This window comes from Pseudomonas sp. FG86, from assembly GCF_057808775.1.
In genome coordinates this window covers 1-50,138 of sequence record NZ_JBMDIS010000049.1, presented here as the reverse complement: position 1 = coordinate 50,138, position 50,138 = coordinate 1, and the positions used below count along the sequence as shown (strand labels likewise).

General features: G+C 62.3%; 40 protein-coding genes. 17 read left to right on the top strand and 23 right to left on the bottom strand.

Going from position 1 to position 50,138, the window contains the following annotated elements; genetic code table 11:
• Positions 1-130 precede the first annotated feature (130 nt).
• From feaR (ACODSV_RS24875) to ACODSV_RS24865, 3 genes are all read right to left on the bottom strand, one after another.
• The gene (gene feaR, locus ACODSV_RS24875; RefSeq protein WP_024075640.1) at positions 131-1,093 is read right to left on the bottom strand and encodes a transcriptional regulator FeaR; all 963 of its coding nucleotides are present in this window, start codon (positions 1,091-1,093) and stop codon (positions 131-133) included.
• A 119-nt stretch (positions 1,094-1,212) separates the two neighbouring features.
• Entirely contained in the window at positions 1,213-1,785 is a 573-nt protein-coding gene (locus tag ACODSV_RS24870) for a DUF3156 family protein (RefSeq protein WP_102625748.1), read from the bottom strand.
• Complete coding sequence (locus tag ACODSV_RS24865; protein WP_102625746.1) at positions 1,766-3,265, bottom strand: APC family permease; 1,500 nt, start codon at positions 3,263-3,265, stop codon at positions 1,766-1,768. Before ACODSV_RS24865 ends, ACODSV_RS24870 begins: the two co-directional genes overlap by 20 nt.
• Positions 3,266-3,558: 293 nt before the next feature.
• On the opposite strand from ACODSV_RS24865, the gene ACODSV_RS24860 reads away from it, so the two are divergent.
• Positions 3,559-4,887, top strand: coding sequence for an alginate export family protein (locus ACODSV_RS24860; RefSeq protein ID WP_150055351.1), 1,329 nt, complete (start codon positions 3,559-3,561; stop codon positions 4,885-4,887).
• A 39-nt stretch (positions 4,888-4,926) separates the two neighbouring features.
• Here ACODSV_RS24860 and ACODSV_RS24855 read toward each other — a convergent pair whose 3' ends face one another.
• A complete protein-coding gene (locus tag ACODSV_RS24855; RefSeq protein WP_173903848.1) occupies positions 4,927-5,898 on the bottom strand; it encodes a methyl-accepting chemotaxis protein in 972 nt (323 codons plus the stop codon).
• 300 nt (positions 5,899-6,198) lie between these two features.
• On the opposite strand from ACODSV_RS24855, the gene ACODSV_RS24850 reads away from it, so the two are divergent.
• From ACODSV_RS24850 to ACODSV_RS24835, 4 genes are all read left to right on the top strand, one after another.
• Complete coding sequence (locus tag ACODSV_RS24850; RefSeq protein ID WP_150055352.1) at positions 6,199-7,176, top strand: helix-turn-helix transcriptional regulator; 978 nt, start codon at positions 6,199-6,201, stop codon at positions 7,174-7,176.
• Between the two features lie 131 nt (positions 7,177-7,307).
• Complete coding sequence (locus ACODSV_RS24845; protein WP_173903841.1) at positions 7,308-8,189, top strand: transporter; 882 nt, start codon at positions 7,308-7,310, stop codon at positions 8,187-8,189.
• 22 nt (positions 8,190-8,211) lie between these two features.
• Positions 8,212-9,375, top strand: a complete 1,164-nt coding sequence (locus ACODSV_RS24840) for an MFS transporter (protein WP_150055353.1) — start codon at positions 8,212-8,214, stop codon at positions 9,373-9,375.
• A 34-nt stretch (positions 9,376-9,409) separates the two neighbouring features.
• Positions 9,410-10,516, top strand: a complete 1,107-nt coding sequence (locus ACODSV_RS24835) for a class II histone deacetylase (protein ID WP_190300962.1) — start codon at positions 9,410-9,412, stop codon at positions 10,514-10,516.
• Between the two features lie 128 nt (positions 10,517-10,644).
• On the opposite strand, the gene ACODSV_RS24830 is transcribed toward ACODSV_RS24835, so the two are convergent.
• The gene (locus ACODSV_RS24830) at positions 10,645-11,586 is read right to left on the bottom strand and encodes a p-hydroxyphenylacetate 3-hydroxylase reductase component (protein WP_150055355.1); all 942 of its coding nucleotides are present in this window, start codon (positions 11,584-11,586) and stop codon (positions 10,645-10,647) included.
• Between the two features lie 65 nt (positions 11,587-11,651).
• The gene (locus tag ACODSV_RS24825; protein ID WP_150055356.1) at positions 11,652-12,821 is read right to left on the bottom strand and encodes a p-hydroxyphenylacetate 3-hydroxylase oxygenase component; all 1,170 of its coding nucleotides are present in this window, start codon (positions 12,819-12,821) and stop codon (positions 11,652-11,654) included.
• 272 nt (positions 12,822-13,093) lie between these two features.
• Here ACODSV_RS24825 and ACODSV_RS24820 point away from each other — a divergent pair, with 272 nt between their 5' ends.
• The gene (locus ACODSV_RS24820; RefSeq protein WP_150055357.1) at positions 13,094-14,581 is read left to right on the top strand and encodes an aldehyde dehydrogenase family protein; all 1,488 of its coding nucleotides are present in this window, start codon (positions 13,094-13,096) and stop codon (positions 14,579-14,581) included.
• 44 nt (positions 14,582-14,625) lie between these two features.
• Here ACODSV_RS24820 and ACODSV_RS24815 read toward each other — a convergent pair whose 3' ends face one another.
• The 3 genes from ACODSV_RS24815 to feaR (ACODSV_RS24805) form a co-directional block, all read right to left on the bottom strand.
• A complete protein-coding gene (locus ACODSV_RS24815; protein WP_150055358.1) occupies positions 14,626-15,480 on the bottom strand; it encodes a transporter in 855 nt (284 codons plus the stop codon).
• Between the two features lie 87 nt (positions 15,481-15,567).
• Positions 15,568-17,682: a PQQ-dependent dehydrogenase, methanol/ethanol family gene (locus ACODSV_RS24810; RefSeq protein WP_041160934.1), complete on the bottom strand. Its 2,115-nt coding sequence runs from the start codon at positions 17,680-17,682 to the stop codon at positions 15,568-15,570.
• Between the two features lie 130 nt (positions 17,683-17,812).
• Positions 17,813-18,754, bottom strand: a complete 942-nt coding sequence (gene feaR, locus ACODSV_RS24805; RefSeq protein WP_024075338.1) for a transcriptional regulator FeaR — start codon at positions 18,752-18,754, stop codon at positions 17,813-17,815.
• Positions 18,755-19,088: 334 nt separating this feature from the next.
• Between feaR (ACODSV_RS24805) and ACODSV_RS24800 the strand changes: the two genes are divergently transcribed.
• From ACODSV_RS24800 to ACODSV_RS24780, 5 genes are all read left to right on the top strand, one after another.
• Positions 19,089-21,521 (top strand): TonB-dependent receptor plug domain-containing protein, encoded by a 2,433-nt coding sequence (locus ACODSV_RS24800; protein WP_150055362.1) that lies wholly within the window; start codon positions 19,089-19,091, stop codon positions 21,519-21,521.
• Positions 21,522-21,583: 62 nt separating this feature from the next.
• Complete coding sequence (locus ACODSV_RS24795) at positions 21,584-23,197, top strand: ABC transporter substrate-binding protein (protein ID WP_190300963.1); 1,614 nt, start codon at positions 21,584-21,586, stop codon at positions 23,195-23,197.
• Positions 23,194-24,144, top strand: coding sequence for an ABC transporter permease (locus tag ACODSV_RS24790; RefSeq protein WP_024075335.1), 951 nt, complete (start codon positions 23,194-23,196; stop codon positions 24,142-24,144). Before ACODSV_RS24795 ends, ACODSV_RS24790 begins: the two co-directional genes overlap by 4 nt.
• A 3-nt stretch (positions 24,145-24,147) precedes the next feature.
• Positions 24,148-25,041: an ABC transporter permease gene (locus ACODSV_RS24785; protein ID WP_150055360.1), complete on the top strand. Its 894-nt coding sequence runs from the start codon at positions 24,148-24,150 to the stop codon at positions 25,039-25,041.
• Positions 25,038-26,669, top strand: a complete 1,632-nt coding sequence (locus ACODSV_RS24780; RefSeq protein ID WP_454843627.1) for a dipeptide ABC transporter ATP-binding protein — start codon at positions 25,038-25,040, stop codon at positions 26,667-26,669. The genes ACODSV_RS24785 and ACODSV_RS24780 overlap by 4 nt, the downstream gene beginning before the upstream one ends.
• A gap of 9 nt (positions 26,670-26,678) precedes the next feature.
• Here ACODSV_RS24780 and ACODSV_RS24775 read toward each other — a convergent pair whose 3' ends face one another.
• A complete protein-coding gene (locus tag ACODSV_RS24775; protein ID WP_190301010.1) occupies positions 26,679-28,019 on the bottom strand; it encodes an ABC transporter substrate-binding protein in 1,341 nt (446 codons plus the stop codon).
• A gap of 324 nt (positions 28,020-28,343) precedes the next feature.
• On the opposite strand from ACODSV_RS24775, the gene ACODSV_RS24770 reads away from it, so the two are divergent.
• A complete protein-coding gene (locus ACODSV_RS24770) occupies positions 28,344-28,862 on the top strand; it encodes a sterol desaturase family protein (protein WP_024075331.1) in 519 nt (172 codons plus the stop codon).
• Positions 28,863-29,239: 377 nt separating this feature from the next.
• Here the strand turns inward: ACODSV_RS24770 and ACODSV_RS24765 are convergent, their stop codons facing one another.
• The 6 genes from ACODSV_RS24765 to ACODSV_RS24740 form a co-directional block, all read right to left on the bottom strand.
• Positions 29,240-30,379, bottom strand: coding sequence for an NAD(P)/FAD-dependent oxidoreductase (locus ACODSV_RS24765; RefSeq protein ID WP_150053782.1), 1,140 nt, complete (start codon positions 30,377-30,379; stop codon positions 29,240-29,242).
• A complete protein-coding gene (locus ACODSV_RS24760) occupies positions 30,372-31,994 on the bottom strand; it encodes a methionine--tRNA ligase (RefSeq protein WP_150053781.1) in 1,623 nt (540 codons plus the stop codon). Before ACODSV_RS24760 ends, ACODSV_RS24765 begins: the two co-directional genes overlap by 8 nt.
• Positions 31,995-31,998: 4 nt before the next feature.
• The gene (locus ACODSV_RS24755; protein WP_223817796.1) at positions 31,999-33,123 is read right to left on the bottom strand and encodes an NAD(P)/FAD-dependent oxidoreductase; all 1,125 of its coding nucleotides are present in this window, start codon (positions 33,121-33,123) and stop codon (positions 31,999-32,001) included.
• Entirely contained in the window at positions 33,120-33,473 is a 354-nt protein-coding gene (locus tag ACODSV_RS24750) for a cupin domain-containing protein (protein WP_150053779.1), read from the bottom strand. Before ACODSV_RS24750 ends, ACODSV_RS24755 begins: the two co-directional genes overlap by 4 nt.
• Before the next feature lie 16 nt (positions 33,474-33,489).
• Positions 33,490-34,830: a lysine N(6)-hydroxylase/L-ornithine N(5)-oxygenase family protein gene (locus ACODSV_RS24745; protein ID WP_223817795.1), complete on the bottom strand. Its 1,341-nt coding sequence runs from the start codon at positions 34,828-34,830 to the stop codon at positions 33,490-33,492.
• Between the two features lie 96 nt (positions 34,831-34,926).
• On the bottom strand, positions 34,927-36,300 hold the full coding sequence (locus ACODSV_RS24740; protein WP_102623838.1) for an MFS transporter: 1,374 nt from the start codon (positions 36,298-36,300) through the stop codon (positions 34,927-34,929).
• Positions 36,301-36,439: 139 nt separating this feature from the next.
• On the opposite strand from ACODSV_RS24740, the gene ACODSV_RS24735 reads away from it, so the two are divergent.
• Positions 36,440-37,201, top strand: coding sequence for an ArsR/SmtB family transcription factor (locus tag ACODSV_RS24735; RefSeq protein ID WP_024075325.1), 762 nt, complete (start codon positions 36,440-36,442; stop codon positions 37,199-37,201).
• Here the strand turns inward: ACODSV_RS24735 and ACODSV_RS24730 are convergent.
• The 5 genes from ACODSV_RS24730 to ACODSV_RS24710 form a co-directional block, all read right to left on the bottom strand.
• Positions 37,176-37,841: a glutathione S-transferase family protein gene (locus ACODSV_RS24730; protein ID WP_024075324.1), complete on the bottom strand. Its 666-nt coding sequence runs from the start codon at positions 37,839-37,841 to the stop codon at positions 37,176-37,178. The genes ACODSV_RS24735 and ACODSV_RS24730 overlap by 26 nt on opposite strands.
• Positions 37,838-39,307 (bottom strand): FAD/NAD(P)-binding protein, encoded by a 1,470-nt coding sequence (locus ACODSV_RS24725; RefSeq protein ID WP_150053778.1) that lies wholly within the window; start codon positions 39,305-39,307, stop codon positions 37,838-37,840. The genes ACODSV_RS24730 and ACODSV_RS24725 overlap by 4 nt, the downstream gene beginning before the upstream one ends.
• On the bottom strand, positions 39,304-39,738 hold the full coding sequence (locus ACODSV_RS24720) for a nuclear transport factor 2 family protein (RefSeq protein ID WP_024075322.1): 435 nt from the start codon (positions 39,736-39,738) through the stop codon (positions 39,304-39,306). The genes ACODSV_RS24725 and ACODSV_RS24720 overlap by 4 nt, the downstream gene beginning before the upstream one ends.
• A 111-nt stretch (positions 39,739-39,849) precedes the next feature.
• On the bottom strand, positions 39,850-40,392 hold the full coding sequence (locus tag ACODSV_RS24715) for an ester cyclase (RefSeq protein ID WP_150053777.1): 543 nt from the start codon (positions 40,390-40,392) through the stop codon (positions 39,850-39,852).
• A gap of 28 nt (positions 40,393-40,420) precedes the next feature.
• Positions 40,421-41,425: a polysaccharide deacetylase family protein gene (locus tag ACODSV_RS24710; RefSeq protein WP_150053776.1), complete on the bottom strand. Its 1,005-nt coding sequence runs from the start codon at positions 41,423-41,425 to the stop codon at positions 40,421-40,423.
• Between the two features lie 101 nt (positions 41,426-41,526).
• On the opposite strand from ACODSV_RS24710, the gene ACODSV_RS24705 reads away from it, so the two are divergent.
• From ACODSV_RS24705 to ACODSV_RS24690, 4 genes are all read left to right on the top strand, one after another.
• A complete protein-coding gene (locus ACODSV_RS24705) occupies positions 41,527-42,423 on the top strand; it encodes a LysR family transcriptional regulator (protein ID WP_150053775.1) in 897 nt (298 codons plus the stop codon).
• 204 nt (positions 42,424-42,627) lie between these two features.
• The gene (gene mexE, locus ACODSV_RS24700) at positions 42,628-43,869 is read left to right on the top strand and encodes a multidrug efflux RND transporter periplasmic adaptor subunit MexE (RefSeq protein ID WP_150053774.1); all 1,242 of its coding nucleotides are present in this window, start codon (positions 42,628-42,630) and stop codon (positions 43,867-43,869) included.
• A 15-nt stretch (positions 43,870-43,884) separates the two neighbouring features.
• The gene (locus ACODSV_RS24695; protein ID WP_024075317.1) at positions 43,885-47,064 is read left to right on the top strand and encodes an efflux RND transporter permease subunit; all 3,180 of its coding nucleotides are present in this window, start codon (positions 43,885-43,887) and stop codon (positions 47,062-47,064) included.
• Positions 47,061-48,476, top strand: a complete 1,416-nt coding sequence (locus ACODSV_RS24690) for an efflux transporter outer membrane subunit (protein ID WP_024075316.1) — start codon at positions 47,061-47,063, stop codon at positions 48,474-48,476. Before ACODSV_RS24695 ends, ACODSV_RS24690 begins: the two co-directional genes overlap by 4 nt.
• Positions 48,477-48,555: 79 nt before the next feature.
• Here ACODSV_RS24690 and ACODSV_RS24685 read toward each other — a convergent pair whose 3' ends face one another.
• Positions 48,556-48,945 (bottom strand): hypothetical protein, encoded by a 390-nt coding sequence (locus tag ACODSV_RS24685; protein ID WP_150053773.1) that lies wholly within the window; start codon positions 48,943-48,945, stop codon positions 48,556-48,558.
• On the bottom strand, positions 48,935-49,882 hold the full coding sequence (locus ACODSV_RS24680) for a hypothetical protein (protein WP_150053772.1): 948 nt from the start codon (positions 49,880-49,882) through the stop codon (positions 48,935-48,937). Before ACODSV_RS24680 ends, ACODSV_RS24685 begins: the two co-directional genes overlap by 11 nt.
• Positions 49,883-50,138 lie beyond the last annotated feature (256 nt).

Here is a 50,138-nt window from a genome sequence, read left to right as displayed (position 1 = left end):
GCAGCCCAACGCGGGGCAAGCCCGCTCGCCACAACAAGCCCGCTCGCCACAGTTATTGTGTTCCGCCTTAACTGACTGGCATCACCAGGACGCAGGCTCGACGACCACTGCGTCCCTGCCCGTTGCGCGCTCACACCACCTCGGCCATCTGCTGCAAATGGCTGGAGCGAAAATCCTTGGGCGACACCTCGAACTGCTTCTTGAACGAGCGGCTGAAGTGGGCTGAATCGGTGAAACCCCACTTATAGGCAATCGAGGTGATCGACTCGCCACGCAGGAACGGATTGGCCAGGTCATCGGCACTGCGCTTGAGCCGTGCCCGCTGGATGTAGCGGCACACACTGTCGTCCTCGGCTTCGAACAGTCGGTACAAATGCCGCACCGAGATATTCAGGCGATTGGCCAGGCCCACCGGGCTCAACCCCGGCTGGTTGAGCGACTCATCAATGACCTTCTGCACGTAGCTGCGCAGGTTCACGCCCTGTAACGCGCCGCAGTCGTCACTCGCCTCCTCCTGCTGCGCAAAGGCCGAGCCCAGCAGCGCGACCAACGCCGACTGCAATGCCAGGCCCTCTGCCTCTGCCGCCTCGCCTTCCAGGGCGTCCGTACACAGTTGGTCCATCAGCACATGCAGCATGCGCCCGCAGGCTTTGCTCGATGAGATCTTGCCAAAGGTGCGCGGCCGCGCGCCAAGTTGCTTGCACACTTCATGACGGGACAGGCACAGGGAGGCGTGCTCGATCAGCCCGAACGGGGTGATCTCGATGGAGCCCACCGAGTCCATCAACAGCAATTCGCCTGGGCCCAGGCGAATGACCTGGCCGTCCTGGGCAATCTGGCTATAGCCGCTGCGTTGGCTGACCAGAAAACATTGCTGGTCGTCATCGTGGTCAGCGCAGACCTTGGGGCGCTTGATCAGGCCCGCGTTGGTGCGCAAGTGAGCCAGGGGCAGCCCGCCACGGTAACCGGACGAGATACTGCCGATAAACAGCGAGCGATTGAAGGCCAGTTCGGTATTGAAGTGACCGCAGATCGCGCGCAGATCGCGGGTCCAGGTGTCGAGCCCCTCTTGTCCAGCCGACTGCATGATCATGGTTATGTCCACCTTGGTTTTTGTTGTTGTTGTCGCGCAATAGTTAACATGTTATCTAAGTGCGCGCAACACATCCGTCTTAACCAAAGCGATTGCACTAATGGTGCCAAAACCTGCGATCAGAGCGCGGCCAGCACGCGTTGGAAATGCAGCAAGGTCGCGACTAACCCATTGCGCTGATCGGCGCTCAGCGGGATGTAGCGACGAAACGCGGGCATGCGGTTGACCACCTCGCTGCCGCCCATATGCTCCAGGCGTACGCACCACTGGCCGGCCCGCAACTCGATGCGCAGGCGTTTGAAATCCAGTGGCATCAACGCCCGCAGCAAGTCCCCGTCAGGCTGCATCAGCGCCAGCAGCGCCGGGTCGCCGCTGCGTTGCCGACAACGAATACCGGTACGCCGGACGGCCCCGGTGTGGTGCAGCTCAAAACTCGCGGTGCCCTCTCGCGAAGCAGGCACGCGCAGCAGGAACTCGGTCATCACCAGGTGCATCAGCAACTGGGACTCGGTGCGTTCGACAATCTCCACGTGCAACTGGCCATCCTGCAACACGGCCTCGGCCGTGGCCGACGCGGTGTGCTGGAAATGCGCCAGGCCGAGGTTACGGCGCAGGTGCTCCAGGGTCACCCCAGGGCGATAACCCGCCGGGGTATGCCGGGCGCTGAACCGCTCAAACAGTTTTTGCAGCATGGCGCTGATACTCGGCATGAGGCTGGGTCGGTTCGTGGGCGAACTCGTTGGTCAACACCTCTTCCACCGAGGCCGGTTTGAACGGATTGACCTTCTGCACCACCAGGGTCCAGAACAAGGCATACGCCGCGGTGCCGGCCAGCATTACGCCAAACGGAATGTAGATGTCCGCCGGGTTCATCCCCGGTGGCGTGATAAACCACATGCCCAGCAGGATGCCGAGGCTGGACAGGATCTGCGGCAACGGAAACCACGGCGAACGATAGGCGCGCGGCAGATCCGGGCGGCGGATACGCAGGCTCACCACCGAGATCGTCACCAACAGGTAGGCAAAGCTCCAGGCACACACGGCGGCCAGCACCAGGTGCATGATGTTGTCGGTGTTGCCGCCCAGGTACAGCGCGTGCAGGCAAGGAATCAGCATCGCCACCAGGATGCACAACAGCGGGGTCTTGAAGCGTGGGTGCAGGTAGGTGAAGACCTTGGGCAACGCGCCATCCACCGCCATGCCGTAGAGAATGCGCGGGACCCCGGCCATCAAGGTGTTGATGGTCGCGGCCCCGGCAAACAGAAAGCCGATCCCCAGCCACATCGGGCCGATGCTGCCCATCACCTGTTCCGCGAATTTCGGGATCGCCATCGGTGTATCCAACAGGTGCACGCCCGTGGTGGCGTCGAGCAGCACGTTCTCCACCTGGCGCTTCATCGCCGCGCCATAAATGAACATGCAACTGGCGACGCCGAGCAGCCCCAGCATCATCGCCTTGGGCATGACCCTGGCCGAATTGCGCAGGTCCGGCGCCAACGGCGTGACGAACTCGCAGCCGACGAACATGAACATGGCCATGCCCACCAACGACAGGATGGTGGTCATGTCGGTGCCCACCTGCGATACGCCGAACCAGCCCTCCAGTGGCACCACCGGCGCCGCGATCAGCCCCAGCACACCAAACACCATCAAGGTGGTCCACATGCCGAAGGTGAGGATGATCTCGGCCTTGCCAAACACACTCACGCCAAAGGCATTGAGAATACCGAACACCAGCACAAACCCCACCCCGAGCAACCACGAGCCGCCGGCCGACTCCGCCAGGGTATTGAGGTGTTCGAAGTTCACCAGCGCCATGACCCCGGAAAGGATGGTTTCCGCCGTGCCGGCAAACACATGCACGATCAGGTAGGCCGACAAGGTGCCGGTGATGGCGAAGAACCGGCCCATGCCGCAATTGATGTAGTCGTAGACCGAACCGGTGGTCGGCAGGATCGACGCCGCTTCAGCGAAGGTCGTCGCCTGGGCCAGCATCATGACCACCGCAATCAGCATGGCCACCGCAAAAGCGCTGCCGCCGATACCAAACCCCATGGTGGCGGTGAGAATCACCGGGCTGGCCATGATCAGGCCGATGGTACTGGCGAGCGCCGTGGGAAAGCCCACCGTGCCCTGTTTCAAATGCTGTGTGAGCCGGTCATTGATCGACATGGTGCGGATCCTCGAAAGCGGATTTCTTAGTGGATGTATCGAACCGTTCAAGGCGCCGGCGATGAAGCCTTCCCCAGCCAGTCCCTGATTGAAACGGGATCGAGTACACCATCACTGTGCGCCCCTCCCATCCTGGTCGTCTTGCCCATGTCTGCCTTTGGTTTTGTTGCTGTCTGCCAAGGTGCACGGCTTGGCTGGCAGGGTCAATTGCGTGGCACGCAGGTGAAAGACTTGCCCCGCTCGCGGTTGCCCTAATGCGCCATCGCTGTCCAACCCTGCAGGGGAACGTAACAATGGAGCAAACGCTGAAAACTCGCTCACTGTCCAAGGCCGTTGGTCTGGGTATAGCCCTTTTGATCGCTGATTCATCGGCCCAGGCCTATGAGCTGTATGCCGATGACGACACCCATCTGAATGCTGATTTCCTTTCGGTATACGGGATGTTCAACAGCCGTAACAACTACGACGGTACGCCCGGGGGTTCAACCTGGCGGGAGGGATTCATCAAGTATGGCGTGAGCGGCGACCAAGGCCTGGCCGGGTTCGGCACCGGCTACGGCGCACTCAACTGGGTCAGTTCCGGCACCTGGGGCGACGGCGATGCGGCGGGGAATACCGACGGTTCGGAACGCACGACCAAAATCGAAGATGCGTACCTCGGATGGCGCTCCGCCGATCTGTTCCCGGCGCTTGGCAAGGACGGCATCGATTTTTCCGCCGGTCGCCAGGTGGTCAAGGTCGGCAGAGGGTTCCTGATCAACGACGACGGTCCTAATCTGGGGAAAGGCCCGGCCGACGGCGCGTTGAATCGCGGAGGCGCCTACTACCTCGCGGCGCGGCACGCCTTCGATCGCACCGCAGTCCTGCGCCTGGGCGGGCAGGAAGGCCTGCATGGCTCGGTGTTGTGGCTCAAGTCCGATAACCGCGCCCAGGCGGAAACCGAGCTGGCGGCGGGCACCCTCGACTACACGGCTGCCGCCGGTACGCTCGGCCTGACCTGGGTCCACGGCATTGATGTCACGGACCAATGGGCCAGCGACTTCCAGAAACAACGCGAAGGCCTGAATACCTACAGTCTGCGCGGCGAAGGCAACGCGGGCATGGAAAACGCCAGTTTCGCGTTTGAATACGCCTGGCAAGACAAGGATGCCGGCCCTCAAAAAGCCTGGTATGCCGAAGCCGGCTATACCTTCGCGGACGTGACCTGGTCACCGAAACTGACCTACCGCTACACCCGTTACTCGCAAAAATGGGACCCACTGTTTACTGGGCTAAGCAGCGGTTACGGCACCTGGTTCCAGGGTGAAGTGGCCTCCAATTACGCAGGTCCCTTCAACAGCAACACCGGTATCCAGCATGTCGGCCTGAAGGCGACCCCATTGGAAAACCTGACGGTCGGCGCGTTGTACTTCGACTTCAATACCCTACGCAAAAGCGATGCACTGAATCTCGATGCGAGGGAGCTGGATCTGTATGTGGAATGGGCGGTCAACAGCCACCTGATCATCAGCCCTTTGGTCGGCATTTATCAGCCAAAAAAGGATGCGACCACGGGTGGGAACCAGGTGGGCGGCAACGCTACCAACGTCTACAGCCAGCTAACGGTGGCCGTACCGTTCTGATCCCATTCAGGCGCTGCCGGGTGCAGCGCCTGAACAGGCTTACTGTTTGTGCTGATGCAACATCGTCTGAATCTGATGCGTCGCCTGGCGGGTATTTTCCGCCAGTTTGCGGACTTCATCGGCCACCACTGAAAACCCGCGCCCGACCTCTCCTGCCCTGGCCGCTTCGATAGCGGCATTCAAGGCCAACAGGTTGGTCTGGTCGGCGATGCCCTTGATGACGCTGACCACCGTCGCAATCTGGCCATAAGTCGCCTGACTCTGCTCAAGCAACTGGTGATGGGTGGCCTTGGCTGACTGCTCATCGCTGATATCCCGAACTGCGCCGATCACCCGGGTCAAGCGTCCCTGCTGATCGCGCACAGCTCGACCCCGCTCTCGACACCAGATGTAGCCACGCGTCTTGTGGCGCATCCGGTATTCAAACACGTACTCACCACTGCCGTGCATGCCGAGAATCTCACGGTCAAAGATCGCCATGATCTTCGGCAAGTCGTCAGGATGAGTGATGCTGACTTGAGCATCCCAGCCGTCGGGCAACTCATGCGGGGAATACCCCATGAGGAGGCGAAATTGATTGAAAATCCGCATCCGGCTGCCGGGGTCCTGAACGTCACCGTTGACCACGGTGATGTCCCAGCAGCCCTCGGTGAGGGTTGACTGCAACAGTTCCCAGATTTGCGCCTCCTGCTGATGCTGACGTGACAGCTGAATGTGCTGTTTCAGCTCGGCCTCCAGTGCCTCTTCGCGTTGCCGGCTTTGCTCGACTTGCTGACGAACGGCTTCAAGCGCTTGTTCACCGCATTCCAATCGAGCGGCCTGATCCATGGCTCGTTCATCGGCCGCAAGAAGCCGTTGGTTGGCATGGGCTCTCTGCTGCGCGAGCTGTTCCAGACATGCCTGCACGCTCGGATAAGCGGCCAGCGCCTGCATCTCATCCGCCTCACCGGCAAGCAACCGGTTGAGGGTTTCAGCGAGCGCCTGCATCGGTTTACTTTTCTTGAAGAACATCAGTCTGTCCCTTGCCAATCGAGTCGATACTCAGAATCTGATAGCAAACCGATGCGGATTACTTGTACGAGACTGCTAAGGCATTTGCTCCTGTCTGCCATAAAAAAGCCCGGTTGCGTTTGCGCGACAGCCGATGCCCGCAGCCGTCAGTCATACGATCCATCGTGCATCTGTAGGATAGCGATCCTCTTTCAAACCGCTGATACTCATCCCCAGGCCCTGCCCACGTCCAGACGACGTTCCGGTCCTTAATGACTTCGTGACGAAAACAATAAGAATGTCGCACAGAGGTACCTACGAATGAGCCGTCATGACCGTGGATATGCCAGCCTCCTGGAAGCGTTCAGCGCGATAACACTGGAGCTTCAGCGCCTGGCACAGAACAAAGATATCGAGCATTTCCATCACGCCGCGTTGAGCTGCATCAGCCAACTGTTGCCCTTCGACAGTGCCTGGTGGGGCCGTGCGGCACTGATTGACGGGTTGCCTGAAGAACACCACTCCTACCTCTACAAATTGCCCCGCAGCTACCTGCCGGACTGGCAATCGATTCGTCATATCGACGTGACCGTCGGCAAGGTCCACGACAACCAGGGACAAGCGGTCATCGTCGACATGCGCAACCCCGCCAGCGGTCCTGGGCTCAACTGGCTCGGCGAGCTGTATGGCATTGGCCAATTGCTGTGCGTTGCGTACGTCGACCCGCAAACCCACCTCAGTGATCACCTCACGGTGTATCGCGCTCCCGACGCACCGTGCTTTACCGGTCAGGATTGCCTGTTGCTGAACAACCTCATGCTGCATCTGGTAGCGGCGGTATCGGCCAATCAGATCCGCACCCTGGTGGCCATGCGCGAAACCCTCACCAGCCCGCGCAATCTGGCGCTCGCCGTATGCGACCAGCGCGGCACACTGCACTGCGCGGAGCGTGGCTTCGTCGACTTGCTGCTGAGCGAATGGCCGGACTGGACCGGCCCTTGCCTGCCGGTGGCGATGGACGCCCAGGGGTATGAAGGCAAGCACTTGCAGGTCGAGGCTTCGACGGTCGGTGACCTGTTCCTGCTGGCAGCCCGCAGCCGCACGGTGCTGGTGCAACTGAGCCCACGGGAAAACGATGTGGCCCAGGGCTTCGGCGAAGGCAAGACCTACAAGGAAGTCGCCCGCGATCTGGGCATGTCACCCAATACCGTGCGCCACCACATCCGCGCCATCTACAGCAAACTCGGGGTCAAGGACAAAGCCCGAATAGCTCATCTGCTGCACGCCCCGCCCGACTGATCTGCACCGCTGACTCGCGCTGACTTTTTCGCGGTCCTTTTGACCGCCACGGGGCGCTTTTGCGCTTTTTTTGCCCCTCTGCCAATGACGGGCGATCCGTTCGCCGCACAACAACTCAAAGAAGAGATGCAATGCCCATGACCAGGACCTTCACCCGCAACACCGCACTGGCCCTCATCAGTGGTCTGTCGAGCCTGCACGCTGGCGCTGCCGACCTCAACGCCCGGGATTTTTTTGGCGCGCCCTCGGGCACCACCCTGGGCGTACTGTATTTGCCGGCAAGCCGCGCCGGCGATTTCCACGGCCCGGCCGACAGCACCGGCAAGGCCGACCTGAAGGTCAACGCTGTGGCTTATCGCCAGGTCTTTTTCACCGACATCTGCGGCACGCTCTGCACGCCACAGTTCATCGTGCCCTTCGCCGACATCAACGCCCGCCTGCCGGGTGCCAGCCAGCACACTGGAGAAAGCGGATTCGGTGATCCTCAGGTCGGCGGCACAGTGTTCTTCATCAACGACCCCGCCTCGCGCACCTACAGCGGACTGCTGAGCCTGATTACCCTGCCGGTGGGTGAGTACCACAGCAACCATCCAGATGTGTCGCCCGGCGCCAATCGCTGGGGCGCCACCTTCGTTTACAACTACACCCAGGGCATCGGTGAAAAATGGGTGCTGGAAGCCAACCTCGAAGCCCAGCTTTATGGCAAGAACGACGACTACTTCGGCAGCGACCTGAAACAGGACCCGCTGTATCGACTGCAAGCCTTTGCCTCCTACGACTTCACCCCAAGCACCTATGGCGCGTTGCGACTGATCCACGCCGATGGCGGCGAGCTGCGCATCAATGACCAGCGCATCGACGACACCCACAAGCGCTACACCCAGGTGGGTTTCGAAGTCGGTCATTGGCTCGATCAACAGAATCAATTGATGTTCAGCCTCTCGCAGAACGTCGCCACCGACAACGGCTATCACGGCACCGACGCGCTGCTGCGCCTGGTCCATGTGTTCTGAATTCATTCATCGGAGCTTGACCATGAACACCCAGACCAAACCGCTGCCCCATCAGCGTTCCCTCGCTTCATCGCAACTGGCATTGCTGGCCGCCATTGTGCTGTTTGCCGCCATCACCCCGACCATCCTCATGACCGCACCGGCAGTGGCGGCGCAACTGGCGACTCAATGGCAGTTGAGCGCCTCACAGATCGGCGATCTGTTCTCCACTGAACTCGGCGCCATGAGCCTGGCCACCCTGCCCGCTCTCTGGTGGCTCAAACGTGTCGACTGGCGCCGCGCCGCATTGGTGGCCGGGGTTGTGTTTATCGCAGCCAACCTGCTCTCCATGCTTGCCCATGATTATTCGATGCTCCTGGCATTGCGCTTTTGCAGCGCCCTGGCCGGCGGTTCATTGATGATTATCTGTCTGTCCAGCGCGGCCTCGACGTCCAACCCCGGACGCGTCTATGGCTTATGGGTGATGGGGCAACTGGTGGTCGGGGCGATGGGTTTGAGCATCCTGCCACGCCTGTTCGAACACTACGGGCTGTCAGCCTGTTACTTGATCCTCGCCGGACTGATGACCGTTTTTCTGCCACTGGCTCGTTATTTCCCCCAGGGCAGCCCGCCGGCTGAAAAAGCTGCCGAGCGAGTAGCCCTCGCCTCGAAGTGGAAGGCCGCACTGGGCATTCTTGGCATCCTGAGTTTTTACATCAGCCTGAGCGGCGTCTGGACCTTTATCGGTTCCATCAGCACACGCGCCGGCCTCTCTGCCGAGTCCAGCGGCGAGATCCTTGCCATCGCCACGATGACAGGCATTGTCGGTGCCGGTTGTGCCTCGCTGATCGGCAATCGTCTGCCACGCCTGCTGTTGCTGCTGCTCGGTTACGCGGTGATGGCAGGCTCGGTGCTGTTGTTGCTGGGCCAACCCGACATGCTGCGTTTTGCATTGGCCGCGCTGCTGTTCAAGTTCACCTGGACCTTCATCCTGCCGTTGATTCTGGCCTGCCTGGCCGACCTCGACCGCTCCGGAAAACTGATGAACGCCTCCAACCTGGTGATCGGTGGCGGCCTGGCCATCGGCCCGAGTGTGGCTGGGCGGCTGATCGAAGCCAGTGGCGACTTTCAATCGCTGCTGATCGGCGGGGCCTGCATCACCTTGCTGTCCCTGGTGTTGATTCTGAGCTGCCGCCCTAGCGCATGAGCAGCCCTTTTACCCTAAAAAAATGGAAACGACGATGAGCCGAAAAAGTGCATTTTTCTTCGACGAACTCAGCCTTTGGCACAGCGCTGGACTGCACGCCTTGACCTTGCCCGTAGGAGGTTGGGTGCAACCGCCTGCCGCTGCCGGCCACGCCGAATCGCCGGAAACCAAACGCCGGTTGAAGAGCCTGCTGGACGTTTCCGGCCTGACCCGACACCTGCAGGTACAAAGCGCCAAGGCGGCAACGCATGAGGACTTGCTGCGGGTGCATACGCCGGGCTACCTGCACCGTTTCAAGGCCATGAGCGATGCCGGGGGCGGCGAATTGGGGCCGAGCGCGCCCATCGGGCCCGGCAGTTATGAAATAGCCAGACTCTCCGCCGGCCTGGCCATGGCCGCGGTGGACGCGGTGCTGTCCGGCGAGGTCGACAATGCCTATTCCCTGTCACGCCCACCAGGCCACCACTGCCTCGCCGACAGCGCCATGGGCTTCTGCTTCCTGGCCAATATCGCCATCGCCATCGAGGCCGCCAAAGCGCAGCGTGGATTGGGCAAAGTCGCGGTGATCGACTGGGACGTGCACCACGGCAACGGTACGCAATCCATCTTCGAAGAGCGTGCCGACGTGCTGACCATTTCGCTGCATCAAGACGGCTGCTTTCCTGCGGGTTACAGCGGTGAAGCCGATCGCGGCCGTGGCGCGGGATTGGGAGCGAATATCAATATTCCGTTGCCCCCCGGCAGCGGTCATGAGGCTTACCTCTATGCAATGCAGCGCATCGTGATGCCGGCGCTGGAGCGTTTTGAGCCAGAGTTGATCATCGTCGCCTGCGGTTACGACGCCAACGCCGTCGACCCGCTGGCCCGGATGCTGTTGCACAGCGACTCGTTCCGGCAAATGACCCGCTGCGTGCGCAAAGCCGCCGAACGCCTGTGTCAAGGCCGTCTCGTGCTGGTGCATGAAGGCGGGTATTCCGAAGCGTATGTGCCGTTTTGCGGATTAGCCGCCATTGAGGAACTGGCGGGCGTCCGGACTGAAGTGGCCGATCCCATGCTGGAATTTGTGCAGTTGCAGCAACCGAAGGAAGCGCTTGCGGCGTTTCAGCGGCACTGGATCGATGCGCTGGCCGAAGCACGCTGAGCCTGGATGCTGACAACGTTGCGGGTCAGTTCGCGGGGCCGAACCTGACGCAAAAAAAATCCGATGCCATCACAGGCGTCGGATTTTTATTGGTTGCCGCTAAAGATCAAACGCGCTTGGGCTGGCAGTCAGCAGTGGCTGATCAGTCGCTTCAACACGGTCTTGAACGTTTCGATCTGCTCTTCGCTGAATTCGGCAAAGACTTTCTCTTGTTGCGCCTGCGCGATCGCCCAAAGGTCTTCGGTCTGCTCGATACCGGCCGCCGTCAGACGTACGCCGTTGTCATCGTCGTTTACCAGCCCCTTGCGCTTGAGGTTGGCGACGGCCTCATCGATTTCCCGAACAGGCATCGCCACCTCACGCAACAGATCATTGGGGCTCAGCCTGGCGTCGTTTTCCAACACCATCAGCATGCGCGCCTCGCTGGTACGCAGGCCGGTGGACAGTTGCCGAGGCTGGTAGCTGGACTGGTAGGCGCGCACCGCCTGGGTCATCAAGTAATACAGGTTATGGCTGAGACGCCCCTGGAAATGGCTGCTCGGGGCCTGGTTTTCATCGCGCTGGGTCATTCGGGTATGGGGCAAGACCATGGAGTAAGCCCCCTGGTGATACAGCAACGGCGAGCGACCGAAATCGTCGAAAGCCACCACCTTGCCAATCATGATCCAATGGTCACCACCGTCGACCTGCTGGTACTTCTCGCAATGAAAACGAGCCGCGCAGTCGGCAAACACTGGCGAGCCGCCCTCCCCCGATTCGTACTCGATCTCGGCGAAGCGATTCTCCTTGGGTCGGGCGAAGTTATTGGAGAGGTCGATCTGGTCCGCCGCCAGCACGTTGACGGCAAAATGACTGGCCTCCTCGAACACCTCATGGCTGTTGGAACGTTTGTCGATACTCCACAGCACCAACGGAGGGTCAAGGGACACCGAGTTGAAACTGTTGGCCGTCACACCGACCTTGCGCCCGCTGGCGTCGGCCGCCGTCACCACGGTGACGCCAGTGGCAAAGTTGCCCAGGGCGCGGCGAAAGGCGCGAGGGTCGAAAGACGCAGAACATTTATCAGACATGCAAGACTCCCGGACTGCTTGCACAAGCAGCCCTGATTATTGTTATGGCGCATAGGGCGAATGACTCAGATCATGCTGGGATCGGGCTCGAGGCCCATCAACTCACGACCCAGGATCTGCGCGCAGACGTCGTAATCGGTGTAGGCATGGGCGCCGGTCATGTGCGAGTCACGGAACAGGCGCTGCATCTCGTTGTGCTCGAACCAGGCATTGCCGCCAGCGGCCTCGAACAGACGGTCCACGGCCTGGATGCACATTTTGGTCGCGTAGGCCTGGTTGGTGCGCCAGAACGCCAGGGTTTCACGGCTCGGATAGCGATGCTGCTCACTGTGCTCGGCGTGTTCCTGCCAGGTCTTTTCGAGAAAGGCCCGGGCCGCGGCGACCTGGTGCGTCGACTCGGCCAGGCGCATCAGTGCGGGTGTAGCCGCACCCACCGCGGCCCCGGTGTAGGCACGCACGCGCGTTTTGGTTTTTTCGCGGAAGACCTCCAGCATGCGCTCGGCAACCCCCAGGCTGACGGTGGAGAAACCGCTGGCAAAGTAAGGACGGTACGGCGAGTAGAAAATCTTGCTGTCCGGGTACAAACCGAAGCCTGCGGACTTGCCTTCCATCATGTCCTTGGCTTTCTGGATGCGGTGCTCCGGCACCCAGGCGTTGTCGATGATCAGGGTCTTGGTGCCACTGCCTTTCATGCCGGCGGCAAACCAGTCATCGCGGATCTGATAGTCGCTGCGCGGCAGCACGGCAAAGCAATAGTCCTGGGTGCCTTCGGCATTCTTGCGCCGGAAACCGACAATCGCCCACTCGGCATGGTCACAGCCACTGCTCCAGCCCATCTCGCCGCTGAACAACACGCCCCCGTCGACCTCTTCGGTGCGCCCGAACGGCGCGATGCTGCTGCTCGCGGTTGCATTGGGATCCTCGCCCCAGACTTCCTGCTGCAACTGTGCGGAAAACATTGCCAGTTGATGACTGTGGGTGCACAGCAGGCTCATCGCCCAGGCCGTGCTGGCGCAGGCTCCGGCGAGCAAGGCGATGCAATCGGCAAATTGCGGCAGGGAGATCTCCATGCCACCGAAGGCACGGGGCTGAAAAGCACGGTGCAGGCCGATGCCTTTGAGCAGCGCGATGTTTTCGTCGGGGACCCTGCGGTCTTGCTCCGCCTTGAACGCATTGGCGGCAATGGTCGGCAGAATGGACTTGAGGTCTTCGAGGAGCGGGTTTGGCTTTTTCATGGAGGGCCCTGCTTATTATTGGATGTCCGGCGGCCTTCCATTATCGAGGGGCGGCGCCGGCTGCAGGCTCAGTATGCGGTGAGCGGCATGTCCGGAAAATGCACCTTCCAGATGCAAAATTGTACTTTTCATGGGCGCTGGCCGCGCCCCGCCAACGCGACTGGCGCGCCGATGGCAGGCACAGGCATGGCGCCAGGCAGTCACAGTCAAGCCGACGTGGCAGCGGTTGATTAACCTCCCCGTTTGCCCTTGTTCGCCACCAGGAAAACCCCATGACTGACATCACCCTCCTGCCCCAAGTCGAAGCCTTCCTGCGTCGTCGCCATACGCTGTTTATCGATGGCGGCTACGTGCAGAGCCATTCCAGCCAGACCCTGGAAGTCATCAGCCCCGCCACCGACCAGGTGATTGCCCATGTCGCCGATGCGGACGCTGCCGACGTCGACGCGGCGGTGGAGTCCGCTCGTCGTGGCTTCCAGCAATGGTCCCAAGTGGCCCCGGCCGTGCGCGGCAACGTGCTGCTCAAGCTTGCCGACCTGCTGGAACGCAACCGCGAGGAACTGGCCCAGATCGAGACGTGCCAGTCCGGCAAGATCATCCAGGTCTCCCGCGCCTTCGAAGTGGACCAGGCCGCGCACTTCCTGCGTTACTACGCCGGCTGGGCCACCAAGATCAGCGGCCAGACCCTCACCCCGTCCCTGCCCTCCTTTGCCGGCGAACGCTATACCGCGTTCACCCTGCGCGAACCGGTTGGCGTGGTGGTGGGCATCGTGCCGTGGAATTTTTCGACCATGATCGCCATCTGGAAACTCGCCTCGGCGTTGGTCACCGGCTGCAGCATCATCATCAAGCCCAGTGAATTCACCCCGCTGACCATCCTGCGCATCGCCGAACTGGCGGTCGACGCGGGCTTGCCTGCCGGGGCCCTGAACGTGTTGACCGGAAGCGGTCGGGTCGGCCAGGCACTGGTTGAACACCCAGGGACCGATAAGGTGTCATTCACCGGCTCGGTGCCGACCGGCATCGCCGTAGGCCGCAGTGCGGCCAGCGCAGGATTGACCCGCGCGACCCTGGAACTGGGCGGGAAAAACTCGGCGGGGTTCCTGCGCGATGTGGACCTCGACACGGCAGTCAACGGCATCATCGAGGCGGGTTTCCTGCACTCCGGGCAGATCTGCGCCGCGGCTGAACGCTTTTTCGCGCATCGCTCGCAGATCGAGCCGCTCATGGCTCGGCTGTCCGAGCGTCTGGGCAAACTGCACATCGGTTCGCCGCTGGATGAACGCACTGAATTCGGCCCGGTCACCAACCGCCAGCACCAACGCAAGCTCGAAGGTTTTTTTGCCAAGGCCCGTGCCGAAAACAATACGATCATTCACGGCGGCAAGCCCATGGATCGTCCCGGCTGCTATGTCGAGCCGACCGTGATCCTCGCCAACAGCCTCAACGACAGCTTGCTCAACGAGGAAACCTTCGGCCCGATTGCCACGTTCTTGCCCTACGACACCGAAGAAGAGTTGCTGGCGCTGATGAACCACACGCCCTATGGCTTGAGTGCCAGTCTCTGGACCAATGACCTGAGCAAGGCGCTGCGCATGGTACCGGCCATCCATGCCGGGACGGTGTGGGTGAACATGCACACCCTGCTGGACCCGGCCGTACCCTTTGGCGGCGTCAAGTCATCGGGGATCGGGCGCGAATTCGGCTCAGCATTTATCGACGATTACACCGAACTCAAATCGGTGATGATTCGCTATTGATCCGGCCCCGGCATGGACCGTGTCCATGCCGGGCAACCCTTGGCTCAGTAGAAGTACGCCAGGCGAAACTGCAGCGAATTATCAATCTTCACGCCCTCGCGCACCGACGTGTCATGCATCAACTGCCCCATCACTTGCACCTGCTTGCCCAGCATGGTCGCCACGGTGAAGCCCAGCGTGCCATTGCTGCGGCTGGTGGCCAGGGTTTCATGGTCAAGGGTCTCGCGCGCGCCCCAGTTATGCCGGTAGGAGACCGCAGCGTAAGTGTCCGGGGTGAAGTTGTAGCGCAGGTGGTTGTGCAATTGCAGCAAGGGATCTTTTTTCGCAGCGGTGGAGCGCTGCTCGTCGTAGAACTCGGTTTCGGCGATCACATCCCAGGTGATTTTATCGGTAAGCCCCTTGATGTAACCGACCTGGAAATCCAGGGCCCAGCGGTTGCTGCTCAAGGCAAAGCCCTGGTTCTTCTCGCTGCCGGTCGGCGCGGTGACGAATACCGACCAGCCCAGGTGTTCGTTCTTGGCCAGGTCGGCGATGGTCCATACTGTGCCACCGAAAGTGATATCCCCCAGCCCCGATTTTTTGCTGTCGGTGGCGCCGGTCTTCTGGTAGCCGAAGGGGATGACGATCTGCGGGTCCCAGGTCAGCCCGGTGTTGAAGAACTCGGTGAAGTGAATCAGCCGCAGCACCCCAACGGTGAGGTCAAGGTCGAGGTTGTCGGCGACTTTCTTGCCGCCGGAATACACCTTATCCCCGCGTGGATTCTGCTGGTACAACACCACCACGTCCGTGCCTTGGGGCAGCGCCGTGTAGTCGCCCGGATCGGGTTTCACATCGGCCAGGGCCAAAGGGGCCAGGCTGGCGAGAAGTGTGCTCAGTGTCAGGGTATTGAGTGCTTTCATGGCGGGTCTCTTTATTGTTATTGGGGGCATGGCTTCGCCATGACGACTCCGTGGGGAGTCGCCAGGCACAGGTGAAACAACGGGGAATCAGTGGGCGTCGACGTGCCCGGCAGCCTTGAGGTCGGCTTGCAGATCCTGGGTGCGCTTGACCAGGTATTGACGGATCAACTCCATGTCTTCGCGCTGGAGAATGTCGGAGAAGTTCGGCATCCCGCGGGTGATCAGCGCGCCGCTGACAAACGCCGGGAACGCCGCATGCTTGTTGTCGTCCAGGTAGCGCAGGTCCGGCACCACACCGCCACTGATCGCGTTGAGGCCATGGCAACCTGCACACAACCCGTTGAACAGGCCGCGCGCCTGCGCCAGTTGCTCAGGGGTTGCCGTGAGGGCCTGGTGGGTGGTCGGCAATACCGGGGCAACCTTGGGGGGCGGCAGTTCGCCGTGGGCGCCCAGCTTGAAGGCAATCACCCGTGATTCGGCGCGCACCTTGCCCTTATTGGTCAACGGTCCGGTCAGCAAGGGGATGATCCCGCCCCATCCCACCGAGAACGCCACGTATTGCTCCCCCTTGACGGTATAAGTGACAGGCCCGGCCATCACCCCGGAGTTGGCGCGATGCTCCCACAATGGCTTGCCGGTGTCGGCGCGGTAGGCGACCACGCGGCCATCGGCCGTGCCCTGGAACACCAGGTTGCCCGCCGTGGCCAGTGTGCCGCCGTTGCCGGCGCTGATATAAGGCTGCTTCCAGGCGGCCTGCTGCTTGACCGGGTCCCAGGCGATCAGCTCACCGCTCCAGGCGTCACGGATTTTATTCAAGGCTTTCGGGTCTTCAGGCAGGTCCGGCACATCCAGCCCGAAGTTCACCACTGACTTGTTCGACAAGAACATCGGTGCCTTCGCGGCCTTGAGTTCGGCCAAGGTGTACTGGGCCGGGATGTAGACGTAGCCGGTCTTTGGGCTGAACGACATGGGGTGCCAGTTGTGCCCACCGAGAAAGCTGGGCTGCACCACTTTCGGCGCTTTGGAATAGTCGGCCGCACCGGTCAGGATCGGGCGTCCGGTTTTCATGTCGATACCGCTGGCCCAGTTGACCGGGACGAAATTCTTCGCCGACAGCAGTTGGCCGTTAGTGCGATCCAGAACGTAGAAAAAGCCGTTTTTCGGCGCCTGCATGATCACCTTGCGCAGGGTGCCGTCGATCTTGATGTCGGCGAGGATCATGTGCTGGGTCGCGGTGAAATCCCACTGGTCTTGCGGGGTGATCTGGTAGTGCCACACGTATTCGCCGGTGTCTGGCCGCAGCGCCAGGATCGACGAGACGTAGAGGTTGTCGCCCTTGCCATTGGTACGGAACTGGTAGTTCCAGGGTGAGCCGTTGCCCGTGCCCACATAAAGAAGATCAAGCTCGGGGTCGTAGGCCATGGAGTCCCAGACGGTACCGCCGCCGCCCCATTTGACCCAGCCATCGCCGTCCCAGGTCTTCATCGCCTTGGCCATGGCCGGGTTTTCCGGCGGCAGTTTCGGATCACCTGGCACCGTGTAGAAACGCCACACCTGTTGGCCGGTCTCGGCGTCGTAAGCCGTGACGTAGCCGCGTACGCCAAACTCGGCGCCGCCATTGCCGATCAGCACCTTGCCCTTGACGATGCGCGGCGCGCCTGTGATCGAGTAGCTCTTGGTACGATCGATGATGGTGTCGACGCTCCACACCGGCTGACCATTCGCCGCATCCAGGGCAATCAAGCGTCCATCAAAACTGCCCACATAGACCTTGCCCTGCCACACCGCCACGCCCCGATTGACCGGGCCGCAGCAGCCCTGGCTAAGGTTTTCGGGCGGGACTTTAGGGTCATACTTCCAGAGCAACTCGCCGGTGGCGGCATTGATCGCATAGACAATGCTGAAAGCCCCGGTGGTGTACATCACCCCATCGACCACCAGCGGCGTGGCTTCGGTGCCGCTGTCGATATCCAGTTTCGTCGTCCAGGCCATGCCCAACTGCCCGACGTTGTCGGCATTGACGCTATCGAGCGGGCTGTAGCGTTGCTCGTCGTAGGTGCGGCCGTGGCTCATCCAGTTGCCTGGCTCCTGGTCGGCGGCGATGATGCGCCGACCGTCGACCTGCGCCGGACCCGCCCACACACCCGGGCACAACGCAGCCATCAGTAAAGGGCTGCCGATCAGCAAGCTCCGTGTTCTCATTTTTATTTTTCTCCAGCAATAATCGGCTCGGTATCAACCCCAGCCCAGGCAATGTTATTAGAGTGCCTGCCACGCCCGAGGACTTGACTGAGTCTGCCAAACCGCTTGGCATTCCCTGCCAGGCCGGCATTTATAGGGCGTGTTGGCGATAGTCCCGAGGGGCATGCTGGAAATGGCGCTTGAAGACGCGACTGAAATGCGCCGCGTCGACAAACCCCCATTTAAACGCGATCTGGGTGATTGATTCATGGCGCAGGTCTTGCGCGCACAGGTCTTGCGCCACCCGTTCCAAGCGGCGTTGCTGGATGTAGCGGGAGATACTCTCGTGGCGTTGCTCAAACAGCCGGTAAAGCTGGCGCACCGAGACGTTCAGGTGTCGGGCCAGGTATTCAGGGCCCAGTTCCGTCTCTTGCAGTGAGGTTTCCACCAGTCGCGTGGCCAGTCCGTAAATATCATCCTGGCCCACGCAGGCAAAACCGGGCTGGCGTTCGTCACGCTCGCGCAGGCCGGCGGCGGCCAAGCCGATCAATGCTTGCGCCAGTGCCGGGCCATCGCTGCGGCCACCTTCGTCCTTGCGCAACTCCACATCCCCCAGCGAGCGCGCCAACGTGCGAATCATGTGAGTGGCGACGCTATTGCGCGCAAGCTTGCCGAACAACTGTTCGGGGCGAAGCTGGTGGCTGACTTCGTCACGTGACAGATGGATCGAGATGTTGTGCACCAGGCCCTGGGGTTCGATCTCAAATGCCTGCGCCGAGTCGACCAAGGCAATGTCGTCAGGCCCCAACTCGATCACCCGGTTTTGCTGGCGAATGCGCTGATGGCCCGCACCCTGGAGAATCAGAAAGCAGTAGCGATCATCGTCCCCGTCCCCCGAGGTGCGCTGGCGGCTGATCAACCCTGCGTTGGTACGGATATGCGCCACCCCCAGGCCGCAGACATCCTGGCCATGGACACTGCCGATAAACAGGCTGTGCTGGTTTGACAGCGTCGTGTTGAAGTTACCGCAGACTGCACGCAAGTCGCGGTTCCAGTTGGCGAATGCATCGCAAGCGTGAAGCAAGGCAGGCATACCCCCCTCCCACTGATTCTTTTTAGTTATTCCGTTAACATATTATCTATCTGCGGCATATGCAAGCCGAGGGGGCCCGCGATGCTGGGGCCTATGGAGCGTGCACCGAGGACTTTGCGCAGCGTTGAGCCGCTCACGGGCAACATAATAAAAATAGATGATCTTATAAATTATTAAGATAACAATATCTAATAATTAGCTTATTCCAAAAAAGACTTTCACTCCCGTTTCTTATAGTAATACCTTCACATCACAGACCGACCCCATGCCTGGCGGAGGACGTACCCCCACGACCACCAGGAGCCTTCAGCAGGCTTACATGGACCTTTCCAACATGCCAGACATCACCGCCCCGCTCCCCCTCAACAAGTTCCACCTGTCACTCTTGACCAGCTCCTTGCTGCTGGCCACCGCGCCCTCCTTCGCCGAGACCACGACGGATGACGCCCAACTGGGCACGGTCACGGTGATTTCCACCGGCATGCGCGGCCAACAACGCACCGTGGCCGACAGCCCGGCACCGATTGACGTGATCAACAGCGAACAACTGCTCAAGACCGGCCGCGCCGAACTGTCCGAGGCCATTGCCAAGCTGCTGCCCTCGTTCAACTTCGGCACCAACATTGCCGGCTATAACTCAGTGACCCGCCCCCTCAGCAACCGCAGCCTGGGCCCGGCCTACACCCTGGTGCTGGTCAACGGCAAGCGTCGGCACAACGGCGCGACCGGCCAGCGCGGTTCGATCGATAACAGCGGCGCGAACGCGGTGGACATCGACCTGATCCCGGTCAGCGCCGTCGACCATATCGAGGTACTCAAAGACAGCGCTGCCGCCCAGTACGGCTCGGATGCGGTGGCGGGCGTAATCAACGTGATCCTCAAGAAAGACAACAGCGGCGGCCACCTGGAGACCAGTTACGGCCAGTTGTTTTCCGGCCAGGGCGAAACCATCAAGGTGGCGGGCGACGAGGGGTTCAAGCTCGGCGAACGCGGCTTTTTCCACTTCTCCGCCGATGCCCGCAAACGCGGAACCGCCGCCTGGAACGACAAGGCCGACAGCACGGTCAGGGCGTTCAGCGACCCCGCCAAGGAAGCCGCCTGGAACCGGGTGGCGATCAAGAACGGCGACCCTGACCTCAAGGCATTCAACCTGGCCTACAACGCCGAATTGCCCCTGGAAGACCTGACGCTGTACTCCTTCTCCACCTATGGCGAGCGTGACGCCGAGGCCGCCAACTACTTTCGCCTGCCCACCGGCAGGGCCGCGGTGCCCGAGGTATTTCCGGACGGTTACTACCCGCTGAACAACATCAAGGACCGCGACTACCAACTGCTGTTTGGCGGCAAGGGGCAAGTGGCCGAGTGGAACTGGGACCTGAGCACCACTTATGGGCGCAACAACGTCCACCACTCCAGCGACCTGAATATCAACCCGTCGCTGGGCACCGCCTCACCGACGCGGTTCGACAACCTGGCGACCTTTCGCTTTGAGCAGTGGGTCAACAACCTGGACATCACTCGCCGCTACGACAGCCTGTTCAACCTGACCTCGCCTGTGCAGGTGTCCGCCGGCCTGGAACACCGCTGGGAACATTTCAGCACCTTCGCCGCAGATCCCGAGGCCTATATCACCGGCACTTACCCGGCGGCGTCGGGGGCGCAGGCGGCCGTCACGATTCGCCCGGAGGATGAAGTCAGCCTGATCCGCAATAACTACGCCGGTTACCTCGACCTGGGCTTTGACCTGACCGAGCGCTGGTTCCTCGACGTGGCCGGCCGTGTCGAACATTACGACGATGACTCTGGCAATACCTTCGGGCTGAAGGTGAACTCACGCTACGAGCTGACCGACACGGTGGCGGTACGCGGTACGGTCGGCACCGGCTTTCGTGCGCCGTCCCTGACGCAGATCGGCTACACAGTGGCAGACAACCGAGTGGCCATCGATGTGAACGGTAACGTGGTGCCCGCCGTGACCCGCTTGACCCCTTCCGGCAGCAACCTGGCCAAGGCGTTGGGTGGCGACGACCTCAAGCCGGAGAAATCGCGCAACCTGGGGCTGGGCCTGACCTGGCAGCCAGCGCCACGCACCAGCATCACCGCCGATGCCTACCTGATCGACATTGATGACCGCATCGCCCTGACCAGCAATATCTACGACCAGGGCAATGGCGCCATCAATGCCATCCTCGCCGCCCAGGGTGTACCCACCGGTACCTGGGTCAACTACTACACCAACGCCTTCGACACCCGCACCCGCGGCCTGGACATCGTTGCCGACCACACCACGCCGCTGGATGCCTGGGGCGATGTGCGCTGGAGCCTGGGCTTCAACTGGAACAAGACCACCATTGAAGACAGTCGCGGTACACCCGCCGCCCTCGCCAATTCCGGCGTGACCCTGGTGGGCCGCGACCGCGAGGGCGACCTCACCGAAGCGTCGCCCAAGACCAAATGGATCCTCGGCGCCAACTGGAAGGTCGCGGACCTGGCGGTCAACCTGCAAACCAGCCGCTATGGCGCGGTCAAGACCCTGGCGGTGAACCCCACGGGCGACCGCAGCTTCGGCGCCAAATGGATCACCGACCTGGACGTCAGCTACACCTTCGTCGACCACCTGACCGTCAGCGTCGGCGGCACCAATATCTTCGACGTGCGCCCCGACCGGCACGCCGTCTACAGCAACCTGGGCCTGGCGCCCTATGGCAACCCGCCGTTCTATCCGGGCGGCGGCTACTGGTACACCAAGCTGGCCTACGACTTCTGACCCACCCCTTGCATACACCGTAATCGCCACCTGAGGGCACTCCATTGAATACCTCCAACTTGATGAGCCGTCTGCTGGCCCCCTGCGCATTGGCGTTAAGCCTTGCCGCTTGCTCACCCTCGGGTAACGACACCCAGGCCGGCAAGACCCTGAATATCGCCTTTTTCGGCGACAACACCACCCTGGTCAGCGTCGATCCGTTCCAGGTCTACTGGCTTGAACACCGGGTGTTGCTGCGCAATGTCGCTGAGTCGCTGACCGACCAGGACCCGGAAACCGGCAGGATCATTCCCTGGCTGGCGAAAAGCTGGGAAGTGAGCGACGACGCCCTCACCTACACCTTCCACCTGCGCGACAACGTCACCTTCAGCAATGGCGAGCGCTTCGATGCCCAGGCGGTCAAGACGGCCTTCGACAGCAACAAGGCGCTGGCCACCGAGTTACCGGCCACCTTCGGCGCCACTTACCTGGCGGGGTTCGATCACGCCGAAGTGGTCGACGACTTCACCGTCAAGCTGGTGCTCGCCAAGCCGAATGCGGGCTTCCTGCAGGCCACATCCACCACCAACCTGTCGATCCTTGCCCCGGCCTCCTATGCGCTCAGCGCCAAGGAGCGCTCGTTGGGCAAGATCATCGGCACCGGCCCGTTCATCCTGGCCAGCTATACCCCGGAAGTCGGCGCGCACCTGACCAAGCGCAAGGGTTATGCCTGGGCGTCGGCCAATATGAAGAACCAGGGCGAGGCCCACCTGGACGCGGTGGACATCAGCTATATCCCCGAGGAAAGCGTGCGCAACGGCCTGTTCCTGCAAGGCAAGGCCGACATCCTGTGGCCGCGCAACCCGTTCTCCGAGGTGGACCTGAAACTGTTCCAGTCCAGGGGCGCAACCATTCAAAGCCGCTCGCTGCCGGGCCCGGCGCTGAACCTGTACCCCAATACCCGTGGCGGGCGTGCCTTGGCCGACAAACAGGTGCGCCTGGCCGTACAGAAAGCCATCGACCGCAAGAGCTACGCAAGCACGGTGTACAACGCCGAGTTCCCGGTGGTGGACGGCATCTTCGATGTGACCACGCCCTACTTCAAGAGCCAGGGCGCCAAACTGGTCTACGACCCGGCCGCCGCCGAGCGCCTGCTGGATCAAGCCGGCTGGGCCAAGGGCGCGGACGGTTATCGGCAGAAAAACGGCAAGCGCCTGAGCCTGAGCTACAACATCAGCCCGGCAGAAACCGCCGGCGATGTGTTGATCCAGGATCAGCTGCGCAAGGTCGGCATCGAGCTCAAACTCAGCGTGGTCACCCGCGCCGAATGGGTCGCCAACAACACCGCCGGCAATTATGACCTGACCATCAACTATATGACCCGTGCTGATCCGATCATCCTGCAAACCATCCTCGATCCGCGCACCGCCAACAGCTCGACCCTGGCCACCAACCTCTATGAGCCGGCCGTGCTGGACACCGCCAAGGGCCTGTTCGATGCCGGCATCACCGCCACCCAGGGCGCACAACGCGCCACGGCCTATGGCGATTTGCAAGACCTGTTGATCGATGAGGGTTCGGCGTTCCCGGTGTATGAACGCGTGTGGCAGGCAGCGACCTCGCCACGGGTGAAACACTTTCGCTGGACCGCCGAGGGCTTCGCATTGCTGGGTGATATCGAGGTCGGTACGCCATGAGCCGTTACCTGATCGGCCGGATTGGCCAGGCGCTGCTGGTGCTCTGGGGCGCCTATAGCATCACCTATTTCATTTTGTACCTGCTGCCGGGCGACACCCTGTCCATCATGCTCAGCGCCTCGGGCATGGAGGCCGACGCGCTGTCGGTCGAAGACCTGGCCAAGGCCCGCGCTTATTACGGCCTCGACCAGGGCGTGTTCGAGCAGTATTTCAACCTGCTGCTCGGCGCGCTGCACGGTGACTTCGGCCAGTCGCTGTCGCTGAATCGACCGGTGGCCGAGCTGCTCGCCGAGCGATTGCCGCAGACCTTGTCCCTGGCCGGGCTGGCGATTGTGTTGTCGCTGCTCGGCGGTGTCGGCCTGGCCTACCTGACTGCGTACCTGCGCTGGCGGCCGTTAAAAATCGCGTTGACCCGGTTGCCGTCGCTGGGCTTTTCAGTGCCGGTGTTCTGGATGGGCCTGCTGCTGATCCAGGTATTCGCGTTCGGCCTCGGCTGGTTTCCCGCCACCGGCAGCCGCGGGGTTGAAAGCCTGGTGCTGCCGGCGATCACCCTGGCGATCCCCAGTGCGGCGGTGTACGCCCAGGTGCTGCAACGCAGTTTCCAAGGGGTGTGGCAGGAGCCCTACATCGTCACGGCCTATGCCAAAGGCTTGAGCCGTGGCCAGGTGCAGGCGCGTCACGGCTTTCGCAACGCGGCCCTGCCGATTCTCACCCTGATCGGGCTGCAAGTGGGCAATACGGTGTCCGGCGCGGTGCTGGTGGAAACCATCTTTGCCCGCTCCGGCATCGGCCGCCTGGCGCAGGAAGCGGTGCTGCGCCAGGACATTCCAGTGGTGCTGGCCATCGTTGCCGTCTCGGCGGCGGCATTTGTGCTGGTGAACCTGCTGGTCGACCTGCTCTATCCCTGGCTCGACCCGCGCATCTCCCATACGCCAAAGGTGTCCTAGACCATGACCACGATTGACCGGCGTCTTGCGCCAACCACCCTGGCTCCCCCCCTCTGGCGCCGTCGCAGCCGACTGCAACGCGCCGCCTCGGCGGTGCTGCCCCTGCTGCGCCGCCCCGGTTTCAGCCTGGCGCTGCTGGTGGTGCTGTTTGCCCTGGTCGCGGCGGTGTCGCCGTCATTGCTGAGCAGTTTCGACCCCTACGCCACCGCGCCGGCCGCCAAACTCAGCGCGCCCAGCCTGGGCCACTGGTTCGGCACCGATGAGCTGGGGCGCGACCTCTACACCCGCGTGGTCTACGGCGCCAGCCTGTCAGTGCTGGCGGCGTTCCTCGCGGTTGGGATCGCCCTGGTCGGCGGGCTGGGGCTCGGCATCCTGTCCGGCTTTGCCGGCGGTCGCATCGATGCGGTGCTCATGCGTTTTATCGATGTCTTGCTGGCCCTGCCCGGCCTGCTGCTGGCCCTGGCGATCGTCACCGCTATCGGCTTCGGTACCGTGCCGGTGGCCATCGCCGTGGGCGTCGGCATCATTCCGGGGTTCGCCCGCACCACCCGCGCCGAAGTGCTGCGCGTCAAGACCTTGCCCTACGTCGAAGCCGCGCGCCTGGGCGGCGCCAGCTGGCGGCGCACCTTGCTGCGGCACATCCTGCCGAACGCGTGGGGCCCGGTGGCGGTGCTCGCCACCCTGGATTTCGGCGCCGCGATCCTGGCGACAGCGGGCTTGAGCTTTCTCGGTTTCGGTGCTGCGCCACCGGCAGCGGAATGGGGCACCTTGATCGCCAACGGTCGGCACTTCCTGATCACCGCTCCGTGGGTCTCGTTGCTGCCAGGCCTGTTCCTGGTGGCCGTGGTGTTCAGCCTCAACCATATCGCCCGCACCTTCGAGGAGATCCAGCGATGACCACCGATAACAACCTGTTGATCGATGTACGCCAACTCAGTGTCGGCTACCGCTCCGGCGGCCAGACCCTGCTGGCGGTACAACGCCTGTCATTGTCGATGGCCCAGGGCGAAACAGTCGCGATTGTCGGCGAGTCGGGCTCGGGCAAATCAACCCTGGCCAACGCGATTCTCGGCCTGCTGCCCGAGCACGCGCAGATCAGCGCGGGTCAACTGTGGGTAGACGGCAACGAACTGACCCATGCCAGCGAACGCCAGAAACGCTTGCAGCGTGGGCGCACCGTCGGGCTGGTGCCCCAGGACCCGATGGTCAGCCTCAACCCGACCCTGCGCATCGGCCAGCAAATCGCCGAGGCGCTGATCCTGGCCAAGGGCAAGCGCTACCCCGGCGTCGATGCCGATATTGTCGAGCTGCTGCAACAGGTGGGTATCGACAAGCCGGTCCTGCGGGCCCGCCAGTACCCCCATGAACTCTCCGGCGGCATGCGCCAGCGCGTGCTGATCGCCATCGCCCTGGCCGGCAACCCCCGCCTGATCATTGCCGACGAGCCGACCAGCGCCCTCGACGTCACCGTACAACGCAAGATTCTCGACCACCTGCAACGGCTGGTCAGTGAACGGGGCATTTCCCTGCTGATCATCACCCATGACCTGGGCGTGGCCATCGACCGTGCCGACCGCATCCTGGTGATGAAGCAAGGCGAAGTGGTCGAACAGGGCCCGCCCCGGCAGATACTGGCGAACCCGCGCCACGACTACACCCGCGCGCTGATCGCCGCCGCTCCCGCGTTCGCCAGGCGCCGAGAGCCACACGCCAGGTCCGATGCAACGCGCGCACCGATCCTGCGCCTGCACAACGTCGGCAAGACCTTCAGCCTGCCCAAGGTGAAGGGCGAAGCCCCCACCTTCGTGGCCCTGCAAGACCTCAGCCTGCAGGTCTACCCCGGCCAGACCCTGGCCATCGTCGGCGAATCCGGCTCAGGCAAGAGCACCGCGTTGCGCATCGCCCTGGGCCTGGAGAAACCGACCCAGGGCCAGGTCTGGTTCGAGCAGCAAGACGTCACCACCCTGAGCTGGCGCGAATTCCGCCCGCTGCGTCAACGCCTGCAACTGGTCCAGCAAAACCCGTTCGCCGCGCTCGACCCACGCTTCACGGTGTTTGACAGTATTGTCGAACCCCTGGTGTCGTTCGGGCGGCTCAAGGGGGCGGCGCTGGAACACGCGGCGCGCGAGCTGATCGGTCGCGTGCACCTGCCGGTCAGCTTCCTCGATCGCCTGCCGCGCGAGCTGTCCGGTGGCCAGTGCCAGCGTGTCGCGATCGCCCGTGCGCTAGCGTTGAAGCCGGACCTGTTGCTGCTCGACGAGCCGGTCAGCGCCCTCGATGTGTCGGTGCAGGCGCACATCCTCGACCTGCTCGAAGAGCTACAGCGGGAAATGGGGATTGCCTATGTGCTGGTGTCCCACGACTTGTCGGTGGTGGCCAACTTTGCGCATGAGGTGTTGGTGCTGCGCAATGGCAAGGTGGTCGAACAGGGGACGGTGGAACAGATCTTCAACCGGCCGGGCAGCGATTACACCCGTGAATTGATTGCCGCCATCCCTGGCAGCGTGGCGGCCACCGCCGCCTGAGCCGGTGGCCTACTCGGCCGCGCAGTCACGCGCTGCGATGCCTTTTTCCTGGGCATACGCAGCGGATTTGGCTTCGATCAACGGACGCAAGGTGGCGCGGTCGGCCTGGACCCAGTCGGTCACCAACAGCCACTTTTGCCCGTCCCACTGCTGCACCCGCGCCGCGCCGCCGCCTTCATGGTCGGCGCAGGACAGTTTCAACGGCGCCAGCAACCCTTCGAGACCCAACGCTTTGATGCGCGCTGCGTCGATGTCCAGGTGCTCGAACGCCCAGCGCGTTTCTTCGCCGTTCAACCCACGGTGGCCGAACTTGGCCTGGCCGGTGCGCAACGCCTCGACCGCAATGGCCGCGTTGATCAGGCCAATGTTGTAGTAGACCTTGCCGAAGTAACTGGGGTCCTTGAGGTTGCTTTTGCCCGGATCAAGGATGAACTGCTTGAGCCTGCGGTGAATTTCAAAGGTGTCGCCACCCGGGAACGGCGCCAGTGCCTGGTAGCCTTTGGCAGCGGTGCCCGCGGGAATCACGTCGGCTTCGGAGCCGGCCCAGACATCCCCGATCAGGCGATCCACCGGGATGCCGAAACGTACGGCGGTCTTGATACCGACCGGCGTGGATACGCCCCAGGTACGCAGGAAGACCCAGTCCGGATTGATCTGGCGCACTTGCCGCCATTGGGTGGACTGTTCATTGCCAGGGTCGGCCACGGGGATCTGGATGTTCTCGAAGCCGTACTTATCTGCAAGCAATTGCATGGCGGCCTGGGTTTCACGGCCATAGGCAGAGTCGTGGTAGACCGTCACGATCTTCTTGCCCTTGAGCTTGTCCAGCCCCCCCTCACGCTGGGCGATGTAGTTGATGCCCACCGACGCCTGGCCGTAGTAGTTGAGCAGCAACGGAAAGGCATAGGGGAACACGCGGCCATCGGTCGACTCGGTACGCCCGCCGGCGCCATCGATCAACGGGATATGGTCGACGGCGGCACGGTCCATCAGCGCATAGGAAGCCGGCGTGCTATGGGTGAAGAAGAAGCCGGTGGGCGCGCCGTCCAGGCCGGCCTTGTAGCGCTCGTAGCATTCGATGATGCGATCGGTCTTCCACTCGGTCTCGCACTCCTGCCAGACCAGCTTGACGCCGTTTACACCGCCTTCGACCTCGTTGATGTAGCGGAAGTAGTCAATCTCCCCCGCCCACCACGGAATGCCGCTGGAGGCGTAGGCGCCGACCCGATAGGTCGCCAACGGGATGAACTGTTGATCATTGGCCGCCTGGGCCACGGCGGGCAACAGCCCGCCAAATGTGCCGATGGCCAGCAGGCCGGCGATTAACGTGCGCTTGAAGGGGATGTGCATGGGTGTGGTTTCTTATGAAAGGTGAGGGTTAACCCTCCCGTTGTCGGGTCAGTGCCAACCCACTGACAACACAAATCATGCCAAAGCATAAGCCTCGTAGATTCAACGGGTTACCCCCATTCGCGCGAAGCGTAGGGCCCGTGAAATCGCACAGTTTATTGAACCGGTGTTGCGCCACCAACAGCGCCTCGGCCGCTTTGCGCGGTGTGGATGGGAGGATTTATTTGCGGCCGCGCATTCAAACGGCACACACCTTCGGGTACATTCAGCGCCCCTACGGACAGCACGCCCGCCCCTTATCGGGCATTCAAGGACACCCTGCGCATGGCTGCATCAAACAAATGGCTGATGTCATCGGTCGCGTACTACCTCGACTTTTTCAGCGTTCCGCTGTTCGTGATCCTCGCACTTTACCTCGCACCGTTTGATCCCGGCCTGGCGCTTGCCGGGTTGTTGGGATGGACGTTGGTGGAATATGGGGTACACCGTTTTCTGTTCCACTCGCTGTATCGCCACGAGCATTGGACCCACCATGTCGATGTGCTCGCCTTTATCGGTGTATCCAGCTGGAAAACCAGTTCGGCGCTGGCGGTCCTGTTACTGCTGGCCTGGTATGGGCAACTGACCTCGGTATTCGTCGGTGCGGTGGTGGGCTATTTCTATTACATCTCGGTGCACTACGTGATGCACCGCCCCAACCATTGGGCTTATCGGTTCATTCCAGGGCTGATCGCCAATCACGATCTGCACCATCGCAAAGGTATCGAGAAGAACTTCGGGGTCTCTTCGCCGCTGTGGGATCACGTGTTTCGCACCTTCATTCGAAATGAAGCGCGCGGCTGAGCCCCCCGGTAGATAGGGCCGTTGTGGCGAGCGCTCGTGTTGTGGCCAGTGGGCTTGCTGTGGCGAGCGGGCTTGCCCCGCGTTGGGGCGCGAAGCGGCCCCATTCCAGGCGATGTGTTTTTAACTGACACACCGCGGGGCCTGGTTTTGGGGCTGCTGCGCAGCCCAACGCGGGGCAAGCCCGCTCGCCACAGTTACAGTCCTTACATTCCTTACATTCCTTACATTCCTTACAGTCCTTACAGTCCTTACAGTCCTAACATTCCTTACATTCCTTACAGTCCTAACAGTCCTAACAGTCCTTACAGTCCTAACAGGCATTCGGCCTTGTCGAATCGTCGACACCGACTGATCGCCGGCTCGGACGTCAGGATCAACTAGGTTGACTGAACGCTCCCGAGAAATCGCTCTACCGCAAACACCCCCATCTGCGCCGGCATCTCGCCCTGCAATACCCACTGCGCAATCGCCTGCCCAAACAACGGCGCAAACTTGAAGCCATGCCCGCACAACCCTGCCGCGACAAACAGCCCCGGCAGCCGAGGGTCGGGCCCGACAATCGGGTTGCCATCCGGTGTGTTGTCGAAGAACGACACGCGGCGCCCGGTGGCCTGCGCGCCGGTCAGGCGCTTCAAGCGCAGGGCGGCGCGGTCGCGGTAGGCCAGCACGTTGGCGTCGCAGAAGCTGCGGTCGAAGCTATCCGGGTCGATCGCTACGCCTTCGGCGGCAATCAGCGAGCCGATGAAATAGCGGCCGGGCTGGTCCGGGCGCAGGTAGAAGCCCGCCTCCCGGTCGCAATAGCCTGGCATCGGCGAGTCAACGCCCTCCACCTGGACAATGCCGACGCTTTGCCGGGTGGCGTGGATCGGCAATGGCGCCTGGCAATCGTCAGCCAGTGTGGCAGCCCACGGCCCGGCGGCATTGACCACATGGGCGCAGGCGATAAAGCCGGTGTCGGTCTGCACGCCGATGGCGCGCCCGGCCTGGCGCACGATCCGTCGTGCCGCCCGCCCCTCGTCGATCACCGCGCCGAGGTCCCGTGCACCGGCTGCAAAACTGCGCGCGGTCAGGCGCGGATCGCAATAGCCCGCGTCGGGCTCGAACACCGCGCCCGCCAGGCCGTCGATAATCAGGTCTGGCACCTGCGCCTGCATTTGCTCGGCAGATAACCACTCAAGCGCCGCACCCGTCGCGCGCAAATGCTCGACGTTGGCCTGGGTGGCCGCTTGTTCGCGGGCGGGAATACCGGTCAAGAACCCCGTGCGCTGGTAGCCGCAAGTGCCGGGATAGTGCTGCCGCCAATCGCGATAGGCCCGCACGCCCCGTGCCGCCAGTTGGCTGAGGACAGGGTCGGCGTAATACTCGCGCACGATCCCCGGCGACGCGCCCGACGAGCCACTGGCAATCGCGCCTTTGTCCAGCAGCCGTACCGACGCGCCGGCGCGCGCCAGGTGCCAGGCGGCGCTGGTACCGGTGGTGCCGGCACCGATCACGATGACGTCAGCGTATTCATGCATCGCTGGATGCACCCGCCAGCACCACGCTGGCCGGCAAGCATGGCGCCAGCGCCAGCGGGGACAAGGCCGCAAAACGCGGGCGCGCCACGGTCTCCGGCCTCGGCAGCGAGGCGGCATACAGCGCCTGGACCACCGGCAAACCGTCATGGCCCAGGCGGTGCCACAGGTGCTCGGCCAGGCGCGGCATGATCGGCGCGGCCAGGTACGCCAGGCCCTTGAGCCACAAGTAAGCGTGCCCAGGCTGTGTCACGTCCAGGTCCGGCCGTTGCATCCACTGGTGCAACACCTCCCAGGCGTCGCGCACCGAGACAGCGTCGAGCCGGAACGCCTGGCCCAGGCGCGCAACGGCCATTTCGAGGCCCGGCAACAAGTCTGGCTCGATGGACTGCAACCGGGCCTGATCGAGGCTGCCGAGGGCCAGGTCGACACGCCGGTCGAGGGCACCGGCCAGGTCCACATTGACCACCTCGACAAACTCCTCCACGGCGAAATTGGTTTCGCCCAGTTCGGGGCTTTCGCGGCAGAGGAAATAACGCACGCCATCGCTGGTGGCCGGGGTTTTTTCGACGATATCGGCGGCCCAGACCACATGCAGGCGGCTGGTGGAAAACTTCGCGCCTTGCAGGTTGTAGAAGTAGTTGGTCAACACGTAGTCAAACGACTGGTGATCCTGCAGGGCATCCATCACCGCCACGCTGCCCGCCAGCAGCAACACCGCGTTATCGATACCAAAGCTGACCAGCGTGGTCACCTCGCTGCTGCGCAGCATGGCGTGGCCGTGCTCCGGGGAGTGCTCGCGGGCACGGTCGGCGCAGGTCAGTGCGTATTCCCAGCCGGACTCGAACAACACGCGTGGGTTGTCAAAACGATCCGGGCTCCAGGCCACACCCCAGTCGCCGGGTGCAGTCAGCCGCACGCGGCCATTTTCGCGTTCCAGGAAGCGCGCGATCACCTCGATGATCGACGCCGGCGCACCGGACGCCGCCATGCGCCGCAGCAACTGGTCGGGGTGGGCCACTTTCAGGAACAGACTTTCGACCTCGACCCACTGCAACGGGCTGTCGCCCATGCGCGGCTGGGGATTGAGCATGGTTTCCGGGCGGAACAAGGCACCGCAGGCTTCACAGAAGTAGCCGCCAGCCCCGGCCTGGCAATACGGGCACTGCCCCACCAGCCACGCGCCGGCCATGTAGCGACGGGTATGCGGGCAATACAGCACACGTTCGACCACGGTTTCGGTCACGCCCAACGCCACCAGGCGCTCGACCGTGCGCCGGGCATTGTCTGCATGCTGCGCGGCGTACGGGCCTTGCACCAGGTCGAGGAAGTCATCGACCTCGACATCCAGCGCGCGCAGGTCGTTGGCGATCTGCCCGTGGTAGTCACGCACCACCTCTTCGGGCGCGCGCTGCTCCTGCACGCCTTTCCACAGGACGTAGGAGTCGAAGCCGTCTACCGCCGAGACCACATCGACACTGTGCCCCTGGGTGCGCAGGTAGCGCCCGAGCATGTCCATGCGCAAGTAGGGACCGGCAATGTGGCCCAGGTGCAACCTGCCGTTGGGCGTGGGAGGAATCGGCATCAGGAAGAATTTTTGCGCGGTGATAGCAGTCATCTTTTCAATCCATCGAGGCAGCGGAAAGTGTGGGTTCGGCGATGGCCGCCGTATCGGGCCGATGAGCCACGATCAAATCGAGGGCCTCGCGGGCAATGCCGGGGGCCAGGCGGAAACCCGCACCACTGCCGGCACCGGCAAATACCAGGTGGTGCACCGGGTCGAAGCTCACCCGCGATTCGCCGCTGGGGCTGTAGCTGTCGCAGAACACCCGGCCGCCGCGACACCGCGCCACCAATGCCGGCAGGTAGTGCGCCAGCGTGCGGTTGGCGACGTCCCGGTCGTGGGGAGTGATTTCCAGCGCGTGCTTGCGCGGCGCCACATCCCATTCATCACAACGGAAGCTGAACAGCCATTGGTTGCGCGCGGCCAGTGGCATCAGGTACGCATCCGATTGCGGCAGGAACAACGCCGCGGCATTCGCCGGCGGTACGCCATCGATATGCAAGGCCACCACCTTCTTGACCCGTAGCCCGTGCTCGGTAGCGAGTGCGGCAAACGGCGACTCGCTGACCCATGGCCCGGTGGCAACCAGGGTGCGTCGGGCGCGCACGCTGGCGCCATCGGCCAGGGTGATACGCGAACCGCTGCCCTGCGCATCGATACGCTGCACCCCCACGCCCTCGATGCAGCGCACCTGGGCGCTGGCCAGGCTCTGGCTGATCAGCAACCGCGCCACCCAAGGCGGCTCGTAGCTTTCGGCGGTGCCGCCGCGCAACAGGCACTCGGCCGTGCCCACAGTGAGCGGCGCGCCCAGGCGTTCACCGAGGTCGGCGGCCGACAGGTCGGCGGGCTCGACCGTGGCCTCGACCACGGCCTGCTGAATCTCGGGCGTCAGGCTGCGATCCGCCAGCCAGTACACCGGCGCCTGGCTGGTGCGGATGCCCAACCGATCACGCAGCGCGCGGTACAACCCGGCACTTTCCCCGGCCAGGCGCCGTTCGCGTGCCGAGCGCCCGGTGGCCAGCAGCACCCCCGCCGAATGCGAGGTCGCCCCATCGCCGATGCGGTAGCGGTCGATCAACAGAATCCGCCAGTGCGGGTAACGCTGTACCGCGTGGTGCAAGGCCCAGGCGCCGATAATGCCGCCGCCGACAATCACCAGGTCGAAATCCTGCTGCATGCTCATGCCCACCACACCGAAAACACCTGGACCTGCGCGGTGCCAGTGTTGCGCGCTAAATGTGGGCGCCAGGGGGCAAAATACAAACTGTCGCCATTTTTTACCGCGTGCCAGGTACCGTCGTAGAACACGTTGAGGTCGCCGCCGCTGATAAACCAGATCTCGTTGACTGCGTGCCTGTCTTCATCCGTTGCGCAGTCGGGATCGATGGTGAAACGCGAGGACTGGATCGGGGCGTTGACCAATTTGCCGGAAAAGTGGTGCAGGTACAGGTGCACGCCTTGCAGCGCCACCGGTTCCTTGGTTTCGCGAATGACCGGGGCGTTGCCGTTGGGCGGTAGTGTGATGGGCTCCATGGCCGGGCTCCTGGGTCTAGTTGGCGAGGGCGGTCAGGCGATCGAAACGCGCGTCGCTGACCTCGTCGAAGGCAGCGCTGGGGCCCCATTGGACGAACGCCTCGGGTTCGTCCAGGTCGTACAGGGCTTGCCCGCTGACGCTGTTGAGGATGTTTGCGCAGCGCCAGGGAATCAGGCCCAGGTTCGGGTCGGCGATGCCTTTCTGGCTGCGCGCGGCGTTTTGCACGTAGATGGCCGACCCCTGCGGGCCGTCCCACTGCACGGAGTAGTCCTGGTTGAACAGGTATTCGCCATTGCGCCGGGTGATGCGTGGCTCGATCGCCCCCAGGCATTCCGGCATCTGGTAGGCGTACCCGGTGCACAGCACCGCCATGTCGGCACTCAGCTCTTCCTGCACATGGCTGTGCCCATGCACCAGCGACAGGCTCCAGTGATGGGGTCGCTGCTGGACTGCGGTCAACTCGCGGCCCGGCAACAAGCGGATTTTGCAAGGGTGATGCAGCACGTGCTTGAGCTCGTACAGGCGGCGGTAAATCGATTGCAACAACGATTGGGAGATGCCGTCGCTCGCCAGTTTCTGTTCGACCAGCAGCGACTGGCGCACGGCCTCAGGTTGGGCAAAGAAGTGGTCGCTGTATTGCGGGGTATACAGCTCGTTGGTAAAGGGCGACTCATCCAGCGGTGAGAAATTCCAGCGCCGCGACACCCAGGTCACGCTGGCCGGTAGCGCGCTGGTGTCGGACAGCAGGTGCTGAATGATCTCGGCGCCGGTCTGGCCGCCGCCGATCACCACCACGCGTTTGTCTTTCAGGCTGCGCTTGCGGGTCATGTACTGGGAGGAATGGAACAGCGTGTCGCCCAGGTGTGGGCGCGCGAATGCCGGGATCGAAGGCTGTTGCCCGGTGCCCAGCACCAGGTTGCGCGCCGGCTGGACCCAGGTATCGCCCTTGAGCAGGAACAGCCCGTTCTCGAACTCCACCGAGCGCACTTCGCTGTTGAAATGCAGGTTGGGCAGCTGGGTACAGGCCCAGCGGTAGTACTGGTTGAATTCGCGGCGCAGCACTTGATCGAAATTGGCGTTGATAAAGCTCAACAACTGTTTTTGCTTGGCCAGGTAGGCGAGGAACGACAGTGGATTGGACGGGTCCACCAGGCTGACCAGGTCCTTGAGGTAGTGCACCTGCAACATGGCGTCGGGCACCATCATCCCCGCATGCCATTGAAATTCGCTGCTGCGCTCGAAAAACGTCGCGGTGAGGCCGGGTTTGGGCTGGGCCAGCGCCGCCAGGCTCAAATTAGCCGGGCCAATGCCGATTCCCGCTATATCTACAACGGCTGCCGCAGAGAGCACATTCATGATCATTATCCCTAGTGATGATGTTTTTCAGGTGCAGCGGCGCCTCGCGGCATTCACGAAGGCGTGCTGGGCAATGGTTTTACAAATGCAAACGCATCAGTTTTTCACGGGGTGCGCAGCTGGCACCTTGAGCACCAGGGCGGACAGCATCATGGCCAGCAATGACAAGCCGATCGCAACGCTGACAGCGAGGTAGATGGCATCGCTACGCGGTTCGATCGAGGTCAGCAGGGCCCCGAAGATCGCCACGCCAAAGGCTGAACCACTTTGTCGACTGGCATTGAGCGTGCCTGCGGCCACCCCGGCCTTGGCACGATCAACCACACTCATGAGCACGGAAGTGGCGGCCGGCGTAATGATCCCCGCACCGAACCCCACCGCCGGGTAACACAGTGCGATGCGCCAGTACGGCGCATCGACGGCCAACGCGAACAGGCCGATGAACCCCAGGGTGTACAGGCCGAACCCCGCACACAGCACGGCGCGGGCGCCATAGGCCCGGGTCAACCGGCCGCAGGTGAAGCTGCCGAGGGTGACCATGGCGGTCAATGGCAGGAACGCCAGGCCCGTCTCCAATGGTGACCAGCCCCGGTCGGTCTGGAAGTACAGGCTGAGCAGGAAAAACAACCCGTAGAACACCAGGGCCGAGACCAGCGACAGGAACGTTGCCCCGGAAAACACCGGGTTACGGAAGTAATGCAGCGGCAGCATCGGGTCCTTGTGCCGGCTCTCGGTCACCAGGAACGCGCACCAGGCGATACACGCGACAAACACCCCGACGTAGACCCACTCGGAATTCCACCCCAGTTTGGCCCCTTCGATCAGCACGGCCACCGAGGTCGCCAGCGCAATAATGGCGGTGATTTGCCCCGTGACATCCAAGTGGCGGTTGGGCGCCAGGGGCGCTGAAGATGGGATGCGCGACGTCAGCCAGACGCCGACCAGGGCAATCGGCACGTTGATCAGGAAAATACTGCGCCAGCCGAACAGTTCGATCAGCACCCCACCCACCAAGGGGCCGGCCGCCATGGCAATACCACCGCAGCCTGCCCACACGCCGATGGCACTGGCACGCTGGTGGGTCTGTGGGTAGGCGCTGTTGATCAGCATCAAGGAGCATGGCACCAGCAGCGCGGCCCCTACCCCTTGCAGGACGCGTGCGCCCACCAGTTCAGGCAGATCGTTGGCCAGCCCGCATAAGCCCGAGGCCAGCGCAAACAGGCCGAGGCCGACGGCGTAGATTTTCTTTGCTCCGTAGCGGTCGCCGAGCAAGCCGCCCGTCAGCAGCAGGCTGGCAAAGGTCAGGGTGTAAGCGTTGATCACCCATTGCAGGCCGGTGATATCCGAGCCGAACGTCTGGGAGATGGACTCCAGTGCCACGTTGACGATGGAGGTATCCAGAATGACGACCACATAGCTGAGGCTGGTGGCGATCAGTACCTGTCGTTGGTAGCGCGTGTTGAGTTCCATATCCCCGTCTTTCCTATCCATAATGGCGCTTTGACTATAAGCAGCTTTTCAATTGAAACGCTTCGGGCTGTGTCGAAGTGTTGGTGTTTATGTCATCCTGAAACCCGACATCATCTGGCAAAGCGCGGAGTTCAAGGGAATGACCCAGCCTAAAATTTCATCCATCGCCTACTTGATCGCCGAGCCTGTACGCGCCGTGATCCTCATCACCCTGGCCGATGGCAGTTCCATGTCCGCCAGTGCCCTGGCCGATGCTGCTGGGGTGACACCGCAGACAGCCAGTTCACACCTGGCGAAGTTGCTCGATGGCGGTTTGCTCACGGTCGAGACCAAGGGCCGCAACCGCTTCTATCAGTTGGCCGGCCCTGATGTATCCCATGTATTGGAAAGCCTGGCGGCGGTGTCGCCGCAGACCAGTACCTGGCGCAGCCTGCCCAACCGTGCCGCCCATGAGCTGCGCTTTGCCCGTTGCTGCTACGACCACCTGGCCGGCCAGGTCGGCGTTGCGGTGACCCAGGGCATGCTCGACCGTGGCTACATCCTCGATCGCAACGAACGCGAATATGTGCTGACGCTGCGCGGCATTGAATGGCTGCAATCGCTTAACCCGGACAGTGGCGAGCCGTGCTTCCAGGACCACGTCCAGGCCCGTCGTTGCCTGGACTGGACCGAACGCGAGCACCACATCGCCGGCCCGCTTGGGGCCCATCTGCTGGAGACCTTTTGCCAGCTGGGCTGGCTAAGGCGAACCACCGGCACGCGCGCGGTGCACGTCACCGGCGCCGGCTGGCGCGCGTTCAAAATGCATTTGGGGATTGAACACTTGCGGCATCTGGAGGCGCCCTTGCATGCGATGGCGCCGGCCCGCAAAAGGCTTATGCCGGCTCCCGCCGCGGGCTGAACAGCCCTTCGATTTCGCGGATCCTGCGCTCCTGGGCAACCCCGCTCTGCTGCCAGGCGGCAATCGCGTTGATCCGCTCATACCAGGCCGCCACATGGGGGTACTCCAGGAACGGCGCCTGGGTGCGCGGGATATGGCTCAAGGGCGCCGCCAGGTCGATGTCGGCCAGGGTCAGCCCATCGCCGACCATAAACCGGCGGGTACTCAGGTGCCCCTCGAGCACGGCGGTGTAGCGGTGGATGGCGTGCAGGGCTTCCGCAACCAGGGTCGGGTTTTCGGCATGCCCCTTCAGGCGCTCCATGAAACGCTGTTCGATCAGCACCGTGGGCCCGCGGCGAAAATGCTCGGCGGCCCAGAACATCCACTTGAGGGTTTCGTACTTGGCCTTGCCCGAGGGCAACAACGACGAACCGGCCTGTTCCGCCAGGTAAATCATGATGGCCGACGCCTCGAACAGCACCACGTCGCCGTCGACAAAGGTCGGGATCGTGCCGTTCGGGTTGAGCGCCAGGTACTCCGGCGTACGGTTCTGGCCGCTGAACAGGTCGAGGAACACGAATTCCACGTCCAGCCCCAGGTAAGCGGCCGTGGTCAGCACACGCCGGGTATTGCTCGAACCTCTGTCGCCATACACTTTCATGCCACTGCCTCGGTTGCCTGTTCGTCCATTAATGAAAAGTGCTCGCCGAGCATCACCACCACCTCGCCCGCCTGACGCACCGATTGGTACACCGAATTGACCATCGGCGCCGCCAGGTAGGAGGCCACGCCCAGCAGCCAGATGTTTTCCGGCGCCCCGGCGCCCGGCAAGCTGACCTGCAATTGCGCAGACACTTCGGGGGGCGTGCAGGGCGTGGCGGGCGTCACGTGCAGGGCCAGGCCGTCCGGGGTGGCATGGAACGGTTGCTTGTGAAAGCCGGTGGCGCAGACCACGGCGTCGACCACCTCGACATGCCCATGGCGGTCACGGGCCTGCCATCTGCCCTGCCACTCCAGCGTCGTCGGCAACTGGGGCGCCAATTGCAGCTGCCCTTGATCGATCAGGCGCAACAGGGTGGTCGCGGTCTGCAACGGCACCGCGAACAGGTAGCGCCCAACCGCTTCCCAGCAGTTTTGCAGCGCCGCCAGCCTGACTGCCGGCGGCGCGGCGCGCAGCTTGATGTCGGCCAGGTCCATGCACTGCACCAGCAGGTTTTGCCAGTCTGTCGCGCCCCCCTCGGCCAGGGCGATTTCACCGCGCAGGCGCTGGACAGGCTCGGCACTGCGATCGATCTGCGCACGCAACGAGCGGCCACTGATGGCCTTGGCCGAACGCGCGACGATGCGCAGCAAATGCCAGTACAGCTTGGGGCTTTCCAGGTCCAGTCGGGCAAACCGCGCTTCATCCAGGCTCGCCGTGCACCGTCGGGGAGTGCCCGTGCGCACGCCCGGCAAACGCCCGGACGGCGAAGCCATCAGCACCTGGTGCCCCGCGCCGCACAACAGCAGCACGCTATCGATGGCCGACAACCGACTGCCCAGCACCAATACCCGCGAAGGCCGGGTCAGGCTCGCCAACCAGGACCGGGTCGGGTACGGCGTCGCGAAAATCCCCGGTGCGCCCAGGTGCGGGGTCACCAGCGGCGGCACAAACGGCGCCGCGCTGCCGGTGCATACCAGCACCGCCGAGGCTGAACGCTGGCTGCCATCCTCCAGTTCCAAGCGGTATTCACCGTGGGCGACCGGCTTGATATGGCGCACCGCCGCACGCACCACCCGGTGCTCGATGCCCCGGGCCTCGGCCAGGTCGCGATACTCGGCATACCGCTGTTTGAGGTAGCCCGACACCCAGGCCCGCGGCACAAACGCCTGTTCACCGGCATCGATGCCTTGGGCCCGCAGGTAGTGCTGGAAGTCATGCATGTCGTCGTCCAGCACCGACATGGTCTGCACCGAGGTATTGCACAACAGCGTGTCCTGGGAGGCCGTGAAGGCGATTGAATCCGCCAGCCCTTCGGGATCGATGATCTCGATGCAACCCGCCACGCCCGTGCGCACCAGCTTGATAAAGGCCGCAACGCCGGTGACTGAGCCACCAATGATGGCGACCGTCGCCCGCCGCGTCACAACGTATGCGCCTTGGCCAGGACAGGCGCCAGCAACCGCACGCCGTACCAGCCCCAATACACGCGGTGATAGGTGATCAGGCCGTTTTCGATCTCCATCATTTCCATCAGGTCGACCTGTTCGCCTTTGGGCGTCTTGCGCGGGTACTCCCAGGTCAGGTTGCGACCATTGATGAACGCTTTGTCGCTGCGATACCACTCGGCCAAGTCACTGGGGAACTTGCGCTTGCTGTCTTCCATGAACCGTTGGATCACGTCGCGCCCCACCAGTACCCCGCTGCCGTGGTCGGGGTAGATCGCCAGCACCAGGGGTGTCTCGAACACCGCGTGTTCTGCGTACAGCGCTGCAGTGGCCGCGAGGTCGCCCGCACAGACGGTGGTGTGCCAAGCTTCATAAATACCCAACAGGCCAGGATCGATAGACGAAGTCATGGAGTTTCCTCAGGGGGCAACACTGCAATAATAGAAGCCCCAACTATAGGGAATTGCCACCCCAGGATGCTTCGACCTGGCCCGAAGTGTCTGCCCTGCCCCTCTCAGGCGTCAGAGCGCGCCCAGCTGTTTCATCACACTCAGGTTGTCTTCGATGTGCCAGTTGGCGGCGATCTTGCCGTTTTCGATCTGGTAGATATCGGTGGCGATAAAATCCACCGGTTGCCCGGCCCCCTTGATCTGGCCGAATGTACCGGTGAAATGCCCGCGAAAATGCAGGTGCACCACCACCCGGTCACCGGCAAGGATCATCTGTTCGACCTCGCAACGCAGGTCCGGCACCGCACCGCGAAAGGTCCGCGACGCCAGCAACGCGCCCTGCGGGCCGGGTTGGCGACCGGGCGGCGGGGTTTTGTCGACGAAATCATCGGCCAGGGCTTGCAGCGCCAGGCGTTCGTCACCGGTATTCCAGAAGGTGTCATAGCGCAGGGCGGCGGTTTCCATGCTGGCCCGCTGTACGGCCGACAGGCTGTTGTCGATCACCCGCACGCCCGGCTTCACCAGCTCGGGGGTTGCCGCCATGACCGTGCTGCAAAACGACGAGGCCAGGAGCGTAGTGACAATGCCAAAGCGCGATATTGCTGAGTGTTTCATGCTGCTGTTTCCTTGTGTGGGGGACGGTTCAAATCGTCTCGCCTTCCCTGACGCTGAGGGGGCTCTTGAGGGTGTATTGCGCGATCGCGTCCTTGCGCATGAAGGCGACGCCGGGGTGGCTGTTGGCGTAGCGCAGGAACTCATCCCAGACCCTGACCATTTGCGGCGTACCGCTGATGCGGTCGTGGGCACTGATCGACATCATGCGGCGCCGGCTGCCGGCCTCTTCGTACAGCTGGTCGAAATCCAGCTTCACCTGTTCCAGGAACTGCGACGGTGAGTAGTTGCGGCCTTCGATCAGGACAATGTCGTTGTTGCGCAAGGTGTACGGCACCACCACAAAGTCCTTGCCGTTGACTTGTTCGATAAACGGCTCGTCACGGCTCACATCATCGATGTGATAGACGTAGCCCAGCTCTTGCAGCAACGACAAGGTATTGGGGCCGCGGCGCAACCAATTGCAGTTGTAGCCGCTGACCGGTTGGCCGGTGACGTCTTGCAGCATGCGGGCGGCCTGGCGCAGGAACGTGCGTTCTTCATCACGGCTCATGGCAAATTGCGAGCTCCAGCGCGGGCCATGGCCGGAGGCTTCATGGCCGCGCGCGACGATCTCGCGGGCCAATTCAGGGTGGCGCTTTACCGCGTCCCCGATCATGTGGCTGGTGACCTTGACGCCATGTCGGTCCCAGAGGTCGAGCAGCCTGGGAATACCTTCGCGGTAGCCGTAGGCGAACCAGGTATTGGTGGCCGGATCGGCGGGCACGTTGTCGGGAAAATCCACAGGGGGAAACGGGCTGTCGGTGCCCTTGAGCGGTTGCCCGCCGGCTTCGAATTGCATCGACACTGACACCACCAGGCGCGTATTGCCCGGCCAGAAGCCGCCCTTGGCCCGGCGTACGCTTGCCGCTGGGGCAGCGTCCGTTGGCGCCGTGGCCGCGTTGGCCGTGCCGAGCAACGATCCCGCGGTTAGTACCGCGGCACCGGCGCCCGCCTGGGCCAGGAAAGTACGCCGTTGCAGGTTCACGTATGACATGAGCGTCACTCCGTTGGATAAACACGGATGCAACCCTAAGCCTTTAGGTTTATTTTGATAATTGAGCGCAAATCAAAAATCACTTTCGGAAAAACCGAATAATGCTACTGAAGAACCTTGAGCTGTTTTTGCTGATTGTCGAGAAAGGCGGGTTATCCGCGGCCGGCCGGGAACTGGGTTTATCCCCGGCCTCCGTGTCGGAACGGCTGGCGCAGTTGGAGAGTTTCTACGGTGCCAGCCTGCTCAACCGCACCACCCGCGCGATCAACCTCACGGATGAAGGCCGCCTGCTGGTCGATGGCGCCCGGCGCCTGCTGGCGGAGGCGGATGAGTTGCACAACAGCATTCGCTTGGGCACCCAGAGAATTTCCGGGCCGATCCGCCTCAGCGCCCCGGAAGACCTGGGCCGCCAATACATCGAGCCGATCCTTGCGCAGTTTATGCAGGAGTACCCGCAGGTCAGCATCGACCTGAACCTCAGCGACGGCTACGTCGATCCCGTCAGCCAGGGAATCGATTTCGCCGTGCGCTTCGGCGCGTTGGCCGACAGCACGCTGCATGCCCGGCTGATCGGTGAAAACCGACGTGTCGTGTGTGCGTCACCGCTGTACCTGGCCCGGCATGGCACCCCGCAACACCCCGAGGACTTGACCCGACATGAATGCCTGGTCATGCGCTTCGGTATCAATATCGCGCGGGAATGGACCTTCAAGCTGCACGGCAAGACACACCGCATCCTGGTGAGTGGCCGCCGCGTGGCGAATGACGGCGCGCTGGTCCGGCAATGGTGCCTGGCCGGCCATGGCCTGTGCTTGAAATCGGTGTGGGATGTGCGCGCCGACCTCGATGCCGGGCGCTTGGTCGAAGTACTCAAGGACTACGACCTGGGTGGCACCGCACTGAACATCGTCTACCCGCCCTCGCGGGTCCAGCCCAGGCGCGTGCGCCTGCTGATAGAACGTATCGCCGCGCAGTTGACGGCTGAGGGCACAACGTAAGCCCGGATAAGTTCCTTGCAGCCCGTGCAACACACCGTTGCTATCAATCACATTGATAGCTGCCTAATGAAACCTGCATGCTAGAGGGCTGACAACGCGCTTATATCATTCCGAATGATAGTTACCTTTGCTTCATTCGATTCGTGACATACCGCCTCGCCGCGCATGATCCGCCCATCTCAAATACATTGGCGGATGCACCTCATGGAACAGTCACTCAAACACTTACGCTTTCCCTTGGCGATTTTGGCCGTGGTAGTGATGAGCGCGTGCGGCAAGGCGCCGGAACAAGCGGCCGCCATGCCTGCTGCGAAAGTCAGCGTGGCCAAGGTACTCGAACAACCGGTCAACGAGTGGGACGAGTTCACCGGTCGCCTGGAAGCGCCCGAGACCGTACAGATTCGTCCACGGGTTTCTGGCCAGATTGACCAAGTCGCTTTCACCGAAGGCGCTTTGGTCAAGAAAGGCGACCTGCTGTTCCAGATCGACCCACGTCCATTCCAGGCCGAAGTGCGCCGCCTCGAAGCCCAACTGGCGCAAACCAAAGCCGCAGCCACCCGCAGCGATAACGAAGCCCAACGCGGCGAGCGCCTGCGCCAGAGCAATGCGATCTCCGCCGAACTGGCCGACTCGCGCACCACCGCCGCCCAGGAAGCCCGCGCCGCCGTCGCCGGGATCCAGGCGCAGTTGGACCTGGCCAAGCTGAACCTGAGCTTTACCCGCGTCACCTCGCCGATCAGCGGCCGCGTCAGCCGTGCCGAAATCACCGCCGGCAACCTGGTGACCGCCGATGTCACCGCGCTGACCAGCGTGGTCTCCACCGACAAGGTCTACGCCTACTTCGACGCCGATGAGCGCGTGTACCTCAAGTACACCGAGCTGGCTCGCCAGGGCCGTCGCGGGGCGACCACCCCGGTGTACCTGGGCCTGTCGAATGAAACCGGCAACCCGCACCTGGGCCAGATGAACTTTGTCGACAACCAGGTCAACCCGGCCACCGGCACCATCCGTGGCCGCGCCGTGTTCGATAACAGCAAAGGCGAATACACCCCTGGCCTGTACGCACGCCTGAAACTGGTCGGCAGCGGCACCTACTCCGCCGTACTGATCAACGACGAGGCCGTGGGTACCGACCTGGGCAAGAAGTTCGTACTGGTGATGGAAGGCGACAAGCCGGCTTATCGCGCGGTGGAGCTGGGGCCGAAGATCGAAGGCTTGCGTATTGTGCGCAGCGGCCTGAACAAGGACGACACCATTATCGTCAAGGGCCTGCAACGCGCGCGCCCCGGCTCGCCGGTCGCCCCGGAAACCATTCCGATGGCCAGCAAGGAAACCCTCGCCGCCTTGGCCCAACAACGACAAGCGCTTGAAGCCAGCAACCTGGAACAAGTGACGCCGGACAAAACCGCGCCCAAACTTGCCAGCGCTGCGACTCCACGCGGTTAAGGGATACGACTCAAGATGAATTTTTCCAAGTTCTTCATTTCGCGGCCGATCTTCGCAGCGGTGCTGTCGCTGCTGATCCTGATCGCCGGTGCGATCTCGCTGTTCCAGTTGCCGATCAGCGAATACCCGGAAGTGGTGCCGCCCACCGTGGTGGTACGCGCCAACTTCCCGGGCGCCAACCCCAAGGTCATCGGTGAAACCGTGGCCGCGCCGTTGGAGCAAGCCATCACCGGCGTCGAGAACATGCTGTACATGTCCTCGCAGTCGACCGCCGACGGCAAGCTGACCCTGACCATCACCTTCGCCCTGGGCACCGACCTGGACAACGCGCAGGTGCAGGTGCAAAACCGTGTGACGCGGACTCAGCCAAAATTGCCTGAGGAAGTGACGCGCATCGGTATTACCGTGGACAAGGCCTCCCCCGACCTGACCATGGTGGTGCACTTGACCTCGCCAGATCAGCGTTACGACATGCTGTACCTGTCCAACTACGCGATCCTCAATATCAAGGATGAGCTGGCCCGCTTGGGTGGCGTGGGCGACGTGCAGTTGTTCGGCATGGGCGACTACTCCCTGCGTGTCTGGCTGGATCCGAACAAGACCGCCTCGCGCAACCTGACCGCGACCGATGTGGTCACCGCGATCCGCGAGCAGAACCGCCAGGTAGCAGCCGGTGCCCTGGGCGCCCAGCCTGCTCCAACGGATACCAGCTTCCAGTTGTCGGTCAATACCCAGGGTCGCCTGGTCACCGAGGAAGAGTTCGAGAACATTGTGATCCGCGCCGGCGCCAACGGTGAAATCACGCGCCTCAAGGACATCGCCCGCGTCGAGCTGGGGTCCAGCCAATATGCGCTGCGCTCGCTGATCGATAACCAGCCAGCCGTCGCGATTCCGATTTTCCAGCGCCCCGGCTCGAACGCCATCGACATCTCCAACGATGTGCGCGCCAAGATGGCCGAGTTGAAAAAGAGCTTTCCGGCGGGCATGGATTACCGTATCGCCTATGACCCGACGATCTTTGTGCGCGGTTCCATCGAAGCGGTCGTGCATACCCTGTTCGAAGCACTGATCCTCGTGGTGCTGGTGGTGATCCTGTTCCTGCAGACCTGGCGCGCCTCGATCATTCCGTTGGTGGCAGTACCGGTATCGTTGATCGGTACGTTTGCGGTGATGCACCTGTTCGGGTTCTCGCTCAACGCGCTGTCATTGTTCGGCCTGGTACTGGCCATCGGCATCGTGGTGGACGACGCCATCGTGGTGGTGGAGAACGTCGAACGTAATATCGAGCTGGGCCTGGCGCCGTTCCCGGCGACTGAAAAAGCCATGAGTGAAGTGACCGGCCCGATCATCGCCACGGCGCTGGTGCTGTGTGCGGTGTTCATTCCAGCCGCCTTTATCAGTGGCTTGACCGGCCAGTTCTACAAACAGTTCGCCTTGACCATTGCGATCTCGACGGTGATCTCGGCGTTCAACTCGCTGACCCTGTCCCCTGCCCTGGCCGCCGTGTTGCTGCGCGGTCACGATGCGCCGAAGGATCGCTTCTCGAAGTTCCTCGACAAGCTCTTTGGCGGCTGGCTGTTCCGTCCCTTCAACCGCTTTTTCGAGAAAGCCAGCCATGGCTACGTGGGTACCGTACGCCGGGTGATTCGCGGCACGGGCATTGCCCTGTTCGTGTACGCCGGCCTGATGGTGCTGACCTTCTTCGGGTTTGCCCACACCCCGACCGGTTTCGTACCGGCCCAGGACAAGCAATACCTGGTGGCCTTCGCCCAACTGCCCGACGCTGCGAGCCTGGACCGCACCGAAAACGTGATGAAGCGCATGTCGGACATCGCCCTGAAGCAACCCGGCGTGGAAGCCGCGATTGCCTTCCCGGGCCTGTCGATCAACGGATTCACCAACAGCCCGAACAGCGGCATCGTGTTCGTGACCTTGAAACCGTTCGATGAGCGCAAAGACCCGAGCATGTCCGCCGGGGCAATTGCCGGTGCATTGAACGGCAAGTACAGCGGCATCGAAGAAGCCTACATGGCGATCTTCCCACCGCCGCCGGTACAGGGGCTGGGCACCATCGGCGGGTTCCGCCTGCAGATCGAAGACCGTGGCAACCTCGGCTATGACGAGCTGTACAAAGAAGTGCAGAACGTCATCACCAAGAGCCGTGGCGTGCCGGAGTTGTTCGGCCTGTTCACCAGCTACACGGTCAACGTGCCACAGGTCGACGCGGCCATCGACCGTGAAAAGGCCAAGACCCATGGCGTGGCAATCAGCGACATCTTCGACACCCTGCAGGTGTACCTGGGTTCGTTGTATGCCAACGACTTCAACCGCTTCGGGCGTACCTATCAGGTCAACGTGCAGGCTGAACAACAGTTCCGTCAGGACTCCGACCAGATCGGCCAGCTGAAAGTGCGTAACAACAAAGGCGAGATGATCCCACTGGCCACCTTCATCAAGGTCAGCGACACCTCAGGGCCAGACCGCGTGATGCACTACAACGGCTTTATCACCGCTGAAATCAACGGCAACGCGGCACCGGGCTACAGCTCCGGCCAGGCCCAGGCGGCGATTGAAAAACTGTTGAAGGATGAACTGCCCAACGGCATGACGTACGAGTGGACCGACCTGACCTATCAGCAGATCCTCTCGGGCAACACCGCGCTGTTCGTATTCCCGCTCTGCGTACTGCTGGCGTTCCTGGTACTGGCCGCCCAATACGAAAGCTGGAGCCTGCCACTGGCGGTGATCCTGATCGTACCGATGACGCTGCTGTCGGCCATCACCGGGGTGATCATCTCGGGCGGCGACAACAACATCTTCACCCAGATCGGCCTGATTGTACTGGTGGGCCTGGCCTGTAAGAACGCGATTCTGATCGTCGAGTTTGCCAAGGACAAACAGCAGGAAGGCCTCGACCCGCTCGCTGCGGTGCTGGAAGCCTGCCGTCTGCGTCTGCGGCCGATCCTGATGACCTCGTTCGCCTTCATCATGGGCGTGGTGCCCTTGGTGCTGTCCACCGGTGCCGGTGCCGAGATGCGGCATGCCATGGGTGTGGCGGTGTTCTCCGGGATGATCGGTGTGACCTTCTTCGGTCTGTTGCTGACGCCAGTGTTCTACGTACTGATCCGTCGCTATGTGGAGCGCAGCGAAGCGCGCAAAGCGGCCAAGGCCTTGAAGCTGGAGACACAGCAATGAGTGTGAAAGTCTTTCTGCCGAGCTTGCTGGTCCTGGCGCTGAGCGCCTGTGCCGTGGGCCCGGACTACAAAACCCAGACCCCGGAGGCGGCGAATATCACCGCCGCCGCGGATGCCAAACAGTATGACCACGCCAAGTTCGAAGGCATCTGGTGGCAACAGTTCGACGATCCGACCCTCAACCAGTTGGTCACGCAATCGCTGCAAGGCAACCGTGACCTGCGCGTCGCCTTTGCCCGCCTGCGCGCTGCACGGGCGATCCGCGACGACGCCAGCAACGACGCCATGCCGACGATTACCAGCCGCGCCAGCAGTGACCTGGCCAAGGGGCAAATCCCTGGCCAGACCACCCGGCGGGTGAACAGCGAGCGGTATGACCTGGGCCTGGACATGGCCTGGGAACTGGACCTGTTCGGGCGCATCCAGCGTAACCTGGAAGCCACCGACGCCGACCAGCAGGCCGCCGAAGCCGATCTCTACCAACTGCAAGTCACGATGATTGCCGAACTGGTGGACGCCTACGGTCAACTGCGTGGCGCGCAGTTGCGTGAACGCATCGCCTTGGACAACCTGAAGAACCAACAGGAGTCACGCACCATCACCGTCAGCCTGCGCGACGCCGGTGTGGGCGATCAACTCGACGTGGAGCGTGCCGACGCACGCCTGGCGGCGGTGGAAGCCAGCGTGCCGCAACTGCAAGCCGAGCAAGTGCGCGAGCGTAACCGCATCGCCACCCTCCTCGGCCAGCGCCCCGACAAGCTGACCGTGGACCTGAGCCCGAAAGACTTGCCGGCGATTGCCAAGGCGCTGCCGATCGGCGATCCAGGGCAACTGCTGCAACGACGCCCGGACATCCTCAGCGCCGAACGCAAACTCGCCGCCGCCACCGCGCGCATCGGCGTGGCCAAGGCCGACCTGTTCCCACGGGTCAGCCTCAGCGGCTTCCTCGGTTTTACCGCCGGGCGGGGTTCGCAGATCGGCTCATCGGCCGCGAATGCCTGGGCCCTCGGCCCAAGCATTACCTGGGCCGCCTTTGACCTGGGCAGCGTGCGTGCCCGCCTGCGCGGCGCAGACGCCGAAGCCGATGGCGCCCTGGCGACCTACGAGCAGCAAGTGTTACTGGCCTTGGAAGAGTCCGAGAATGCTTTCAGTGATTACGGCAAGCGCCAGCAACGCCTGGTCTCGCTGATCCGTCAAAGCGAATCCAGCCGCGCCGCCGCCGACCTCGCCGCGATCCGCTACCGCGAAGGCACCGTGGACTTCCTGGTCCTGCTCGACGCCCAACGCGAACGCCTGGCCGCCGAAGACTCCCAGGCCCAGGCCGAAGTCGACCTGTATCGCGGGATTGTGGCGATCTACAAGGCGCTAGGGGGTGGCTGGAAACCAGACACCGTCGTGGCGACTGCCCAGTAACGTAAAGAGCTCCTTTGGTTGGTCGCATCCAGCCAATTTTTTGCCCTGTGGCCTGTTTGGCCATGGGGCTTTTTTTTGATTAATGTCCCAGCCATCTATAGAGGGTGTCGGCTGTGGCAATCGTTAAAAAAACCACGCCCCCCAGCATCATGCTTTGAAGTACACGCTTAAGGCCGCGAGGAAAGTCCTGCACTTGCTGCCGGTCCACGACACCACGCCGTATGTTCCATCGCGGCATTGATACCGTCGCCATGACGGCGCACAGTCGAATCACCCTCCCCAGTATCCAATCGCCCCAGATGCGCTTGTGAGAAGTGACAAGACTGCATTTGTTTAATCGGTCCTCCATCTCATCCAGTCTTGCATACGCCAGAACAATCCCCGTCACATTAAAGGCAAGGGCCAAACACATGACTCCCACATCAAACCAAAATTTCTGAGGGTGATTGAACAAGTAATCAATACTCATAGATTTTCTCGCCTACGGTTTCCCCGAGCGCTCCCCCATAACTGCCACCAATCGCACCACCGGTTCCCCCTCCTATCAACAGGCAGCCCAATGACACTGGCCCGGTTGTGGGGCCCAATACGACAAAACATAGCGCGGTTACCAAAGCCCCACCTGCCATTCCGCCCACAACGCTTCCGCCCAGCTTACCCACCTCCAAATACTTCGCCTTACTACACTGCTCCTCCCTCCCCGTTGAACACGCCTCCTTGATCTCCAGCGCAGTAGATGCAGTACTCAACGCAATCCCCAACGGCGTCCCGGCTTTAAGCACCTTCGCCGTCCTGGCAATCTTCGCAATCCTCTCGGCATATCGCCTGATCTCTCCGGTATGCAGATAGCTCCTGGTGGAAATCCCCAGCATCTTCTTGATCGATCCGTCATTACGCAAGCCGGTGCCGTAACGGGTGAACCCACGCATTTGCGCTTCCAGTTTGGTAAACAAAACCTGGCGACGTGCCAGGAACTCATCCCGCGCAGCACCGCCGCCTCGGCGCAGGGACTGTTTGTGCAGGGCGTCAATTTCTTCCAGGGTTTTGGCGATGTCCTTCAAGTGCCGACTCCACGCATCGCCCGCCGTTCCGACGCCGAGCGAGGTGTAGCCCAGCAAGCTCTGCAACAGGTCATAGTTCTGCAAAGCAAAGTCGGCTCCGCCTTCGGCCATTACGCTATGGCGAATGTCCCATGCAGACTGCATCAACCTCGACTCTTGCGGCGTACACAGGGCCGTCGAGTCGTCTCCGATGATCACCAGTTGGCCCGGTAGAACCACTACGTTGCGGATATGGCTGTTGAGTAAGTCGAACTTCTTGGCGGCGGGTCCGCTCAGGTCAAGACGAGCCTTGAGTTCGGTCGACGTTTGTTGGCGTTCGTTGATAAACGCATAGGGCTGAGGCATCTGCAGCTCCATCAAATAGAAAGAACTGCAAAATCTAAGTAACGCTCAGTGGAAATGTCGTGGTTTTACCGGGCGAATTTGCCGGCTATTTTTCACTTTAGGAAATCGGCTACGCGGTGAATTCCAATATATGTCAGGTATTGCGCATTTTTTTGGACATTTATGGGAATGGTTTTGGCGGCCGACTTGCAGATGCACTATCGGAATATTGTTAGCTCGGAGACGCGAAAACACATTCAGGAAGTGCCCGTCTCGT

Excerpts from the sequence above, each read along its gene's own strand:
- ACODSV_RS24870 (WP_102625748.1), bottom strand. The coding sequence starts at position 1,785 with ATGCTGCAAAAACTGTTTGAGCGGTTCAGCGCCCGGCATACCCCGGCG.
- ACODSV_RS24780 (WP_454843627.1), top strand. The coding sequence starts at position 25,038 with ATGACCACCGATAACAACCTGTTGATCGATGTACGCCAACTCAGTGTC.
- ACODSV_RS24680 (WP_150053772.1), bottom strand. The coding sequence starts at position 49,882 with ATGCCTCAGCCCTATGCGTTTATCAACGAACGCCAACAAACGTCGACC.
- ACODSV_RS24755 (WP_223817796.1), bottom strand. The coding sequence starts at position 33,123 with ATGAGCATGCAGCAGGATTTCGACCTGGTGATTGTCGGCGGCGGCATT.
- ACODSV_RS24830 (WP_150055355.1), bottom strand. The coding sequence starts at position 11,586 with ATGTCTGATAAATGTTCTGCGTCTTTCGACCCTCGCGCCTTTCGCCGC.
- ACODSV_RS24810 (WP_041160934.1), bottom strand. The coding sequence starts at position 17,682 with ATGAGAACACGGAGCTTGCTGATCGGCAGCCCTTTACTGATGGCTGCG.
- ACODSV_RS24695 (WP_024075317.1), top strand. The coding sequence starts at position 43,885 with ATGAATTTTTCCAAGTTCTTCATTTCGCGGCCGATCTTCGCAGCGGTG.
- ACODSV_RS24690 (WP_024075316.1), top strand. The coding sequence starts at position 47,061 with ATGAGTGTGAAAGTCTTTCTGCCGAGCTTGCTGGTCCTGGCGCTGAGC.
- feaR (WP_024075640.1), bottom strand. The coding sequence starts at position 1,093 with ATGATCATGCAGTCGGCTGGACAAGAGGGGCTCGACACCTGGACCCGC.
- ACODSV_RS24770 (WP_024075331.1), top strand. The coding sequence starts at position 28,344 with ATGGCTGCATCAAACAAATGGCTGATGTCATCGGTCGCGTACTACCTC.
- ACODSV_RS24715 (WP_150053777.1), bottom strand. The coding sequence starts at position 40,392 with ATGAAACACTCAGCAATATCGCGCTTTGGCATTGTCACTACGCTCCTG.
- ACODSV_RS24730 (WP_024075324.1), bottom strand. The coding sequence starts at position 37,841 with ATGAAAGTGTATGGCGACAGAGGTTCGAGCAATACCCGGCGTGTGCTG.
- ACODSV_RS24765 (WP_150053782.1), bottom strand. The coding sequence starts at position 30,379 with ATGCATGAATACGCTGACGTCATCGTGATCGGTGCCGGCACCACCGGT.
- ACODSV_RS24710 (WP_150053776.1), bottom strand. The coding sequence starts at position 41,425 with ATGTCATACGTGAACCTGCAACGGCGTACTTTCCTGGCCCAGGCGGGC.
- ACODSV_RS24790 (WP_024075335.1), top strand. The coding sequence starts at position 23,194 with ATGAGCCGTTACCTGATCGGCCGGATTGGCCAGGCGCTGCTGGTGCTC.
- ACODSV_RS24815 (WP_150055358.1), bottom strand. The coding sequence starts at position 15,480 with ATGAAAGCACTCAATACCCTGACACTGAGCACACTTCTCGCCAGCCTG.
- ACODSV_RS24850 (WP_150055352.1), top strand. The coding sequence starts at position 6,199 with ATGAGCCGTCATGACCGTGGATATGCCAGCCTCCTGGAAGCGTTCAGC.
- ACODSV_RS24760 (WP_150053781.1), bottom strand. The coding sequence starts at position 31,994 with ATGACTGCTATCACCGCGCAAAAATTCTTCCTGATGCCGATTCCTCCC.
- ACODSV_RS24845 (WP_173903841.1), top strand. The coding sequence starts at position 7,308 with ATGCCCATGACCAGGACCTTCACCCGCAACACCGCACTGGCCCTCATC.
- ACODSV_RS24855 (WP_173903848.1), bottom strand. The coding sequence starts at position 5,898 with ATGTTCTTCAAGAAAAGTAAACCGATGCAGGCGCTCGCTGAAACCCTC.
- ACODSV_RS24795 (WP_190300963.1), top strand. The coding sequence starts at position 21,584 with ATGAGCCGTCTGCTGGCCCCCTGCGCATTGGCGTTAAGCCTTGCCGCT.
- ACODSV_RS24685 (WP_150053773.1), bottom strand. The coding sequence starts at position 48,945 with ATGAGTATTGATTACTTGTTCAATCACCCTCAGAAATTTTGGTTTGAT.
- ACODSV_RS24720 (WP_024075322.1), bottom strand. The coding sequence starts at position 39,738 with ATGACTTCGTCTATCGATCCTGGCCTGTTGGGTATTTATGAAGCTTGG.
- ACODSV_RS24840 (WP_150055353.1), top strand. The coding sequence starts at position 8,212 with ATGAACACCCAGACCAAACCGCTGCCCCATCAGCGTTCCCTCGCTTCA.
- ACODSV_RS24825 (WP_150055356.1), bottom strand. The coding sequence starts at position 12,821 with ATGAAAAAGCCAAACCCGCTCCTCGAAGACCTCAAGTCCATTCTGCCG.
- mexE (WP_150053774.1), top strand. The coding sequence starts at position 42,628 with ATGGAACAGTCACTCAAACACTTACGCTTTCCCTTGGCGATTTTGGCC.
- ACODSV_RS24705 (WP_150053775.1), top strand. The coding sequence starts at position 41,527 with ATGCTACTGAAGAACCTTGAGCTGTTTTTGCTGATTGTCGAGAAAGGC.
- ACODSV_RS24750 (WP_150053779.1), bottom strand. The coding sequence starts at position 33,473 with ATGGAGCCCATCACACTACCGCCCAACGGCAACGCCCCGGTCATTCGC.
- ACODSV_RS24835 (WP_190300962.1), top strand. The coding sequence starts at position 9,410 with ATGAGCCGAAAAAGTGCATTTTTCTTCGACGAACTCAGCCTTTGGCAC.
- ACODSV_RS24775 (WP_190301010.1), bottom strand. The coding sequence starts at position 28,019 with ATGCACATCCCCTTCAAGCGCACGTTAATCGCCGGCCTGCTGGCCATC.
- ACODSV_RS24800 (WP_150055362.1), top strand. The coding sequence starts at position 19,089 with ATGCCAGACATCACCGCCCCGCTCCCCCTCAACAAGTTCCACCTGTCA.
- ACODSV_RS24860 (WP_150055351.1), top strand. The coding sequence starts at position 3,559 with ATGGAGCAAACGCTGAAAACTCGCTCACTGTCCAAGGCCGTTGGTCTG.
- ACODSV_RS24785 (WP_150055360.1), top strand. The coding sequence starts at position 24,148 with ATGACCACGATTGACCGGCGTCTTGCGCCAACCACCCTGGCTCCCCCC.
- ACODSV_RS24740 (WP_102623838.1), bottom strand. The coding sequence starts at position 36,300 with ATGGAACTCAACACGCGCTACCAACGACAGGTACTGATCGCCACCAGC.
- ACODSV_RS24735 (WP_024075325.1), top strand. The coding sequence starts at position 36,440 with ATGACCCAGCCTAAAATTTCATCCATCGCCTACTTGATCGCCGAGCCT.
- ACODSV_RS24820 (WP_150055357.1), top strand. The coding sequence starts at position 13,094 with ATGACTGACATCACCCTCCTGCCCCAAGTCGAAGCCTTCCTGCGTCGT.
- ACODSV_RS24745 (WP_223817795.1), bottom strand. The coding sequence starts at position 34,830 with ATGAATGTGCTCTCTGCGGCAGCCGTTGTAGATATAGCGGGAATCGGC.
- feaR (WP_024075338.1), bottom strand. The coding sequence starts at position 18,754 with ATGCCTGCCTTGCTTCACGCTTGCGATGCATTCGCCAACTGGAACCGC.
- ACODSV_RS24865 (WP_102625746.1), bottom strand. The coding sequence starts at position 3,265 with ATGTCGATCAATGACCGGCTCACACAGCATTTGAAACAGGGCACGGTG.